This is a genomic window from Lederbergia sp. NSJ-179 (assembly GCF_022867885.1).
Taxonomy (GTDB): Bacteria; Bacillota; Bacilli; order Bacillales; family Bacillaceae_C; genus Lederbergia.
In genome coordinates this window covers 1-51,578 of sequence record NZ_JALIFP010000030.1, presented here as the reverse complement: position 1 = coordinate 51,578, position 51,578 = coordinate 1, and the positions used below count along the sequence as shown (strand labels likewise).

The window sequence follows — 51,578 nt, the reverse complement described above, 5'->3', positions numbered from 1 at the left end:
GCACCGATTGAAAGGAAAACATTCGATCTCTGCTATACTTGACAGCCTGAAAAAAGCGTCCTGTAGCCATATACAGGAAAATTATTATTTGTTTGACCATTATGATGAGGTGCTTTCCGATATAAAGAAGGAACTGGGCATCGATCTAGGCAAAAAATGCTTGTCACTGGGAGAAATAAAAAAAATTGTAGGGGCAGTTAAAAAAGGGTGAATTACACTACAACTTTCTGACAAACAAAAACAGCCTAAGAGTCAGCATTCATGCGGGTTCTAGGCTGTTTTTGTTTATTTTAACTGCAAAAGTCAGGATATTGTTCCGAACTCTTTGGCTCCAATGATTGTAAAAGCTACCCTTACGATAGGGGGGGCTGTGATTGCAACAAGTAGTTTAAGTTTCTTAGGGCTTGGAGTAGAACCACATATTCCTGAATGGGGAAATATTTTAAAATTAGGAAGTACCTATCTTGAAACAAATGCTTATTTGGCGATTTATCCTGGACTAGCGATTATTTTACTTGTGTTGTCTTTTAACTTTTTGGGCGATGCATTAAGGGATGCGCTTGATCCGAAATTAGATTGATTTGCAGAGGATGTTCAAAAAGTCCGGTAAAAATGACACTGCGAATTTCTTCGTTGGCTTGTTTCTCCGCTGCTCATGTATTAGGATAGGGATCTTCTGCTAAAACCGCCCACGTCCTGTGGGCAACGCAGAAGTCAGCACATCCTGTGCAAGTCCGCTGCTCGAAACTGCGCCGCCTTGAACTTCTTGGTCCTTTTTATCCTCCTTTTTGAACACACATTTAAAAAATAGATGCGGAGGAAAAGAAAATGAAAAAGCGATTTTTAGTAATTTTGCTTGCTTTTGTGCTTGTAGCAGCAGGTTGTGTCAATACAAAATCGAAAAACGAAAAAGAATCAGGGGCTAAATCGGGAGGAGACCAGTCAGCCGTTGAAATTGAAATTCTTGGAACGAGCGATGGAGAGGACGATATGAATATTGTCCGTGACCAGCTCGTCAAAAACGGCTTTAAGGTAAAGCTTAATATTCAACCAGATTATGGTAGCTTTAAAGCACAAGAAGATGCCGGGAATTTTGATGTAGCCTTGTCAAGCTGGACAACGGTGACAGGAAACCCAGATTATGCCGTTCGCTCTTTGTTTAAAACAGGTGGCGATTACAGTATTCTTGCGGATGAAGAAATTGATAAATTAATTGATAAGGCCGCTACAGAAACACCTGAGGAATATCAAAAAACATACAAGGATTTAGAGCAAAGACTTGTGTTTGATAAAGCCTATATTGCACCACTTTATAGCTCTTATAAAACGCAGGCATTGAATAAAGATGTATTAAATCCTGATTCAGTCAGACTTTCGAAATCACGTTCATTAGCATGGGAAGATATAGATTTTAACGACACATCGAAACGGGATACTGCTCCTTTCATCTTGTCGCAATCTAGCGCAACGCTGACTTCTCTTGATCCGATTAAAGGGAATGATGGCTCCATTAATATGTTGAATACGAATATGTATGTACGGATTGTAAACTTAACGGATGACGACCAAATTACATCAGAAGGTTCACTATCTTATAATAATAGTATTGCTGATGGAAATTCCGATTATTATTTCATTCTCCGTGATAATATTAACTTTGCCAAAATTACCGATAAAAAAGCGGAAGATACAGGAGAACGGGTTGGAGCAGAAGATGTTGTTTTCTCCTTAAATCGGGCAAAGGATAAAAATTCTGTTCCTGATCACAGAACGTATAGTTTACATGAACATATTAAAGATGTAGATATCGTTACAGACGTTTCGGAGCTAGAAAAGACAAAGCAGGCGAATAGTGATGCCACAGTAAGAGAAGCTTTAGAAGATGGATTAGATACAAAAATTTCAGAGCTTGTTGCGGATAAAACAAAGGTCAATAATAAAGAAGGAAAATACCAAGTTGTTAAAATCACAACAACAGAACCGTTTCCTCAAGTTCTGAACTATTTAGCTCACCAATCAGCCGGAATTGTGTCGAAGGATCAAGTCGAAAGGATTAATACGTATGATGTTGAATCCTACGATCCAAAGAAAGATATAGCTTATGGTGACCAAAGTACTGTCACAGAAGGCAGCAATTACGACAATCACTTGTATGCAAGTGGTCCCTATATTTTATCGTATAAAAATGACTATGAAGCCGTCTTTTATAAAAATCCGGGCTATATGAAAGGGACCGATCATGAACCACATATAAACACCGTGCAAGTTCGCTTTATTAGTGATCCAGATAGTACATTATCCGCTTTAAGAAACGGCGAGATTTATGTGTATTACGGTATTCCTGAAACGAAATATGATGTGGTTGAAAATGATGATAAATTACAATTACAAACGATAGAAAGTAATGCTGTCACATATTTGCTATTTAACACAAAAAACAGAGAAGTAGCGAAAAGTGATGATTTAAGAAAAGCTGTGCTTTATTCCATTAATCAAGATGAAATTCTTGACTTTTACCAAGGAAATAAAATTAAAGCTGTTTCCACTGTTAGCCCGCTTGTGAAAACAGGAAATGAATTAAAAGCAGACAGTGAAAAAGCAAAAGAATTTTTAAATAAATATCGAGAAAGTAAATAATTAGCTGTTGATTGACACACTGGATTGCCCAGTGTGTTTTTTCTTGGAAAGAAAAGCATAAAAAATGGATAAAATAACCATTTATTTTAATATATTTTTCATAAAGGGAGGTTTTTACTCCTTTTATGACGTAACTATATATATCAGCAAAAAAAGGATGGATGATATGAGTACTGATTTGAAGTTTGATTTCCATACACATCATGATCGATGTGGTCACGCAAGAGCAAAAATAAGGGACTATATTGAAGCCGCCATTGCGGGTGGGTTGAATATGATTGGCATTTCTGATCATTCTCCTTATTTCGCCAGCGAAGAAGACCAGTTACATCCCGGTATTGCCATGGCAAAAAGCGGTTTTGGAGATTATGTGAAGGAAGTTCTATCATTAAAAGAGGAATATAAAGGGAAAATTGACGTATTATTAGGTGTTGAATCTGATTTTTTTCCCGAACATATTGAATTATATCGCAGGCAGTATGAGCAATATCCGTTTGATTATATTATTGGGTCTGTTCACCATGTGGACAGGGTTAATATTTTTGACCGAAACCGCTGGGGTGGTTTGACAAACGCAGAGATTAAGCAAACAAAGGATCGATATTATGATCTAATTGCTCAATCGGCAAAAAGTGGACTATTTCAAATTTTAGGTCATATAGATGCCATGAAAGGATTTTACCCGGACTTTTCAAAGGTTGAGACAGATACAGTGGAACATGCACTAAAAATAATAGGAGAACATCCTATAGCGATTGAAATCAACACCTCTGGTAAGACAAAAGATTGTGGTGGATGGTACCCTTCAGATGAAATCTTAGAAAAAGCTCTTCACTTCGGAGTCAAAGTGACATTTGGATCGGATGCCCATGATCCTGAAAGAGTGGGAGATGAGATGGAAGAAGTTCGCCGTAGATTAAAAGAAATCGGCTTTAAAGACTGGGCTTATTTTAAGCAGAAGAAAATGGTCCTTACCCCGTTATAAAAAATGTTTGGAGGGGAAAATGGAAATCTCCCCAAAATGGGTAAGAATGGATGAAGGAGAGAAGTCTAGAATAAATCCTTTTTTAAATTATCCCTCTTTTTGGTTCCGTTCATAAGGAATACAGCAGAGGCTTCACAACACAAGTGAATAGAAAAAACCATAACTTTTTTAAAATGGGTTAAAAAAACATTACGTTTTCTTTGCTATTTTGATAAACTAGTAATGTTAAGGTGAAACGCTTTCAAAAAGAGGTATCAGAAGAGGGGTGATGAAAGTTTGGAGCATGTGACATTGGAAAAATTTGGATGTTTGACACAAACAGTAGACTTATCCGTTGCTAGTTCTAAATGTATGGATAGGCGTCCTGCTATTTCATGGCGTCACACTTTTTTTGATCATTATGAAGATGCTTTAGTTATCCTAGATTTCAATGGTCGTATACTTTCTATTAACCCGGCTTTTGAAAAAATGTTTGAATGTACGCAAACTGATATGCTAGGAAAACCTTTACCATTTCCTTTTAAAAATGTGCAACATGAATTCTATAAAATTGTACAAAAAATATTAAATGGAGAAAAGATTATCTATCAACAGCTTTTACGAAAAAGGAAAAATGGCGATAAAATGTTTCCCGCAAAATTAACCATTTCCCCTGTGTTTTCTGATTCAGAAGAAATTAAAGGAATATTGGTTATGATTAAAGATCAGAGTGAAATTGATGAATATAAGACATTGATTGAAATGCAAAATGAGACAATGGAAACAGATGAAAATATGCTGCTTGATATTACAAAGTATATCGATGAATTAATTATTCTATTTGATGTAGAAAATGACAAACTCCTTTTTGCAACTCTTGCCTTTGAAAGAAAATTAGGGATTAAACTGGAATCATTATATGAGGATCCCTCCTTTCTATATAAAAGGTTTGATATAAAAAATTGGGAGGAAATATATCGTTTTTTTAAAAGTACAGATAGTTCGCATAGAACATTGGAATTTAAAGCATTCGATCGTATGACCAATAAATCATGTTGGTATTTACTGGAAATTACCCCCATACTCGAAAAAGATGGCTCCGTAAAAAGGCATATTAGCATATTGCGAGATATTACAGAGCTAAAAGAAAAAACAGATCAAATTAAACAGCTTGATCAGTTAGGGGCCATTGGTCAAATGGCGGCTGGAATTGCTCATGAAATTAAAAATCCGTTAACAGCGATTAAAGGGTTTGTTCAATTATTATCAGAAGAGACTAAAAGTGAATATAGTGGTATTATTTTATCTGAACTTGAACGGATTGAATTTATCATGGGGGAAATCCTACTACTGGCTAAGCCGCAAACAGAGATTTGCCTAAAAAGGGAAAATTTAAATAAAATTATATTAGAGGTCATCTCTTTTATGAATTCAGAGGCCATTATTCATAATGTTATGTTAAAAAGGAAATTATCTCCTTTACCACCAGTATTTTGTGAATCGAAACAGGTTAAGCAGGTTTTGATTAATTTAATAAAAAATGCGATTGAAGCGATGCCGGCTGGTGGAAATATATGTATAAAAACTTATTATTCCAATGACTATATTGCCTTGGATATTATTGATAATGGGAAGGGGATTTCTGAAGAAGGCTTAAAGAGGTTAAGAGAACCTTTTTATACAGATAAGGAAAAAGGAACCGGCTTAGGATTAATGATTAGTTACAAAATTATTGAAGATCATAATGGGACCATTCATTTTACAAGCGAAGAGGGAAAGGGCACATGTGTCCAAATCAAACTTCCTGCAGGAAATGTATAGACTGGTCAACCAGGTTCTTATGGGACAAGCAATAGGATGTAGGTCAGAACGGTGTGGCGACAGTCCCACGCCGTTCTTCCCATCTTAATCCAATAATCGGTTATTGTCATCAACAGACATAATTTCGGCAGATTGATTCGTCTCATTTGGTGACAAAACACCTTTCCCTCGACAAACACTGCAATTGTATTGCCAGCCTTCATCATCAGCCAACATACCTGTTCCTTCACAAGCTTTACAGGTTAATTCTCTATCAACCATCAGGAACCCTCCAATCTAATCAATTTGAGTCCTGCGGGACGCAGGTCACAAAGGCGTGGCGATTGTTGTCGCGAATTTAGCCTTTGATCCTTACTTTTTGAACATCCTCTTTATGTCTTTCCTTTACCCAGTTAATAATACCTCCTTGCAACATCACTTCAAGTTGTCGCTTGGAAAGGGAGTGACTGACAAGGATCTTCTCTGTTCTTCCCTTCACCTCAATCGTGAATTCATTGCCTTGTTGCAGCTTTTCATGTAATCCATTCAGTTCAAGAATATCGCCCTGTTGCAGTAGTTCATAGTCATTTGGTTGGGAAAAGGTTAAGGGCAAAATGCCGAAATTCACGAGATTTTGCCAATGAATACGGGCGAAATCTTTGACCAAGGCCACTCGTAATCCTAGATAGCGAGGCGCAAGCGCTGCATGTTCACGACTGGAGCCTTGTCCATAATTGAACCCACCTATAATCGCATGTCCACTATGATCCACTAATTCCTTCGCACGCGTATAATAGCTTTGGTCAATAATTTCAAAAGTAAATTTACTGATTTCCGGAAGATTGCTGCGATAGGGCAGGACTCTTGCTCCACCTGCTAAGATTTCGTCTGTTGAAATATTATCTCCCATTTTTAAAAGAACAGGGAGTTCCATTTGGTCTGGCAGGGCATCCATTGCGGGAATGGAGGCAATATTTGGTCCTTTATATAATTCCACCTTCTTAGCTTCTTCAGGCGGGAGAGGGTGATCCAATAGAGAGATATCAACGGTAGGATTTTTGGGTTCACGAATCTTTGGATAGGGAATATCCAATGTTCTTGGGTCCGTAATCACACCTGTTATCGCAGATGCTGCAGCTGTTTCCGGGCTACACAGAAAAACACTATCCTCTCTTGTGCCTGAACGACCTGGAAAGTTTCGCGGAGTTGTTCGCAAACTGTTCCTTCCAGTGGCGGGGGCTTGTCCCATCCCAATACAACCATTACAGCCCGCTTGATGTAATCTTGCGCCAGCTTGTAATAAACTGGCAATATGGCTCTCTTTTACCAAATCTGTTAACATTTGCCGGGATGTTGGGTTAATATCAAAGGAAATTCCTTGCGCTACTTGCTTTTCCTTTACCATCTCAGCGGCAATCGCAAAATCCCGAAATCCAGGGTTCGCAGAAGAGCCGATGTAAGATTGATAAATAGGCGTACCTGTCACTTCTGAAACAGGAACAACATTCCCAGGGCTTGACGGTTTCGCAATTAAAGGTTCTAATGTTGAAAGATTAATTTCTTCCTGCAGGTTATACGTTGCCCCTTCATCCGCCATTAATTCGACCCAATCTTCCTCTCTTCCTTGTTCTTTTAAAAAACGTTTAATTTCTGAATCGGATGGAAAGACCGTGCCTGTCGCTCCTAATTCAGCCCCCATATTGGCTATGACGTGGCGGTCCATTGCCGACAATGTTTGCACACCAGGACCATAATATTCAATGACTTTTCCAACTCCACCTTTGACATCATAACGGCGCAGTAATTCGAAAATAACGTCCTTAGCACTGACCCAATCAGATAGTTTTCCCGTTAGCTTTACTCCCCAAACTTGTGGCATTTTGACATAAAAGGGTTCCCCAGCAATCGCTAAGGCGACATCCATACCACCTGCACCCATTGCCAGCATTCCCATACAGCCATTCGCGCAGGTATGACTATCAGAGCCTAAAAGCGTTTTTCCTGGCTTCGCTAGTCTTTGCATATGAACAGGATGACTAACACCATTACCAGGCCGGCTATAATAGATCCCAAAACGTTTCGTTGCACTTTGTAAAAATAAATGATCATCTGCGTTCTTATTATCTACTTGGATTAAATTATGATCGACATATTGGGCAGAAGCCTCGGTCTTTGCTCGTTCAATTCCCATTGCTTCTAACTCCAGCATCACCATAGTACCTGTTGCATCTTGGGTGAGCGTTTGGTCGATTTTTAGGCCAATCTCCGTTCCTGGGGTCATTTCTCCAGAAACAAGATGTGATTGAATCAATTTTTGTGTAAGCGTGAGTGCCATGATTTATCCTCCTTATCATTTCATCCATTTTTAACTGTTAACCGTTCTTAACAGCCAAAAATAGATCAATTGACATACTTTCCATAATCGGGAATGGCCAGTTGATCAAATTCATTGACCAATTTATTTAAACTTTGCATTAGTATTTCACCCTTCATGGGCATCCCATGACCGACAATTGCTGCAGTTGGGTTTAAAGCGGCTAGCTTTTTTACCGATTCCCGGGCAGCTTCCCAATCAGTCGTTAAATATCTTGGAGGGCCATTGATTTCTTGCTCCTCTTTGTCTACATAGGTATAGTGTTCTCTTGGGATAAAAAATCATACTATCCTCTTCCTTACTCTAAATCGATTGGTTAATACTGCTAGGTAAGACTTAAGGAAAAGGGACAATACTATAAGATGATGTTCAAAAAGTCCGGTAAAAAGACATAAGCGAATTTCTTCGTTGGCTTGTTTCTCCGCTGCTCATGTATTTAAAAGCATACATTCTGCTGCTCGAAACGACGTCGCCTCGAACTTCTTGGTCCTTTTTATCCTCCTTTTTGAACACGCACTATAAAGGCTTAAGCAAAAGAAAGGATGATATTAGAATGAAAAGGAATATACAAGTTCTGCCCATTATTGCTTCCGTAGGAATTGGAGCTGCTGCTTATAGCATGATGACCGGACGCGGAGGTCAACTGCAAAATATGATTCCCCAATTATCCGGTATGAATCAACAAGGTGGAAGTAACCAACAAAACCAAGCATCTTCACTCACAAACATGCAATAAGAAAGCCCCGTTTTATGGGGATAAACGGCGTTGCGATATTAATCGCAACGCCGTTCTGTCCCACATCCTATGGGCGTCAAAAACAAAAACCCGGGATGGTTTTCCATTCCGGGTTTTGCCTGCTTAAGTTTTTTAATAATATCCACCATAACCACCATATCCACCGGCAAAACCACCGGCTCCAACAATAATTAAGAGGATAAACAAAACAACGATTAGCGCGAAACCTCCGCCAAATCCGAATCCCTCAGACATTTAACCAACACCTCCTAAAAATCTTACAGTATTACCATATGTAAAAATAATAAAGGCGGAAGGACAAATGCCTAAAGAATGATTTCCCTTATAAAAATATATAAATGAACCAAAATATTGAACCCTTCTAATTTATTAAAAAACATCGAATTTTTTGACTTTTTACAAAGTTAAGCCCAAATTGGCTAGGTGGAATAACCAATTTCATTCGACTTGAATAAGGTGATGGCAGAGCCTAAAAAATGGAGGTATGGAGAATGTCTTTAGAAGAAAGAAAAACGCTTGCTTGGCATGAAACATTGGAAATTCATGAATTGACAGCAGCTCAATCAAGCGGATTAATGAAACTTAAAAAGTCAGTTGGGAAAATAGATGATTCCGAGTTGCAAAAAATCTACAAAAAAGCAATTGCAGACACGGAGCTGAACCTAAACGAATTGATTCGATTTTATCCGTCTGCCCCTGTTTCCTCAAGCAGGGAGGAGCTAGATCGTCAAGATATCGGATTTTATTCGGGAGAATTGCTTACATTCAGCAAAACATTAGTACGGAGTTACGCTGTTGCCATTACAGAAACAGCCACACCGATAGTAAGGAAAACATTGACCAATCAGCTTTTAAGAGCGATTCAATGTCATGAAAGGATTTTTAATTATATGTATAAAAAAGGTCTTTATCCAGCTTATGATCTGGAGGCATTATTGAATAATGACCTGAAAAACGCTAAAAAAGCTTTGGACATGAATTAATTTCGAAGCTCTATCCTGTGTTAAATTTCATTCAATGGGAATGTAGGTCAATAGGAAGTAGATGATGCAGACGAAGACAAGCGGACGTGGCGATCTTAGTCTGCATTCCTCTATTTCGCATGGCTAAGAACAATGTTTTTTTCCCTGTCACTCTTCATTTTCTTTACTATTTGATCCGTTTTATTCTCCATTCGTTCATTTTCATCCTTAAATTTCTATTTTAAAAATCCGCAAAGTTAACATCCTAAGTAATGTGAATGAACTGAAAGGAGTAAGAGCAAGTGTTAATACGTACGTTTTTTTTAACGATTTGGACTGTTTTAGACCCGATCTATTTTTCGTGTACCCGTCTTCAGTACATTTGTCCCGAGAGAAAAAGGAATGGCATTTTCCGGGTAAGGCTAACCAGATATAAGGGGAAAGATATCGTCCTGTCAGACGGTATCAAGATTTGCAAAAATGATCTTATGCTTAAAATTCATTTATATAATGTAAGGCTATTACAGGATTTTTCTGACAATAAAAATGATTTAGCAAAGGGGAGAGCGGTTTTTAAACAAATTCTGGAATCAATGCCTCTTTTGGCTGCCTATATTGTGAACCATCCGGAGGAGGCAAAGATAAAAGGGGTTATCGGGATCACCCTCATTAACAAAGGCTACCGTCCATTAGGCTTTGAATGTATGACCCCTGAAAATAAATTTTACACCTGGTTTAAAAAAGCAACACAGATCCCAATCTATCTACTATCTTCTTCAAAAGTATCTATTGCAAACATAAAAAAACATCATCCCGTTTACTTAATGATGTCTAAAGATAAGCTATTTTCTTTATACAAGCGACCCGTTTAGCTAGAGCACAATCAAATATAAGGTGAAACTTCAATCAGTAAGAGGGGGCTAGGCCTACAAGATGTAAATCATGCTGACGCAGACATGCGGTCTTGCGTTCCCCCATTTCCCCACCGATAAAATAAACCGTGTGTCATGGACTTACTTAGGTCGCGATCAGTACATTCTTATGAGCAACCGCCAATGATAATTGATGCAAAGTAATTTCAGGCCGGCTGCCTATACGGATATTAACACCTGTTTGACCTAGCCCTTCACTAATATAAAATGGCTTTCCATCAAGCTTATGGAACCCTTTTATGATATTCTTTCTTGCTAGTTCTCCCATTTTCCTAAGATGGTATGCTTTCGGGTAACAAATTTGCCCTCCATGGAAATGCCCGCTAAGCAAATAATCAAAATGGTATCGTTTCATATGCAGAACAATAGTTGGATCATGGGTCAATACTAGATTTGTTCCCGCTTGAATCCCTTTATAGGAAGCCTCCAAGCTACTTCGATCCGTGCTAAAGTCATCTATTCCAATGATATTAAGTGGATGTCCATCAATCATAATGACGTCATTTTCATTTTGCAAAACCATACAGTTATATTGTTTAAGTGTGGCGACTAATGTTTGTAAGTCTTGACCACGCAAAACATAATCATGGTTCCCTAAAACGGCATAAATCCCATATTTCGTATTTAATTCGTTCAATCTTTTTAAATAAGGGACAAGTTTAGGAATGGTACGTTTTCGGTCGAGGAAATCACCTGTTAGGGCAATCAGATCGATCGGCTCATCTTTTAATTTTTTATATAGTTCATCAGGGGAAATAGAAATATTTTCGAGGTGCAAATCCGAGAGTTGCAGAATATTTAATTTCGGACTATCTTCACTCATGGATTCTTGGTTAATGGTCACTTTATTCATCACGATCTTCTTTGTATTATTATAGGCTTTTTTGACGATATAAAAAAGAAAACCGGCTAACACAACAAAAAATAATAGTTTCAAACTCAGTCCTCCTTCCATAACACATTATACATGAAAAAGACTGTTTTTTTACATGTAATTGATGGAAAACAGAAGCAATTTTTAGTTGTATGCCGTCCCCTTCCCTTCCTTTTTTGCATATGAAGGAAGTAGGAGGGGAAATTATGGGGAAGAAAAGTGACTTTTCCATAGCTGTCATACTTCTGGTTGTGATGATCCCACTATTCTTTTTTATGGTCAAAAATATGGATTGGACAATTGGACAGGACCATGAATGGAATCAAGGTAGAGAGGAAGACCAACAAAAGGATCAGGATAAAAATGGTGGAAGTGAAGAAAATAAAGAGGATCAGACAGACGGAAAAGATAAAGATAAAGGCGAAGACAAGAATAAAGCCGATGAAAATCAAAATAAGGAAAAAATCATATGGGGCGTCGATTCCGCAAGTCGTACAACGGAGGAATTGTATGTTTGTGTGAATGAACAATTTGGGGAACCAAAAATATGGGGAAGATATCTTGGGAGCAAAGAAGATGTATCACAAGGGATGTCGAAAGAAGAAGTCAATTATTTGCATGAGCAAGGCACGAAGATTCTTCCCATCTATAATCACTTTTCCAAAGCAGAGGGATATGATCATGGCATAGAATTAGCCGAACATGCTATTTCACTTGCGCAGGAAATTGGACTCCCAAAAGAAAAAGTCATTTTTGCTGATATTGAACCAGATTATCCGGTAGACGCAAAATTTATTCAAGGTTGGTACGATGGAATAAAAAAATCTCCCTATCATCCGGGGATCTATGGCATTTTTGCGGAGGAACAACCATTATTCGAGGTTTATGAACAAGCTGTAAAGGATAAAAAGGAATTAGGGGAGCAAATGATCATCTGGTCGGCCCACCCCCAACTGGAAGTAACGGCCAAAGAGAAAGCTCCTGAATATCAGCCAAATGGCCCCAAAGGCAGCTTGATATTGGGGTGGCAATACGGAATCGATGCAAAAGAATGTAATATTGATACCAACTTATTCAAAGACGAAATCATGAAATATTTATGGTAAGGCTGGTATTAGACCAGTCTTTTTTGAAAGGTAAGAAATACTCTCTATATAAAAGTGTAATTAGGAGGTAACTTATGCATAAAGCTTTTTTGGAAACAAATCAGCGTCCCTTTCCTTTACCTGAAAGCCGCTGGTTAATGACACAGACTTGGAACCATCTTCTCTTTTGTCACTGGCCGATAGACGAAAAAGTCATTCAGCCACTGATTCCCCCTGAATTCGAATTGGACAAGTTTGCAGGAAAAGCTTGGCTCGGTGTTATCCCCTTTCAAGTGACAGATATGCGCATTCGAGGATTACCTAAACCTCCTTATCTACACACCTATCTGGAATTAAACATTCGCACTTATGTGACGTATAAAGGGACACCTGGCATTTATTTTCTTGCATTAGATGCCGATAAGTGGTCGGCTGTATGGGGTGGAAAAATAGGAGCGTTGCTTCCATATCGTAAAGCGAACATGGAAATGCAGGAAAGAAAGAATAGGATTCATTTCCAAAGCAAGCCGCTCGATCCTAGTCAAAAAGAAAGAACACTATCTATACAATATCAACCGATCTCTGAGTCTTATTCACCAACAACAGATAGCTTGGAATATTGGCTATTTGAACGCTATTGTTTTTTTATACTATTCAAGAATAGGGTTTTTCGCGGAGATATTCATCATAACCATTGGAAAGTGAGCCAAGCAGTAGCAAAGATTGATCAACCATTTTTCTTCACTTTATTTCAAAATCGCCATGATGCGCCTTTATTTCATTATACACGAAAAAAACAAGCTTTTATGTGGATGCTAAATAAAGTTGAATCATAAAAAACAGTTTCAAGGTTATTTTTTAAAATGGCTAAATATCGATATCATTCACTGAAAAAACTTTTAGTATGGATCTGCATAAAATAACTCTTTTCATCTGAACAAGGAAATTTGTCCTTGCCGAACGAGGTACCAGCGAAGTGTTTGGCTGTGCCCGAAAACGTGAAAAAAGCCGAACGAGGTAACAGCGAGGTGCTTGGCTGTGCCCGAAAACGTGAAAAAAGCCGAACGAGGTAACGGCGAAGCGCCTGGCTGTGCCCGAAAACGCGGAAAAAGTAGAAAGAGGTAACGGCGAAGCGTTTGGCTGTGCCCGAAAACGTGAAAAAAGCCGAACGAGGTAACAGCGAAGCGGTTGGCTGTGCCCGAAAACGTGAAAAAAGCCGAACGAGGTAACAACGAAGCGCTTGGCTGTGCCCGAAAACGTGAAAAAAGCCGAAAGAGGTACCAGCGAAGCGCTTGGCTGTGCCCGAAAACGTGAAAAAAGCCGAACGAGGTAACAACGAAGCGCCTGGCTGTGCCCGGAAACGCGGAAAAAGTAGAAAGAGGTAACGGCGAAGCGTTTGGCTGTGCCCGGAAACGCGGAAAAAGTAGAAAGAGGTAACGGCGAAGCGTTTGGCTGTGCCCGGAAACGCGGAAAAAGTAGAAAGAGGTAACGGCGAAGCGCCTGGCTGTGCTCGAAAACGCGAAAAAAGCCGAACGAGGTACCAGCGAAGCGCTTGGCTGTGCCCGAAAACGCGGAAAAAGTAGAAAGAGGTACCAGCGAAGCGTTTGGCTGTGCCCGAAACCGCGAAAAAAGCCGAACGAGGTACCAGCGAAGCGCCTGGCTGTGCCCGAAAACGCGGAAAAAGTAGAAAGAGGTACCAGCGAAGCGCTTGGCTGTGCCCGAAAACGTGAAAAAAGCCGAACGAGGTAACGGCGAAGCGCTTGGCTGTGCCCGAAAACGCGGAAAAAGTAGAAAGAGGTACCAGCGAAGTGTTTGGCTGTGCCCGAAACCGCGAAAAAAGCCGAACGAGGTAACGGCGAAGCGTTTGGCTGTGCCCGAAAACGCGGAAAAAGTAGAAAGAGGTAACGGCGAAGCTCCTAGCTGTGCCCGAAAACGTGAAAAAAGCCGAACGAGGTAACGGCGAAGCGGTTGGCTGTGCCCGAAATCGCGGAATAAACTAAAAGAGGTCTCAACGAATATAGACCGTGTTAATAATTCCATTCAGGGGTAATCGGTGGTGGTTTATAATCGTTTAATCTGAGAGGGTGAGTGTGTTAAGGCCATTTTCATTACCATCTTTATGATCCTAATTGCCATTACTTTTTTACCCTTACTCGATGATAAAAGCTTCAGAAGAGAAAATTCCTCTTGTTTTTTAGTAAATTTAAACATTAAAATACGTTTATGGGTGAAATATGGTAATCTAACATTATATAATATAAAATAGGTGGAATTTTAATTGAGAATATTATGGGATTTAGATGGAACGATTTTTAATACGTATCCAGCCATACTGAACAGCTTTTGCACGGTTTATGAGGAGGTGCATGGAAAACGGGTGGACGAAACGGAAGCATTACGATGGCTAAAAAGAACTTCTAAAGAAGCATTTGCTCATTTTGGTATTTCCGAGCGTTATCGGGGACGATTTAAAGAGCTGGATCATGCTGGAGCAGAAACAGGGAGCTCTCCGTTTGATGGAATTGAAGATATTTTATCGGCTGCGGAAGTGAATGTAATTGTGACACATCGTACCCAAGCATCGACAAAAGAATTGCTAGAAAAGTGGCAGCTTCTACAGTATTTTGCTGAGATCGTGAGTCCTGATGATGATGGATTTCCCCGAAAACCTGAAGTCGATGCGTATCAATATTTACATCACAAATATCATTTGGATTGGGCGATTGGGGACCGTGCCCTTGATTTGATCCCTGCGAAGGCCGTTGGCTTGAAAACATGTGCATTTCAAAACGCAGATATTGAAGCAGATCTTCATATTGAAGAATATACAGATTCGGTCCTGAGTATGTTAAGGAGGCATATGGAATGAAAAAGCGAGCTTTACTCAATGTCGATTATACCTATGACTTTGTTGCTTCAGACGGAAAACTGACATGCGGGAAACCAGGACAGGAAATTGAGGCGGCGATTGTCCAATTGACAGAGGACTTTCAAGAGGCGGGAGATTTTATTGTTTTGGCGATTGATAAACACGAAGAGCAAGATCCTTATCATCCGGAAGCGAAGCTTTTTCCAGAGCATAATGTGGCTGGAACAGCAGGTCGAGAGCTATATGGATCTCTGCAAAAATGGTATGAACGGAATAAGCAAGCAGAGAATGTTTACTATATGGATAAAACGAGATACAGTGCTTTTGCAGGGACAGATTTGGAAATAAAACTGCGGGAACGTGGGATTGAGGAAGTTCATATTGTAGGAGTGTGTACGGATATTTGTGTCTTGCATACAGCGATCGATGCGTATAATAAAGGCTTCAGCATTGTCATTTATTCTGATGCTGTTGCTAGTTTTAACGAAGCCGGCCATGAATGGGCCTTGACACATTTCACCAATACATTAGGAGCTAAAGTAACCGTTGTTACTAGTTAGAGGGGAATCGATATGAATCATTACTATCAAGATGACAGTTTTACATTACATACAGACTTATATCAAATTAATATGGCAGAATCCTACTGGCGTGATGGTATTCATAACCGTAAGGCTGTCTTCGATTTGTATTTTCGGAAGTTACCTTTTTCCAATGGGTATGCCATTTTTGCAGGTTTGGAAAGAATTGTTCAATATATAGAGGATTTTCGTTTTAGTGAATCAGATATTGCCTATTTGCGAGATGAATTACATTATGAAGCAGATTTTCTTGAATTTTTACAAGGGCTGCGGTTTACGGGAACGATCCGCTCGATGAAGGAAGGGGAAGTTGTTTTTCACAATGAACCGATTATGCAGGTAGAGGCACCGTTGGCAGAAGCTCAATTGGTGGAAACAGCTTTACTTAACATTGTGAACTACCAAACATTGATTGCCACAAAGGCATCAAGGATTCGTCAGGTTGTCAATGATGAATTGGCTCTTGAATTTGGTACAAGAAGGGCTCAGGAAATGGATGCGGCCATTTGGGGGACGAGAGCAGCGTTTATTGGCGGTTTTAATGGAACAAGTAATGTCAGAGCGGGGAAAATTTTCGGCTTGCCTGTTTCAGGGACACATGCTCACTCAATGGTCCAGGCCTATCATGATGATTATACCGCTTTTAAAAAATATGCAGAAACTCATCGAGATTGTATCTTCCTCGTCGATACGTATGATACTTTACGATCCGGAGTCCCAGCCGCCATTAAAGTGGCGAAAGAGTTTGGAGATAAAATTAATTTTAAGGGGATCCGCTTAGATAGTGGAGATATGGCCTTTTTATCAAAAGAAGCGCGGAAAATGTTAGATGGAGCTGGCTTGAAAGAAGCGAAAATATTCGCCTCCAGTGATCTTGATGAATATACGATTCTGCATCTTAAGGCACAGGGGGCCAAAATTGATTCATGGGGAGTAGGGACAAAGCTGATTACGGCTTATGACCAGCCCGCTTTAGGAGCGGTATATAAACTTGTAGCGATCGAAAATGAACAGGGAGAAATGATGGATACCATCAAAATCTCCAGTAATGCTGAAAAAGTTTCCACACCAGGTAGAAAAAAGGTTTATCGAATTGTGAATCGGTCTAATCATAAATCAGAAGGGGATTATATTACGCTGTGGGATGAAAAGCCGGAAGAGGAAGAGCGTTTGAAAATGTTTCATCCTATTCACACATACATCAGCAAATTTGTAACAGACTTTGAGGCGGTCAATTTACATCATGTTATTTTTGAGAATGGGAAACGTATGTATGAGTTACCAGCGCTAGTAGATATTCAAGCCTATGCCAAAGAAGCTTTACAACTATTATGGGATGAATACAAAAGATCATTGAATCCTGAAGGATATCCTGTCGATCTCAGCCAAAAATGCTGGGATAATAAAATGGAAAATATAAAGAAAGTGAAGGATGAAGTAAGTCAATTTAAGAAGTAATGGTGTAAAACCAATTCAGTTACCCGGGAGGTTTTATCATGGACACGCTGCAAAAGGAAATTATTAAAGAGTTAAAAGTAAAGCCACACATCGACCCGAAAGAGGAAATTCGCAAGAGCATTGATTTTATGAAAGCTTATATGAATCAATATGGCTTCTTTAATGGGTTTGTATTAGGGATTTCTGGTGGACAGGACTCCACCCTGGTTGGTAGATTAGCACAGATGGCGGTGGATGAATTAAACCAAGAACGGCAGGATGATAAGTATCAATTTATCGCTGTAAAATTGCCATATGGAATACAGGCGGATATGAAAGATGTGGAGGATGCGATTGCATTTATCCATCCGAGTCAGGTCTATGAGGTAAATATTAAGCAAGCCGTCGATGCTAGTGTCAAAGCGATTCAAGACGCTGGTATTACGATCAGTGATTTTACGAAAGGAAATGAAAAAGCGCGTGAACGCATGAAAGTGCAATATAGTATCGCGGCGCATTTTAACGCGATTGTGTTAGGGACCGATCATGCTGCAGAAGCTTTGCCAGGATTTTTCACAAAATATGGAGATGGTGGTGCAGATTTGGTCCCCATTTATCGCTTAAATAAACGGCAAGGACGTGAATTGCTGAAGGAACTTGGCTGCCCAGAGCATTTGTACTTAAAAATTCCAACCGCAGACCTTGAAGATGACCGTCCCTTACTCCCAGATGAAGTCGCGCTTGGCGTTTCCTATGAGGATATTGATGATTATCTGGAAGGCAAGGAAGTAACAGAAACAGCTAAAAATACCATTGAGGCTCTTTATCGAAAATCAGCTCACAAACGTCATCTTCCTATCAGTATATTTGATGATTTTTGGAAATAAAAATAGCGAGTCACGAAAACGTCGATCAGGGAGCTCTCTTGATACCCGAACAACAAATTTAATAGCACAAAAAAAATACAGGACAGGTAAAAAGTGGTGAAAAATTCGAACCTTTTTACCTGTCATTTTTGTTATAATGAAGATGATTGGATTGAAACTGTTTTTAAAAGGTAACTAAAGCAAAAAAATTGGCTAATGTTTGGATCTAGCTCCAGGCGCCATCGGCTCGAGGTCATAAACCCGCGACAATGAAAGGAAAAAAACGCCTTTCTTAATCTCAGAACATTTGCTTGTCGACGATTACGAGTGCCTTGCGCTTTTCTTAGAGCGAATAGATGGAATAGGATAAAAAGAGAGATGGTGTGATGTCGATGAATCGTGAGAGGATGCAAACGCAAGTTAGAAAAATTATCGAAAATATTGAAAAGGTCATGATTGGTAAAACAGATATTGCAGGCTTAAGTCTTGTAGCTTTGCTAGCAGAAGGTCATGTGCTATTAGAAGATGTTCCAGGTGTAGGAAAGACGATGATGGTTCGTGCTCTAGCTAAATCAGTGAATGCTTCGTTTAAGCGTATCCAGTTTACTCCTGATTTATTGCCTTCGGATGTTTTAGGTGTATCTGTCTATAATCAAAAAGAAATGGAATTTATCTTTAGGCCAGGTCCGATCGTCGGCAATATTATTTTGGCGGACGAAATTAACCGAACCTCTCCCAAAACTCAATCAGCCCTTTTAGAAGGGATGGAGGAAAAAAGTGTAACGATTGATGGAACGACTCTGCAATTGAAAAGCCCCTTTTTTGTTATGGCCACGCAAAATCCGATTGAATATGAAGGAACATACCCGCTTCCAGAAGCTCAGCTTGATCGATTTTTATTAAAAATGAAAATGGGATATCCAGATCATTCGGAAGAAGTGGAAGTATTGACAAGAGCGCAAAAAAATACGCCTATAGAAACATTAGAACCTGTCATTTCCCTTGAGGATTTGTTAGAAATGCAGCAAAGTGTGAAAGAAGTGTATGTAGAAGAGGGGTTAAAATATTATATTGTTGAGTTGGCAAGACAAACGCGAAAACATGCGGATGTATATTTAGGTGCAAGTCCACGTGCCTCTATTGCTCTCATGAAAGCAGCTCAAGCGTATGCTTTTATAGCTGGTAGAGATTTTGTCTTACCTGATGATATTCAGTATCTCACTCCTTATGTTTTTTCTCATCGTATCATTTTAAAGGCTGAGGCAAAATATCAAGGGACCCGTTCAGAAGATGTATTGTACCGTATTCTTAACAGTACGGATGTTCCGATTAAAAGGGCTGTAAGGCAATGACGAGCAGAAAATTTAAACGGTTCCGCCGGCTTCAGTCGTTCATCGGATTTATATTATTATTTTTCCTATTAGGGATGTCTTTCGCTTATGCGATGTTCCAAGGGGGATTTGTTAGTTGGTTTATTTTTTATAGTTTTTTGCCGTTTGCCCTGTATTCGCTGTTCCTATTAGCGTATCCTCTACAGGCATTTAAAGTGAAAAGAATCATTTCGAGCCGAACATTAAAAGCCGGTGAAACGATCACGATTGAAATGATACTGAACCGAAAATTCCCTTTTCCCTTGCTATTTTTAGTAGTGGAAGATATCGTGCCGGCCACCATCCATGCGGATCGACATAAGCAAATAATTTTTCCCGGATTTAAAAGAAATATTAAGCTAAAGTATCCAATGAAAGTGTCTAGAGGCGAGCATACTTGGCAAGGATTTCGCCTCATGACCGGTGATATTCTAGGTATCCTCAAAAAAGAAAGATGGCAGGATAATCAGCAAACAATACTTGTGTATCCGCCATTCGAGGAATTAATCTATAAACCATTAGAGAGGCGATTTGAACATGGGGGAGCTGTGAATCCCATGCAATTTCAAAAGGATACTTCACTTGTTTCAGGTGTCAGGCAATATCAACCTGGTGACAGGTTTTCCTGGATTGACTGGAAGGCCTCCGCACGTACAAATGCCATGATGTCAAAGGAATTTGAAGTAAGACGGACGAATGACCTGATGATTGTTTTAGACAGAATGAATTCTGTTCATTTTGAGACTGCTGTGCAATTTGCAGCATCACTTGTGAAAACCATCCTCCAACATGGGGGGCAGGTAGGTTTTTTCTCAGCAGGAAAAGAAGTGACCTATATTCCTATTCGGGGGGAGGATGCGCAAGAGAAAGAAATTTTTCTGCATCTTGCTAAAGTGATTCCAGATAGCACGACTCATTTAGTAAATCGGATGACGAAAGAATTTTCACTTTATAAGCAACCTGCTGTGGTCGTTGTTATCACTACATCGATCGATATGCCGTTACTAGACGGACTGAACGGAGAGCAAAGAAGAAAAGGTGGAATCGTCGTTTATAATATTAAAAAGCGGGGAACTCCTGTTAGTCAAGAAGAGGTTCAATATAGCTCCCTAGCCAACCAAAGGGGAATCGTGGTAAAAACCCTTTACGAAGGTCAGTTTCGGTCGGCTTTTCTGGAGGTGTTGCAAGCATGAAACAGAAAAAAATGATCTATCTTTCCCTTACCTATTGCCTAGGATTTTTCCTATTATGGGAATGGCTACGGCCTCTAGGACAAATTACAAATACGGGAAGTATCCATTATTTTGTCTATTTTCTTCTTCTTTCTCTTTTTCTTTATTTTATCCGCATTCGCTACTGGGTCGGCTTTCTATTGAAAATTCTCTTTATCTATCTCTTTCTTTTTCTTATTTTTGGAAAAGAGAGCAGTGGGTTATTCGGGGGGAGTTATCTCGTTCTGCAAGATTGCTTGGATAATATAAAACTGTTACGAACAGGACAATTTGATGCTTTATCGGATTTATTTCGTACCGCACTCTTTTTTATTTTTATATGGATTGTCATCTATCTTTTCCAGTATTGGCTAGAAGTAAAAAGAAGAATGTTTGTCTTCCTGATCACGACGATTTTCTATATTGGTGTTCTCGATACTTTTACGAAATATGATGCAAAATGGGCGATTATCCGGATCATTTCCATTGGCTTTGTTTTACTTGGGTTATTATTTTTCCAAAGATTGATAGAAAAGGAAAATATCGTGACTCACTCCTATGCGAAATTAAAATGGGCCGTTCCTCTTGTTGCTATGATTGGGGTTAGTGTATGTATTGGCTATATTACTCCAAAGGCGGGCCCGATTTGGCCAGACCCTGTTCCATTTATACAATCACAAGCAGATAATGTTTTACCGAGAAATAACGATCTATCACGCATTGGCTATGGGGAAGATGATTCAAACTTAGGGGGTCCTTTTCTTTCGGATGATCGAGTTGTATTTGAAGCAGAAACAAGGACAAGACAATACTGGCGAGTGGAAACCAAGGATATGTATACTGGAAAAGGATGGACAACAGCGAATGATCCTGATCCACAAGGACATATTGAAACAGGTGATCTTCTAACCGTTGATCCTTTCATACATACGGGTGGTGACACCTACAAAGCAAATATTTCGATGAAAATAGTGTATCCTCATATTCTGATTCCTTATGGTTTCAACTCTGTACATGGGAATCAGGATGGATTTTTCCGATATGATCCTGTTTTAAATAAGCTCACTTCTTATAAAAGTAGAAATTCGCCTGTTGAATTGGATCAATATACCGTCGAGTATAAGAAAACTGCCTTTAGTATGAAGGAAATGCGGGAGACCGATCAGCTTCCAAATGACTCTCAATTTGAAGGAATTATGGACCAGTATACACAATTACCAACAAGCTTACCTGAAAGAGTAAGGGATTTAGCCCATGAAATTATGGGCGAGCATGATAATTGGTTTGATAAAGCGAAGGCTGTAGAGCAGTATTTTAGAAATGGGGAATTTACGTACAATCAGCAAGATGTGGCTGTGCCTGAAAAGGATCAAGATTATGTCGATCAGTTTTTATTTGAAACGAAGCAAGGGTATTGTGATAATTTCTCCACTTCAATGGTGACGTTATTACGTGCAGAGGGCATTCCTGCGCGATGGGCGAAAGGCTACGCACCAGGACGTTATATAGGAGTGGTAGAAGGTGATCCGGAAAATAGAAGATACGAAGTGACCAATAATGACGCCCATTCTTGGGTAGAGGTTTTCTTTCCAACACAGGGTTGGGTTCCATTTGAACCAACAATTGGATTTGATCATACCACTGCATACTCTTATGACGAGGAAAGCAATGAGTCTACCTCTGCTGTGTCACAAAATAATCCGACACAACCGAAGCCTCAAGAAGAAGCGGATCCTAAGGAAGAAAAGAAAAATGAACCAAAGACGGAAGTGAAAGACAAAGCGGACACCACCAAAAAGAAAGCATCTCATTTGAAAGATGATCAAATGTATTTCTTATCGATCGGGATCGGTCTTGTTTGTATCGGAGTTTTCATATTTTGGACGCGAAATAGGTGGATTCCTTATTTTCTTCTCTGGAAATACCGAAGAAAGCCGAATCAAGATGTGCTGGTGGAGGCTTATGGAAAACTACTTAAACAGTTAGAAAGATTTGGTTTAAAACGAAAGAATGGTCAAACGCTTCGTGATTTTGCTGCTTATATAGATGATCATTTTGAAACAAAAGATATGGGGATCTTAACGGAATATTATGAACGTGAAATTTACCGCGACCGATCTATTAAGCAAAATAACTGGGAAGCGACTAGGGAATTATGGGAAAATTTAATTAAAAAAACAACTAGTTGACCATAGAGCGGATTCAAGTATAAAATGAGAGAAATGAAGCAAAACCTTTTAGATGGATGTTTGAACAGTTAAAGTGTGAGCAAGTTTGCTCCTTCGAAAACTTCGAGGGAGCTTTTAAATCGTAGGATAAAGAAAGTTCATTTCTCACAAGTAAGTAATTTGAAAAGCAAAAGAGGATACTATTCATAAGCGTTCTAATAGGTAAGCAAAAATTGGAGGGGTTTGACATGCCGGGAAAAACAGAATTACATCATCAGGAAATGATTGTTGTGCTTGATTTTGGAAGCCAATATAATCAATTAATTACGAGACGAATTCGCGAATTTGGAGTTTATAGTGAATTGCATCCCCATACGATAACCGCTGAAGAAATTTCCGCGATGAATCCAAAAGGAATTATTTTATCCGGTGGACCGAATAGTGTTTATGGGGAAAATGCCTTTCGTTGTGATGATCGTCTATTTGAATTAGGGATTCCGGTTTTGGGAATTTGCTATGGAATGCAGTTAATGACCGTCCATTTTGGGGGAGCCGTTGAAAGAGCAAAAGGTAGAGAATATGGAAAAGCGACTCTGCAAATAAAAGAAGCAAGCCCGTTGTTTAAAGATCTCCCAACAGAACAAAGTGTTTGGATGAGTCATGGAGATCTCGTAAAGGAAGTCCCCACAGGTTTTTCGATTGTAGGCACAAACCCATCCTGTCCAATCGCTGCTATAAGTTGGGAGGACAAGCAATTTTATGGCGTGCAATTCCATCCGGAAGTCCGTCATTCGGTCTACGGAAATGAGATATTAAAAAACTTTGTATTTGAAATATGTGACTGTCAAGGCGATTGGTCCATGGAAAACTTCATTGAAGTGGAAATGGAAAAGATCCGTCAAGAGGTTGGCGATAAAAAAGTATTATGTGCCCTAAGTGGTGGGGTTGATTCCTCTGTAGTTGCCGTGTTGATTCATAAAGCGATCGGTGACCAATTAACCTGTATTTTCGTTGATCATGGGCTCTTGCGTAAAGGGGAAGCGGAGAGTGTCATGAAAACATTCAGTGAAGGATTTCATATGAATGTGATCAAAGTGGATGCGAAAGACCGTTTCCTTGGGAAGTTAGAGGGGGTAACAGACCCGGAGAAAAAACGGAAAATCATCGGAAATGAATTTATTTATGTATTTGATGATGAGGCGACGAAATTGAAGGGGATTGAATACCTAGCCCAAGGCACGCTTTATACGGATATTATTGAGAGTGGCACAGCCACAGCACAGACAATTAAATCCCACCATAATGTTGGGGGATTACCTGAAGATATGCAATTTGAATTGATCGAGCCGCTTAACACGTTATTTAAAGATGAGGTCAGACAATTAGGAACTGAATTGGGGATTCCCGACGAGATTGTATGGAGACAACCTTTCCCAGGTCCTGGTTTAGGGATTCGTGTACTTGGCGAGGTCACGGATGAGAAATTAGAAATTGTTCGCGAATCCGATTATATTTTACGAGAGGAAATTCGCAAGGCAGGACTAGACCGAGATATTTGGCAATACTTCACGGTTCTACCTGATATCCGAAGTGTAGGCGTAATGGGGGATGCGCGTACTTATGATCACACCATCGGCATTCGGGCCGTTACATCGATTGATGGCATGACCTCCGATTGGGCGCGAATTCCTTGGGACGTACTCGAAGTGATTTCTACGAGAATTGTGAATGAAGTAGAGCATGTGAACCGGGTTGTGTATGATATTACGAGCAAGCCACCTGCGACGATTGAGTGGGAATAAAAGGCTAACTTGATTTGAAGAGAGAATGCCTATTTAACAGCATTTGTCCGAAGCTAAATTGGGCAAAATAAATTAAAAATAAGATAGTTCCCTGCCAAAAGCCCTGCCAAGAAAAAATTTTGGCAGGGAATTTTGTTTTTACACTGAATTTTGGCAGGGAACATTTTTAGGTATCTTACGGAGTAAAAAACAATATGTTTTTTTGTAATATAAACTAGCATATTTGAAAAGAATATCATCAATGCATATCTATAAAAAATCTAATCTCAGAAAAAAGTCTTTAAAATAATGTTGAAAACCCAAATTTAAATTTTACAATAAAAAAGAAGAATCTATTTTTAAAAATATCAAAACAGATTCCTTTCCAATAAATTTCAAATTTAATTTATAATAAAAATTGATGATTATTATAGTAAATTCTTCAACTATATCTCCTTACAACGGAAGTTTTGAGAACATATATCTAGCTTGTCTTGGGCTTGAATATTAAAGTAGTATAACCAATTATAGAAGCCCCAATAAAAAGTGTATGATATCCAGATATAGCAGCTATTACTCCTGATAAGATGGAACCTATGGTTTGTCCGAGTGTAAGTATTAAAAATGGTACAACTAACCCAAACGGGATGGTTTCACTACCATGAAAGTCTTAAAAATCAGGTACTAAAATACCTTGAGTAAGTTTTAATTTACACACTTTATTTTTCAAACTCGATTTTTTTAATCAATTCAGTTTACACTCCACTAAATATACATATCATAAATCATTTATAGGGGTTGATTTCAAAATCGGATTTGCATTGTGAGATTAAATACTATTTCTCCATTCGCATCAGTTAAAAGTTGTCCTGCATTTGTACGACCAGTACTGGGAGTATCAAATTTGGTATGAGTATATAAATATTCTTTCAACCTATTTCTTTCATAAACATGATAACAAAGAACCTCTGCAGTGTCTTTTACAACAATATATCCTCCATTAGCTTCATCAAGTCCGCTCCATTCAGTTAAAGGAACCATTCCAAGAGCTATAGCAACTAAAAATTCCCTGACTTTGTATTTTATAATTCTATCATTTTCATGCGGGTTTTTTTCCAAATAAGATTGTACAACCTCGGAAATTCTTTTTCCTCTAACGAAATAAGATTCTAAAAAGATTTCTGAAATAATTTCAGGAAGACGATAATCAATCATTTGTAAGTTCTCTTTGAAAATAGTAGCAGGAATATCCTTATAAATTAAATTAAGTCCCTTTGATCTTATTTCTTCTATTCGTTTTATAACTTTACCTTTGCCCTCAATATTATTTATATCGTTGATTTCAGAATCAGATAAATTTCCAGTGAGTTTATATCTCAATATAGTTCCCCTTGAAGCATTTAATAATGTTGGGTTACTTCCAACATAAGATTTAATGCTAAAAGACAGAGTGGGTTCAAATCCAGTAAAATTATCGTGTATCTTTAGTTTGATATCACCTTTTGAATCAGATCTTTCTTTTATTGTTGTAAGATGTAATTTTTCAATAAAAGGCTCTATTTCAGGGACGGAAAAAGTTGCATTACTTGATTTAATAACTTGAAATAATTGGTGACTCATATTTTTAAAGTCTTCAATAGAAATATTGGTAACTTTACCTTCATGCTCAAAAGTAATAATTCCCCCTGTATCAATTCTGTTATATTCAATGTCATTTTTTACAGCTGATAGTATTGTGTAATAGACAGTTGCTATTTTATTCATATTCTCATCAGCAGCATAAAGTTTACCCGTGCTTAGAATTTCTAGAAAGGCATAAAACTCCGACCATTCCCCTTTATTATATCGCTTAGTCATAACTATTTCCCCCAATGTATAATTACTGATAAGTATATCATTTTTTAACCTATAATAAAAAAACGGTTGATTATTTGATTAAACGAATTGCTAAATCAAAAAAGAGAATGTATACTATAGTGAATAAAGTTTCTTGAATGGAGTGACTTGTTGTGAGAGGCGGATATAGAGAAGGAGCAGGAAGAAAAAGCATAAATAAAAAGAAAATATCGAAAAATATATATTTACCTGAAGAACTGTTAAGTAAAATTAAAAATTTAAATATTAATAATTCCAACAGTTTTAGTAAAAAATGCGTATCTTTAATAGAATATGGAATACAACACTATTCAACTGGAGAGAAGATTATGGATGAAAAGTTGAGATTTATAGATTTATTTGCAGGCATTGGAGGAATTAGAAAAGCATTTGAAGATGAAAAAACAGTTGCAGTCTTTAGTTCTGAATGGGATAAATTTGCTCAGCAGACTTATAAAGCAAATTATGGTGAAACACCAGCTGGAGATATAACAAAAATAAAAGTTGAAGATATACCTGAACATGACGTTGTATTAGCAGGATTTCCTTGTCAACCGTTCTCTATGATTGGGAAAAGGGAAGGATTTGAACATGCAACACAAGGAAATCTATTTTTTGATGTGTTGAGAATTATAACTCACCATAAACCTAAAATGATTCTATTAGAAAACGTTCCAGGGTTATTAACTATTCAAAATGGTGAAGCATTTCGAATAATCATTCGGTCATTAGAAAATGCTGGATATAATGCTTTTACAGAAGTTCTTGATGCACAGAACTTTGGATTGCCACAGATTAGAAAACGTGTAGTTATTGTAGGATTTAGAACAGATTTAAAGGTTAAATCCTTTGATTTTCCAAAGGGGGATTCTAATAGAAAGCCAATCGGAGAAATTTTAGAGGATAATCCTGAGGGATATTCAATATCGAAGCATTTACAATCTAGTTATTTATTTAAAAAAGATGATGGAAAGCCACAAATTGTAGATATGGATTCTGATATTCAAGTTAAGACTTTGGTTTCTAGTTACCATAAAATTCAGAGGTTAACTGGAACATTTGTCAAGGGTGGCGAAACGGGTATCAGGCTTTTCTCAGAGCTGGAATGTAAAAGGCTAATGGGTTTTCCTGACGATTTTGAGGTACCCGTATCGAGAACTCAAATGTATCGGCAATTTGGTAATTCTGTAGCTGTTCCCATGATGAAAGCTGTAGCTGATAAGATGAAAGAGACATTATTTAAACATAGTTCGAAAGTTAAACAACTGGAATTATTATGAAGTGTAAAATCGAAATTACTTAAAAACGCAACATTTATGTATTCGTATATTGCGTTGGATAAATTTACTATTAAAGGTTTATTAATACTTCGGCAGTAACATAGATTTTAGTGTAGAATATTTCCCCCTTAGTTTAAATCTAGTTGATATATTGGTTTAGTGAATACTACAATTATCATCTAAAAAACATACGATTTAAGTATACTCATTTGAAAGGAATAAGACTACAACTTAATTTGGAGAGAAAACGCCTATTTAACAGCATTTATCCTAATCTAAAACGGACAAAAAGGATACACATATTAATTATGTGCTATCCTCTTTTTTTTAAAAAAGAGTTTAGGTTTTAGGGATTGAACTCTTAACTTCTTTCCACACTATGTAATTTTGATATTTGTAGCTGATTTCTAAAATGAATCAATCTTTTTTCTGCAATTTCATCTGTAACGTTATATTGGTTTTTTATAAAAGGTATAGCTTCGGGTATACTTGCAATTTTATGTATTAATAATGATTTTTGTAGCATGAAAGTAGGTACACAGAAGTGTAGTGCAAAGTTATTTGCTTTCCATTCTTGATATTTGAGAAAAAGGCTATCTAAATTTATAATTTGGTTTCCATATTGAAGTAGAACATGACAAAGTTCATGTGCAAAATCTTCCCATTGTTCTTCGGGTGATAAACGTGAATCAATAATAATTTCACCTTTATAGGTTCTACTTGAAATGTTTATAAAATGAACTTTAATGTCTAGTGAATTAGCTATTTCTAAGGTGTCTAATTGTCTTGGGTGATAAATATCTAAATGTGAATAAATTTTTTTGACGGTATCTTCTAATAAAGTTGTGTGATAATTTAAATGGTTCATTAGTTATCTCCCTTCCTTAGAAACGTATGTTCTTTTTATTTTTATAAAAAAAGCTCTAAAAGTAGAGCTTAATTTTTTTTGTCTCGTTCTTTAATAAATTCCCAAAAACGTATTAATTCATCTATTTTGTCTTCTGGGGCGTTTTGTAAGTCTTTGAAGAATATTTGTGTTTTAGGGTCTAAAAATTCTTTCCACATTTCATCGGGGGAATTAGTATGTTCATTTCCTGTGATTATATAATCAATTGATGTTTCGTATATTTCTGATAATTCTTTTAAAGTGTTGAAGTCGGGCTGTCTTTTTGATGACTCGTAACTAGATAAAGTATTGTTTTTTATGCCAATTTTTTCAGCAACATCTTTTTGTTTTAGTCCTTTTTTTTCTCTTATTTTTTTTAATCTATCACCATATTTCATGTTAATGATTCTCACTTCCTTATTATATATCACTATTTTACCATTGTTTCGCCAAATGAGAACAATAATTCACAAAGAGAGAACATAATTTAAAAAATCTCTTGACTTTCTCAAAACGTGAATGTATACTTAATATAAATTCACATATAGAGAACTATTGGAGGTGTTTAGATGAAAAATAATTTAGGATTTCGTATTAAAGAATTGAGAAAAGAAAAAGGTTTAACTCAGTCTTTTGTAGCGAAAGAGTTAGGATATAAATATTCATCAATAATTAGTGAAATAGAATCGGGAAAAAAAAGTATTAGTACTGAAAATTTATTTAAGCTTGCTAAGATTTTTGATGTTGATATAAATGTTTTTTTTGAAGAAAAAGTTCTCGAAACGAGAACAAGTGTGATTTAATTCAATTATATTATTTCTAGGGGGTGAAATTCAAATGAATTTTAATGAAATGCAAAATTTGATGAAAAAGGCAGTTCCTTTGGCAAAAGAAATGGAAGGTGACTGGCAGGCTAGGATGAAGTTAGCTGTCCGAACTGTAAAGGCAGATTATTATATGCAACAGCCGATTTCGAAGGAAATTATTCAAAAGCTTTTATTGCATAATGTTTCATATCGTAGAATTTGTAAAAATTATAATATGTCAAGAAAAGGAATTTCAGCATTTGAGAACATGTAACGAGTGTGAGTTTATACCACTTAATGAATTGTTCGAAAATGCATGAAAGGAAATAATGTTCCTTGAAAACTTCATATATAAAGAGAGCGCATATGATAAATCGTAACTTATCATACACGCCAATAAAACCTAGACACTTTTATTGTAACGTGTTTTGACTGATTTGTCATTAAACGTAATCTAAGTGATGATAGCTAACACTTTTAAAAAAGCTATAGCAGTCCAAAATGAGGGTGCTAATGGTTATAAACATAACCTACTATATGTTGCCATGACCTTAATTGTGAGCAACTGATAAGCGCCGTAATGGTTCTCATAGAGCCTAGCGAATCACTTTTAGTTTTTTATTAAAAATGAAAAAGGGTGATTATCATTCTATATAGATTTGGATGTGCTTCATGCAAAAGTGAATTTGTTATTTCATTTGTAGAAGAATCATTAAATGATGTTTTGCCAGTTTTAATTTGTCCGATTTGCGGTTCTAAAAAGTCGGAGGGTTTTGTAGGTGAAGGGAATGAAATTGATAAAGATTTAAGAAATAATCTAGGATGTTTATTACCTAATCCGATTTATGTTAAGAATAGACCTTCTGTATTTAAAGTGTAGGATTATTAATTGAATATGAAGGTAGGTGAATAAGTGAAATCATGAAATTAAATGACCTTTTGAAAGAAAATAAAATAGTGGCATTTGGTTTTCCAGCAGTGAGAGATTTAGTGCGATACGATAATAAAGAATCAGATAACACTATTATTATTTCTACACTTGCTCCCTCCCTTTTGGTAGGGTATGGGGTGAATGAATACTATGGATTGGATTTGCCTAGAGATAAAACATTTCATACTGGGTTAGATATTATCAAAGCTGATATAAACGTATTTAAATATCGTTTAACTGCTTTAGAAATTTATCCGTGGGAAATGAAAAATAATTTTATTATTGCAAGTCGTCACATGGGGACTGTTGAAATATTAAAAAGGGAATTTCCATTTTTGCAGAATGCACCAGTATTCGAACGTGTTGAAGTAGATGATATTAAAGGGAAACATGTTTATGGTACATTGCCCTATCATTTAATAACAGAATGTGATTTGTATACAGCGGTTACTATTAGAGGATTTGATAATGCAAAAGATGGTGATTTGATGGGAAAAGAATTAAAAGAACGTATTCAAATTGCTGAAAATCCTATTATGTTAGAGATGATTGAATGAATTGTGAGAGGTGATGAGTGATGGAAATGCGTGTTTATATATCTAATCTCGGCAAATATAATGAAGGTGAACTTGTAGGTGATTGGTTTACACCTCCAATTAATATGGAAGAAGTAAAAGAGCGCATTGGCTTAAATGGTGATTATGAAGAAATTGCTATTCACGATTACGAATTGCCATTTGAGATTGATGAATATACACCTATAAATGAGATTAATCGTTTGTGTGCAATGATTGAAGAAATTCAAGGCACACCTATTTATCATGAATTAAAAGCAATGATAGGCTATTGGTTTAGTGATTTAGAAGAATTGTTGGAAAATGTAGATGATATTATCTGTTATTCTGATTGTCATTCTATGGAGGATGTTGCACGTTACTTTGTGGAAGAAACAGGACTGCTTGGAGAAGTTCCAACTAATTTACAATCCTATATTGATTATTATGCGTTTGGTCGTGATATGGAATTGGAAGGAAACTTCCTTGTTACTTCTCATGGTGTATTTGAGTACAATAATTAAAAAAATCGGGAAATTTAAATATTGAAAACAATTAAGGGAGAGATTTTGAATGGAATTTAAAACTGGAATTATACCTAACGAATTAACTTTTGGAGACTTGTTTTTTATGGGATTGAAAAGAGAGAAGATGTTTTTTGATCGAGATAAGAATGAAAGAACGGATAAACTAGAATCAAGGGTTTATAATCTTGCTTCATCCACTCAAAAAGAACAAATTGAAGTGACTATACCGGAATATGTTGATTTAAAAGAGATTGATTTTAACAAACAGGTTAATTTAAAAAATCCTGTCATTAAAGCAAGAGCGCAAGCAAATGGAAACTTTGCTAATGTCATCTGGACAGTGGAAGCTGAAGATATTATTGAGGTAGGAAGTTCTGGTGGTGTGAAAAAGAATGAACCTAACAAAGAACCAGTAGGAGTAGGTGGGGAAAAGAAATAATAGATTAGTAGCGTGCTAGTTATAAATTAATTGGCACGCTTTTTCTTTAAAAGTGAAAGTGAGGAATGAAAATGACAATAAGTATTGATGGAAAGATGCATCGAACATTCCTTTACATTAAATTTGGTCAAGACTTTCCGAGAAAATATTCAAATAGAAAACTCTATATATCCGGTGTAGGTGACGTGTTGGTTTATATCACGGATGTTGGGGTCCCGCAGTGGACAGAAAAAATGACAGTGAAAATTAAAATATGGTATTACATCACACAGATTTATAGAGAAGAACCGAAGAAAAATAAATTAACCTTAGTGAAATAATGTTTACCTCGCAATAAAAAGAAGGTGAAAAAGATAGAATTTCTGAGAAAAAGACTATGGAAATATCGTGGGATACGAATAACGCCAAAAATGGAGCATGGAGTATTAATAGCAGGATTAAGCATATTTATTCCTGTTTTTTTATTGAGTATTTTTCTTTGTTATAAAACTGGAATTAGAAATGTTGCTGAATGGTTCACTTGGGATTATTTGAAAAATATTAAGGACTGGAATTGGGCGTACATTGGAAAAGGATTTTTTATATCATTTCTAGTTGGCGCAATGACTGTTTTATTAGCTTATTTTATTTTCTTTGAAAAATATAGGCGTATTTGGCATAGGCAAAAAATAGCAAGAATGTTTATATCCAATCGTTTTATCGAAAAAGAAAGCTATTCAACGGAATCAAAATGGAGCTTAAGTGATAAGACTGTTACGAAATCAAAGTTAACTTATTTTCCAAAAGCCTATTACAAAATAAATAAAGGATATATCGAATTTAGAGTGGCAATGGATATGAGCCGTTTTCAAGACAGGTTTTTAAAGTTAGGGGATGAACTAGAAAATGGTTTATATTGTACTCTAGTTGACAGAGAATTGGAAGAAAACTTCGTTTGTTATAAATTAATGTATGATGTGCAACGAAACCGTATTTCTATTGATGATGTAACTGTTCAGAATGGTTCTATGAAATTGATGGAACATATCAAGTGGAAATTTGATGAATTGCCGCATATGTTGATTGCTGGTGGTACTGGTGGAGGTAAGACGTATTTCATTTTGACCATGATTGAAGCTTTATTGAAGTCGGGTGCTGAATTGCGTATTTTAGACCCTAAAAATGCAGACCTTGCAGACTTAGAATCGGTCATGCCTGAAAAAACTGTTTTTAGTAGGAAAAATGGAATAAAAATGACTTTGAAGAAAGCAAGAGAAGAAATGCATGAACGTTCCGAAAGAATGAAAAACATGCCGAATTATAAAACAGGTGGAAATTATGCAAGTGTGGGCATGAAGCCACTTTTTGTTGTTTTTGACGAATATGTAGCATTTATGGAAATGTTAGATCATCGAGAAAAGCAAGAAGTATTGGAGGATATGAAGCAATTAACTATGTTAGGCCGGCAGGCAGGCGTTTTTCTTATTTTAGCGAATCAGCGCCCAGATGCAAAGTATTTGGCAGATGGAATAAGAGACCAGTTTAATTTTCGTGTAGCATTAGGTAGAAATAGTGAAACTGGGTACGGCATGATGTTTGGAGATGTTGATAATACGTTTGTAAATAAGCGTATAAAAGGGCGTGGTTATGCGGATTATGGTGCTTCTATCATTACGGAATTCTATACACCATTAGTTCCAAGAGGATATGATTTTTTACGTGAAATAGGAAAAGCAACGCCGAAAATGGAGGTTGCGCCAGCGACGACAGTCGCTAGCGACAGCGAAAAGCAACCGGAGTTGTAGGCGTGGAGGAAGGAGCGTAGCGGATGACGACAGCAAACCCCCCCTACTCTAACAGGGGGGTACAAAATACAAAAGAGGAAGAAAAACCTTTAATATCAATGATTGACTATTTAAGGGTATCGTTTAAAACTCATAATGTCGATATGATATTAGAAGAAGTGCTTCATCTAAAGAAAGATTATATGGAGCATAAAGAAAGTGGTTTTTATGGATATACAGGCACATATCAGTTGGATAATATTAAAGTATTTTATTCACATGATTTAGATGTGCGTGGAACACTTATTGAATTAAGTGGTCAAGGTTGCCGTCAATTTGAAACCTTTTTAAAAGCTAGGAAAGTTACTTGGTTTGACTTTTTTAGAGATTGTAAGAAAAATGGTGGGAAATTTCCTCGATTAGATATTTCGATTGACGATAAAAAAACATATTTTGAAATACCTATGCTTTTTGACAAGATAAGAAATAGCGAAGCGATTTCCCGATTTAAAAAAACTGATTATAATGGCTCGTTATCAATGGAAGATGGTGAACATGGCGGTACGACACTTTATTTTGGTTCAAAAAAACATTCTGAAGTCTATTTCTGTTTTTATCAGAAAAACTATGAGCAATCGGAAAAGTATGGAATCCCTTTAGAAGAACTTGGAGACTGGAATAGATATGAATTAAGATTTAAAGATGATAGGGCGAATGCTGTTGTATCAGAACTTATAAAAAGTGAAAGCATGTTACCGGTTGCTAAGGGAATTATTAAGAATTATTTACGGTTTGTGGATAAGGATAATGATTTAAATAGAGGGCGGTGGAAAACTTCTCATTTTTGGGAAGTTTTTTTAGGTGATGTAGAAAGGTTAAAAATTTTTACAAAACCTCAAGAAGATTTTTATCAAAAGTCCCGAAATTGGTATATGAATCAAGCAGCTAGAACAAGAAAAATGATAAAGCTGGTGGAAGATACAAAAGGAATTTCTGATTTAGAAGATTTTGAGGAAGAATTAGAACTAAACGAAAAGCAAGAGCATATGATGTTGGTTTATCTTGCACAGCCTGAAGAAATGATTGTTTAATGTTTTTCCACTTTTGAGGTAGTGATATTGGGACGCCGTGTGGGGGCGGAACCCCACGACCCTAACGTTATTTGTTATGGAAAGGGGCAGATATTAACGAACGATAGGGCAAACGGTTTTGTCGGTACAATAGTAAGAGACAAGTCAATTTTATTTAAATCCCTTTTGAGTATAGTTGACTTGGTGACCATCAAGCACCGACAAAAAATCGGAAAGCAAGGGGGAAAGGGTGGAGATTTTTTAGGCGGTTTTCCTAAAAAATACTACCCGAACCTTGCTTGGAGATTAGTTACTATGTTAGGTGGTGAAAAATGTGGACCACGCAATTCAGAATTTGAAATCCTATATGAGTGCAACGCTGGATTTGCATAGAGACCTTGACCAGCCAGAAGATATTTATAGAGATGAAATAAAGGCATATGTACGTGCTATCAATGTTCTGGAACTTTATTATTATGATGAAAAAAGAACAAAACTAGAAATCGTTTTGAGTTAATTGAAAGAAGGTGAAAAAATGATTCCACTTGTTTTGAATCAAGCTGTATTGATAGAAGCCTTGGAAAGGGAAAAATTGATTAATCATAAATACGTCATTTTAGAAAAATTGAGGGAAGAATTGCAGGAAATTGATAACTCTCTCTATATTGAAATGAACGTGTATTTTTATCATAAGAATGAACGAGAAGAAGATAAAACATATCATTTTATATTTGCTAATATTCCTCATAAGCAAAATAAGGTAACAGGAAATCCTGAAAATGCAATTATAACAGTAGAATTTATTGCATTGGAGGTTTATGAGTAATGAAGTCCTTGGCAAATTCTTTTAAAGACTTGGGTTTTGTTTCAGATGTTTCTAAACGTAGAGAAGATGAAAGACATTATTTTTATCTTGTTTTTGTGAAAGATTTATCCAGAAATACGTCTTTGATTGTGGAAGGATATAGAAAGAAAGGATATTCAACGTATCGTTTTGATTTTTATAAATCTACTTATATTGATGGTGGCAAAAAAGTACGTGAAAAAGTGTATTTGGAAAATGCTTCACCATTGCAGGTATTGCAGAGGGTGACATCTTTTGTGGATTATATTGAGAGGAGTTCATAATGAGTATAAAAGATAAATTAAAAAAGAATAAAGTTGTTGATAAAATTGAACAAATAGAACGACCAAAAAAAGAGAAAAACCCTGTGCGCAAAGATACATCAAAGCGAACAGCTTTTTTTATTTGGTCATTAATTTTAGGAATGTTATTTTTAGCGACAATTTCAGTGTTATTGTCTTTAAACACTCGTTCCACTTTGAATGAAACAAATAGATTGGTACAGGCGAATGAGGATAAGGAAGTGATAGAAGAAATTCCTGTTGAATCTGCGCATGAATTTTTGTCCAATTTTATTAGAGAGTATATTAATGTTTCAAATGAAAGCGAAGCTTTACAAAAAAGAGCCAATAATTTGAAAGAATATATGGTTTTTAATGACACGTTTAATAATGAAAAAAATCCTTTATACAATTTAGAACAAGTAAATGGTACAAGGCAGTTAGAATCCCTTAACCTTTTTCATGTGGAAGATGAAGGGGAAAGAAATCTTTTTCAATATAAGGTTACATTTAAAAATGAATTGCAAAGGGAAGTAGAAAAGGAGGTTGTCAAGGGAGAGGGTAAAAAGAAAAAGAAGGAAATTGAAATCGAAATTGAAACAGAGGAAGAAAAAAATACTTTGTTGTTAAACATTCCTATTGTTTATGAAAATGGTTTGTTTAGCGTTCAATCCGTTCCATATTTTACAGAAGTTCCTTCCTTAGCCGGAAATATAGAATATGAAACGAAAGAGGTTGACTTAGAAGAATATAACGGAAATGAAAAAGAAAATATCAATGAATTTCTAAATACTTTTTTTGAAAAGTATGCTACAGAACCAGTTGACGAAATGGCGTATCTGATGGATGACCCACAAACGTTAAATGGTTCTTTTTTATTTAAAGAAATAAGAAATTTAAAAATCTATGTAGATGGCAAACATTACAAGGCATTGATGGAGGTGGTTTTTAGAGACGAATTGACAAATATACAGCAAGTTAATCCAGTAGAAATGACAATTTCTAAAAATGGAAGAAATTATTATGTGAAAAATTTTATTTATAATTAGGAGGAATGAAAAATGGACTTTTTTAATCACTTGGTTTTGGCTGCTGATTTGCCTACTTTAGGAGGAATAGAGAATTGGGCGTTGGAAATTGTTCAGCAAGCGATAGTCATTATTATTATTTTCCTAGTCACAAAACATTTAGCCAAATTTAAATTTGGTGCGATTATTGTGTGCTGTATCGTTGGAGGAATTGTTTATTTTGTAGTTCGAAATTGGGACACAGTTGCCGGTTGGATTGAAGCCTTCATGAATAAGCTGTAAGAGAGTGATAATATGGCAGAGAAAAAAGAAAGTAGAGTGGTATTTAATTATAGAAGGGCTCTAAGGGAACCAAAGAAAATTAGGCAGATAACAGATAATTATTATCTGCCTTTTACAATTGAATTGATTCCTGCATTAAATTTTGTGGTCTTTCTAATTATCACATTTTTAGTAGGTTGGATAATAAGGAAATTTTATCCGTATGCATTTTCGAATACGTGGTTTATATTTTTAGTTTGTGTTCCGTTATTATTTACGTGGCTTGTAACGAAAATAAAGCCTGAAGGCAAAAATATTTATATGTTCATTTATGATTATGTCAAATATTTATTCGGGATAAAAATTCCTAAAAAGAAGTTTTGTAATGGGAAAGAAGTAGAGTGGATGAATGAGAAAAAAATAACATTTAAAGAATGTGTATGGGTGGTGGATAAAGAGAATGACCAAACTGAAACCAGCATTGAAAACAATAAAGAACAATATGCTATTAACGAGAACGGGAGACGTGTTCGCATATTATCGTATAAAAAGTGAATCGATTCCTATTCAAAATCAAAAAGTGGTAGCCAATTATAAAAGAAATTGGAAAATGTTTTTTGAGGATATCACAGCTTATGAAGATTTTCATTTGAGAATGTATCCTCAAGAGTTCCGTTTGAAAGAACGTTTTGAGGATTTAAGTTTGGGTTTGTCGAAGGATAGTGAAAATGTTGGACGTTATTACCTAGGGGAAACAGAAAATATTTTAAGGTCACGTTTAGGAAATATGACAAAAAATGATTTTATTGTTGGAATTAAGTTAAAAAATGCATTTGTAAATGTAGATGGTCGATTAAAAGACAATGTTTATTCTATTTTTTCGAATGTAACGGATATGTTTGTAAACTATTTAGGTTGGGAACAAAATGTTCCCACTTCTTTTTTTAATCAATTTGAGGAATTGGAAGATACAATTTATAAAATGGTTGCTGGTGTCAATGGGTCAAGATTAAAAGAAAATGAATTGATTTATGTTAATCGTTATGATTATATTGCTGGTTTGAAACATGATGTAAGTGAGGAGGAGGAACATGGAAATATTAAGGCGATAACAAATTCTATTATTGACCCTACGGAATCATCTACTTTGAAAATAAGTAGTGAGCAAGATGAAGGTTATTTAACTTTTGTCGTGATTGATGAATTTCCGGATAATATGGCAGAGAGCGATATTTTTTATGAAGCCCAATCTTTACCTTTTGAGGTATGTGTAGATTTTAAAATTCATTCAGAAGGTAAAGGAAAATCAAAAATGAAGGTGAATTTAAAGGGGAGAGAGTTAAAAGAATCAGCGAATGAACAAGCAAAAACAGGTGATTTCGTAGATGATTCTGTTGTAGATAGTCATTATTTAATGAGAAATTTACAGCAAGAATTAAAAAATCATGATGTATCTGTAATGAATTGGCTTGCCACGATTGCTGTAACTGGCAGGACGAAAAAAGAAAGTTTGTTACGTGCTAAACAGGTGGTGCGTTATTTCAAACAATTAAATATTATTTGCCGTATTCCAACGGCTGACCAATTAAGTTTATTCTATAGAACATTGCCTGGGGAAAAGTTAGAAGCAACGAATAGAAATTGGTTGCAATCGACTACTCAAGACGGTTTGGGAGAAAGTTTGTTTGGCGTAAATTCTGAAATTGGAAATAAGATTGGCTTTTTTATAGGCTGGGTTGATAGGTTTCATAAACATAAGGATTTAGAAAGTGCCAAATTATCAAGTCGTGACCCTGTATTCTTTCATCCAATGCTTGCAAACCAAAATATTCGAGGTAGTAAATATAGAAGTCCACATGTTCTGATTACAGGTGATACAGGCAGTGGGAAATCATATCTTGCAAAGTTGTTATTTATTTATGTAACACTCTTAAATATAAAATCCTTATACATTGACCCTAAAAAAGAAATAAGGAAATGGATAAATAAAGTTATAAATGATAGCATCATTAGACGTGATTTTCCTTTATTTGTTGAGCACTTGGAAAAGTTTAAATTTATAACTTTGGATTTTGAAGATAAAGATAACTGGGGAGCATTAGACCCAGTAGCTTTTTTACCATCTTCTCAAGCCAAAGAATTGATTCAAGATATTTTTTCGGAAGTTTATGATTTTAAAGGGAAAGATGAAATTCATACAGCTTTCTTAAAGGCTATATCAGAAGTACTCGAAAGAAAACAAAAAGGTGAACAAGTAGGCTCAATGCATATAATTGAGATTATGCAAAATAGCAATGAACGGTCTGTAAAAAAAGCAGGCGATTTTTTATATGAAGTAGTTGCTGATTCTATATTAAAGCTATGTGTACATGATGGTTCTAATTCTGCATTATCATTAACCGATAGAATTAGCATTATTGAAATTGAAAATATTGATTTACCAGAAGCAACTGCAAGTGTTGAAACTTATACAAATAGTCAGCGTAAATCAAATTCGATTATGCTGGCTTTGGGGAAATACTGTGAATTGTTTGGCCGGAATAAAGATGAGCAAACCGTAGAATTTATTGATGAGGCGTGGGTTATTATTTCGTCTCAACAGGGAAAAAAGGTCGAAAAACAGATGAAGCGTGTTGGGCGTAGCTATAATAATGCTTTATATTTTATCTCACAATCTACCAAAGACGCTTTACGAGAAAAGGAGAATGAAACAGGGAACTTTGGTGTAGCTTTTGCTTTTGATGAAGAAAACGAACGTCCCGATATTTTAAAATGGATGAACATGGAATCCAGTGAGGAAAATATAGAAATGTTAGATAACATGTTACAAGGTCAATGTTTGATGAAAGATATGTTCGGTAGAACCTCAAAAGTTACGATTGAATGTCTTTTTGAAGAATGGGAGGGAGCATTGGAAACAATCAATAAATCGGCGGTTGCCTATGCAGAGGAAAAATATTTATAGATGGAATGGCTATCCATAATTGGTAGCCATTTTTTAATATAAAAAAAGGAGATGATTTAATGAATGAGAATGTTTTAGGTATGATGTATATTTCTGAATTAGAAAATTATGTGGAGTTGGAAGAAAAACTATTGGAATTAGATATGTCTGAAAAGTTAGAGGAAATAATTAGAGAGGCTATTGATTATTCGAACGATAATTTGAGGGAAGATGGAAATGTAAATTTTACAATTACAAAACGTCATTCGCAAAAAGATATAAGTTACAATTTTGTTTTTGAATTATTTTTGGTGGAAGAACAGCGTGACAGATACCTTTATTATGAAACTTGTATTGAGCTCTAAGTAGTAATTTTTTCAAGGGTGGCTATCGAAAGGTAGTCACTTTTTTATTTGAAAGGCTGGTGAGGAAATGCAAAATGAAATTTTTTTAAAGTCGTTTGTAAAAGGGTTACAAATTAATTTTGAGAGATTGAAAGGCTTGGAGGAAGGAAGGAAACAAGGAAAAACAGATGCGGAATTTTTAGCTTATTGTCGTGGTGGCGTAAGTGCCTGTGAAAGGATACTAGATTTTATAAAGGATTTGAATGCCAATGAAGAATAAAAAATGGTTGTTAATTCTGCTTACTGCATTATTTTTATGTTTCGTGACATCATCAGTTGTTCTTGCGGAAGATGATGAAGAGGTTGATACAAGTGGGAATCTCTCTGATTTGATTGATGATGATTTTCCAGTTGGAGATTTTATTCTCAAACTTTTCGGGAAAATATTTGACAAAGAATATAAACCTTTTAAGTATATGGATAAGGCAAAGGAAAAGGAAGAGGGTGGTGTTCAATTAGAAATAAAAAAATATCCACTCGAACGCTATATGGTGAATAATGAAGATACAAGTGGAATATTTGGTTTTAATTTGTATTCAATCAATAACTTTTTTATGGGTATTATTCAAAATGTGGTTAAAGTTACAGATAGTTCTTTACAATTATTTACGTTAAATAAATTGGATGATTTTGCGGATGATATTGAAAGTGTTTCGGGTAGTATATATGAAGTTTTAAAGGAGCATTTTGCAGAAATATTGTTTGCATTTTTATGTGGCTATCTTGTTTTTATATTTTTTACCAAAGGAAATGCCAGAGAATCTTTTAGAAAATTTATGTTGTTTGTGGTTGTTTTAATTGTTGCCGGTTATTGGGTATCGAATGCCAGTTATTTATTAAAAAGTATGAATGCACTTTCGGGAGAGATACAATCTACTTTAGTAAGTGCAGGTGATGGTATTTTAGGGATTTTTGATGATAAGAGAGAGGGTGTTTATGCAGGGATTAATGATATTGATGAAAATGAGAAGATAGAAGGTACAATTGCGGTCGTTCGTAATATTTATTTTGATTTAGCATTAAAACGACCATACCTTTTAATTAACTATGGTAAAACAGATGAAAAAGAAATTAATGCTGATGATAAGATTAAAGATTTAGGTTTTGGATTTCAAGCTTTTCCACGTTCGGAAAGAATGCTGGCTTTTAAATTAAACTCAGAAGGTTCAGCGTATAGAATCGGTCATGCCCATCTTGAAGTAAATAAAAACGGAAATACGAATGTAGCTTCGGGTTCAGCTTTTAAACAATCGGGTATAGTATTTTTGACTTTCTTCATTGTAATTGGTTTGTCTATTCCCTTTTTATTATTAGGTTTAATCAATTTTGCATTACAATTGTTAGCGATATTCATAGCTTTAGCTTTACCTTTTGCGTTTGTTTTAAGTTTTATTCCTCATTTTGCAATGACAGGTTTTAAGGCATTAGGTAATATAGTGACCATTTTTTTAACGAAAGGTTTGTTAGGTTTACTTTTATTTGTTGTTTATCTGTTAACATATTCCATGTATCTATTTGTAAAACCGGTCGATACAGGAATGTATTTGTTACATGTGGTGCTTTTGATTGTGATATTTTTCTTAATCATAATTAAGAGAAATAAAATTATTAGTTTTGTTACGGCAGGACGTGTTCAAACAGTTGATGGAAACATTATGCCAAATATGAACCAGTATTATAGTAATCAATTTTCTAATGCGAAAAAGAGATTACAAGAAAGACGTTCTCAAAAGAGGGAATCTCCAATGAATTATGGAGATGAAAAAAGTGATTCTAAACAGAGTGCAAAAACGAATCGAACGAGTATGAGGGAGGAAAGAAAAGGTACTGAAAATGGCAAGGGTGTGGATACTAAACGTTCTCCACAGAGAAAGAAAAAGGATGATGGGGATAAAGCAGTACCTGTACCATTGGAAACAGATGACCCATCAAAAGAACGAACTTCACAGTCAGAAAATACAAATGAAAAAGATATTGGTGGTGTGAATGAAGAAAATCGTGGTCATGCTGAATCTTATCATGACAAAGAACATTCTGTAGAACGAACTTCACAGCCGGAAAATACAAATGAAAAAGATATTAGTGGTGTGAATGAAGAAAATCGTGGTTATGCTGAACCTCATCATGATAGAGAACATTCTGTAGAACGAACTACACAGCCAGAAAACACGAATGAAAGAGATGTAGACAGTGTGAAGAAAGAAAATCGTAGTCATACAGAGGTTCATCATGATACAGGTTTGAATGCGCAACGAAGTAGAAAAGTATCATCTGTAGAAGAAAGGAAAAAAGAAAGAGATGAGAATTGAGGATTGCTATAATAGGCAATTCTCTTTTTGTTTTTTGTGGAGGTGTTTTTTGAATTGAATACAGATAAAATACCTGGGGTAAAAGTGGCTAAAATGAAAATAAAAATCTTTTTAATTGTTTTATTGCTCTTCTTCTTTTTTATCGTTGGTATAGTGGTTCTTTTTGTTGTTAATTCAATAAATATGAGTGATGATGGAATGCCTCATCTGAGAGAAGAAGAAAATGAAGAATATACGGATATTTATACTGGTAATGGTATTGCGCCGGAAGTATTGAGGTATAAAGCTTATTTTGAGAAATACGCCAAAAAATATTTCATATCACAACATGTAGATGTATTGATGGCTATGACTATGCAAGAAAGTGGAGGTAGGGTTTTAGATGTAATGCAATCATCCGAAAGTCTCGGTCTCCCTCTCAATTCAATTACAGACCCAGAAGTATCTATTGATGTTGGAACAAGATATTTTTCACAAGTCATGAAGGAAGCAGATGGAGAAGTGAGGCTTTCTTTGCAAGCTTATAATTTTGGTTCGGGATTTATACCCTATGCGAACGAAAGAGGGGGTTATTCTAAGAAGGTTGCCATTAATTTTAGTAATATGATGGCAAAAAAAAATGGGTGGTCTCGCTATGGTGATGTAAACTATGTAGACAATGTTATGCGTTATCTTGAAGAAGATAATTCCCCTATAAATGTTCGTGGTGATTGGGCATTACCGTTAAAAGAAATTATAATTACAAGTGGTTTTGGACCGAGAACGCATCCGATTACAGGAGAGTTAGAGAGTTTTCATGGTGGGGTGGATTTTGGCTGTACGCCTAGTGATAACATTATGGCGGTTAAGGACGGAAAGGTTGTAGAAGCCATTCATGGAAATACTGGCTATGGAAATTATGTTACTTTGCAACATGCAAATAATGAATTTAGTCGGTATGGTCATATGTCCTCATTAAAAGTTTCTCTTGGTGATAAGGTTAGTCAAGGTCAAGCTGTTGGTAAGTGTGGAACGACAGGGGATAGTACAGGAAATCATTTGCATTTGGAACATTTAACTAAATTAGGTCAAGCACATCAAGATAAAATTGACCCTCGAAAAACATTAGGGTTAGATTAATTGAATGCTATTCGGATTTAGAGAGGTGATAGAATGAAAAAGTATTTACCATTAATTATTGTTGGTGTTTTAACCATTGTTTTTTTATTCGTGAAGAATGAAAATTATAGAAATGAGTTAAAGCAAGCAAAGAATGAAATAAGTCAATTAGAGAGTTTGGAAGAAGTCATTCATTTAGAAGCTGGTGAGATAGCAGAAAAATTTATTATGGGCTACTTTAATTATCAAGGCAAACCAGTAAGGGAAGATGTAGAAATGTACGTATCAGAGAAAAAATTAAAAGAATTAAACTTTGATGGGAATGAAGAATATGACGATAAATTAGCTGAAGTGAAATCTACTGTGAATAATCTAGATGTTTATTTAGGAAAATCAAAAGAGGGTAGGCAAAAAGTTTTAGGTGTGTTTATAAATGAAATTGAAATGGATGGTGCGGTAAGTTCGGTGGATTCATTCATTGAACTAGATATGGAAAATAAAGATGATGTTTGGCGTATTGTTGACTTTAATTTTTTTCAGTATTGATTATATGTTATCATAGGTTAAATGAAAATTATTCTAATTGGAGGTGATTTTCTTGCATAAACACGTGTTAAAAATAATGGTACTGATGATTTTTTCTATCAGTCTAGTAGCATGTGGAAATTCAGAAGCTAAAACAAATAATAATTTAACCTATGAAGATATAGTAAATTTAGCTATTGAGAAAGTGGAGTCAGAAATCGCTGAACGAAATAATATAGAATATGATAGTTCTAGTATAGATTACGGAAATGATTTGAGAAGTAGTTCAGATATTACAATGTGGGAAAATGGAAAATATATAAAAGTTGTTGTTTATGATAAAGAAGAAGATGATGAAAAAGAAATAACTCATTATAGATTAAAAGATGATGAATTAGTGAATATAAATGGTCATCCAGACATTGACTTTGATTCTATAGAGGAACAAGAGCCCGATTATATAGAAGAAAAAGGTGAAATTATTAAGGAGTGATAATATTGTCGAATTTTGAAGAAAATGTATTGAAATTATTAGATGAAATGAACCAACGGCAAAAAGATTTTCAAAAAGAAGTAAATAATCGTTTTGATAAGATTGAATCTGATTTGCAGGGATTAAAAGATACTACAAATGATTTATAATGAGGTAGGTTCTTCAAAAGAAAATATAACTAGGTTAGATGGAGATGTGGAAGAAGTTCAGAAAGAACAGGCATATCAGTTAACTAAATGGATAGATTTGGATAGGCGCATTAGTAAGCTGGAACGGAAAACGATGTCCTGAATTAAAGGGTATTCCGATTAAAGTGTGGAATTATGGTCGATTGGCGTATATTAAACTAACTTAAAAAGGTTAATTCACAGGCCTGTTTCCTTCAACAAACGGGCCATATTGTTGCACAAGGCTGGAACTTTTTTTAGAGAGGTGGGAGTTTTATCAAACTTATCAGGGTGGTCATTTTATTAATACCTATGCCGTTTTTATTTCACTACATTGAAACTTCCTTATTTACTAATGGAGCGTTTTTTGCGTTTGGAGGGACTTTATTATTTATTGTTTTGGCAGGGCTATTATCTGTAAGAATTAAGCTTTATCTTATATTGCTAATAAATATTTTAACTATTTTATTATCAGTATGGTTAGGTACAAAGTTTATAACTCCTCCAAATGATTCTTGGTTTAATCCCTTTGGTATGAATGGCGCTATTATATTTACTGGAATTATCATCTTAATTGGATTATTAATAGTTCGATTTGTTTCAAGTGCCATATTATTAAAAGCAGAGAAATAAAAAACTATAAATTGAAGTCAGGAGTTTTAGGAGTAAATTTCAAAAAAAATATAGCCATTACGCAATCGGGCGCGATTGTAGAAGTGCATAATAAATAAAAATTCAGAATGTATAATTCTACACTATTTTCCGATTACCCGAATTAAATACTGGATTTTATGAAAGAACAGATAAATTATCTGTTCTTTTTTTTTATTGAAAAAAATAAGGAGGAATTGTTTTGCTAATGAATAAAACCATTTCAAAAAAAGAATTGCAAGAAATGGGTTTCTTGCCATATCAAGCAGTAGATATTATTAGACAAGCAAAATATTACATGGTGGAACAAGGATATCCCTATTATAATAACAAAAGATTAGGACGGGTGCCTTGTCATGCTGTTGAAAATATCATAGGTGTGGACGTATCTCTTGAGGAAGGTGATACGAATGGCAAAGACTAAATATAAAGGAGTTTATACGGATAATAAAGGAAATTTCTTTTATAATATTGAACTTGGTGTAGATAAGATTACGGGAGAAAGGATTCAGAAGAAATCTAGGAAAAACGCTAATGGTGAAAAGTTTAAATCTGCAAGAGAAGCTAATAAGGAAGCGACTAGAATAAGAAATGAATACCTTAGCCAAAATGGCTATGCCAATTATCGCCTTACTTTTGGTGATTTTATGGATTTATTTTTTTTACCATACTATCAATCAAGCGTAGAAGAGGATACTTGGGCATCAAGAAAACATGCTTTTGAATTAATTAAAGAAAGGTTTTCTGATAAAAGGCTTAGAGAGATTGATGTCAGAGATTGTGAATCTTTTAGAACTTGGCTCTTGAATGAAACTGGATATTCTCAAAACTACTCTGCGTTGCTCTATGGAGGATTTCGACAAGCACTTGAGTATGCTGTGAATTTGGAATTTTTAGAGAAAAATATTTCAAAGAAAACAAAAGCAATTCCAAAAGCGAAAAGTGTTGTTGGGTTTTGGACGAAAGAGGAATTTGAAAAGGTCATCTCGATGATTTATACTCATAACTTTTATGAGCACATGTGCTTTGTTGCAATTTGGTTATATTATATGACAGGAGTAAGAGTCAGTGAAGGATTGGCACTCTATTGGAATGATGTTGATTTCGATAAAAAGAAGTTAAGGGTTCATCACACTTTGCAAATGAAATCAAAAAAAGATTTTAAACGAAAGCCATATACTAAAACGGAAGATGGTATTCGCACAATATCGTTAGATGACGATACGTTAGCAATCTTGCAAAACTGGAAACAAGTACAATCAGAGCATGGAATAGATAATTTCATATTAAGCTATACAGGACTACCTGTTCATAGGTCTACAATCCATAGAATTGTACAACGATATGCCAAAATAGCAAAAGTTACTGTAATACAAGCAAAAGGATTGAGGCATTCTCATGTTAGTTATTTAATTAATGAGTTTAATGCTGATGTATTAGTTGTATCACGAAGATTAGGACATAGTTCACCGGAAATAACTTTGAAACATTATGCGCACTTATGGAGTAGAAATGATGAACCACTTGCTGAAAAAATGGCAGGGAATATTAAGTTCAATTTTTCTAAGGAAACTTATATGGATTTCAATGGAAATCAAGACATTAAGATGGAATTGGTTCCCTACCAAAACCCTGCCATAAGGGAAAGTAAACTGTCTGAAAGTAGTGATAGCAAGGGTTCTAGGTAGCCCATCTACAGTTGAGTGGGAATAAGAGGCTAACTTGATTTGAAGAGAGAACGCTGATTTAACAGCATTTGTCCGAAGCTAAAATGGACAAAATAAGTTAAAAATAAGATAGTTCCCTACCAAAAACCCTACCAAGAAAAAATTTTGGTAGGGAATTTTGTTTTTACACTGAATTTTAGCAGGGAAATTTTTTGGTATCTTACGGAGTAAAAAACAATATGTTTTTTTGTAATATAAACTAGCATATTTGAAAAGAATATCATCAATGCATATCTATAAAAAATCTAATCTTAGAAAAAAGTCTTTAAACTAATGCTGAAAACCCAAATTTAAATTTTACAATAAAAAAGAAGAATCTATTTTGAAAACAGAGTCCTTTCCAATAAATTTCAAATTTAATTTATAATAAAAATTGATGATTATTGTAGTAAATTCTTCAACTATATCTCCTTACAACGGAAGTTTTGAGAACATATATCTAGCTTGTCTTGGGCTTGAATATTAAAGTAGTATAACCAATTATAGAAGCCCCAATAAAAAGTGTATGATATCCAGATATAACAGCTATTACTCCTGATAAGATGGAACCTATGGCTTGTCCGAGTGCAAGTATTAAAAATGGTACACCTAACCCAAACGACGGGTTAGTCTTAAATACTGAAATTCCCCATACTATTAAGACTCCTGTCATGAAAATATAAGAGCTTCCAAAAAGAACTGGTGACAGGAAACCTGTTATATTGTTAACTGTATAAATTCCTAGGATAAGGGAGGAGGTTGAAAGTGCCAATATAGAAATTCTGTACGCACTCATTAAACCAAACTTATCTATAAACGCACCAGCAGTTCCTCCTAGTAAACCTGCTAGTCCAATAATTACCCAAAGCCACTCTCCCAGGTATGAGGAAATATGTTCTAATTTTAATATAAAATCTCTTGAGAATGTCCAGTAAGCAGAGCAGGATATTCCTATAAGTAAAGAGGCAATAATTAATTGAATGGAATGCCTCCATTCTTTATTAAAGAAACCAACTTTGGTTATCTTTTCTGAAGTTTGCTGCTTTGGAAGAAATTTAAAATTAACAATAAGTACAAAAATAGCAATGACAATAAATATCAAATACGTTTCTCTCCAGCTATTGACCATAAGGATAGCAATTGCTCCAGTAAAAGCTGTTCCAATACTTGTACCGGAATTTATCCATGAATTAACTTGGTTTTGTAAGCTTGTTTCTAAGTTCGTGCTAACAATATTAGCATATGGCGGGGAAGAAAGCCCTGTACTTATTCCTGCCAGAAATATACCTAAACCTAACACGATTGCATTAGGAGAAATGGAGATTGTACCTAAACCAATAATGGATGCCAATCCAGCTATCATAAGAATAGTTCTAGGAGGGAGCTTATTAGAACATACCATTGAAAATAGGATTGCTATACAGTAAGCAATGTATGACAAAGACGAGATTATACCACTAGTGGATTGATTCATATTAATTGTTTCATTAATATATGGAAGCATTAGACCATAACTGAATCGTGACAAACCATATGTCACGGCAATCATTGGCAAGCCTGCTACTATTAATTTTTTTGCGTTCATAATTGTCACCTCTTTATATATAACGTTCATTATAATAATAAAATAAAAAATATAGAGAACAATGTAATATTTTTCACGACACTATCCTCTCCTTCTATTCATTATTCCGTAACCTGAATACTTTTTGCTAAATCAATTGCGTTATCTTTTACCTTATCTAATTCAAGTATCTGAACCATTGAGGTTAACCCCTCGAGTATAATAGATATTTGCACACTTAAGGATTCAGGGCATTGAAGAAGATTCAGATCCATTTCAATTTTGTCTATGAGTTTTTTTTTATGTTTTTTACTTAGTGAAGCAATTTCTTCATTTACACCATCATATTCTTGCTTCGCTCTTAAGAATAAACAGCCATTGAAACCATCCGTTTCTATCCAATCGAGATGCGCTTTAATTAACGACTCTATATACTGATTAATTCCATTATCTCTGTTAATTTTAACTTCCAGCAATTGGAAATATTGCTTTTCTCTTTGAACTAATATTTCCTTAATGACATCTTCCTTCGATTTGAAATGATAGTACATTGTCATTGTTGCTACTCCGGCTTGCTCCAATATATTTTTTACACCAATTGCATGAAAACCATGTTGATAAAATAATTTTTCAGCTGTATTAATTATATCTTCTTTTTTCTGTGATTTTTTCATATCATAACCTCCATATATAACGTTCATTATAAATATTAGCATGTTGCCTATCTTATAGCAAGAATAAATCAATTAATACTGTGTTGTGATTGTTATGTAGCTGGCAGATCTTGTGGCTGCATTATTGGGGTGGAATAAGAGGCTAACTTGATTTGAAGAGAGAACGCTGATTTAACAGCATTTGACCTAAGCTAAAATGGACGAAATAAGTTAAAAATAATATAGTTCCCTGCCAAAAACCCTGCCAAGAAAAATTTTGGCAGGGAATAATTTTTAGAGATTATTCTTTTCAATAAATATTTATGTATTGACAAATTGTTAAAAATACTTTACTATAAGTTAAAAATATACGACATTTCGTCAAAAAAATATGGCGATAAAATTGAAAGGATGGTGAATAAATGAAATGAACCAGAACGGAGAACTATTTAATAACATTCCTGTTCTTAGGGCTGAAAAGAAGTGGTCACAACAGAAGTTGGCTAGCCATGTTGGAGTCAGTAGGCAAACTATTGCATCGATAGAGTCAAATCGTTATAACCCGTCTTTAATATTGGCATATGAAATTGCCTTTGCCTTTGGAAAAGAGATTCATGAAGTTTTTCAATATAAATTGTAAATTAGGAGGTATTTGTAATGCTAAACATAATTGGTTCTATTGTTTCGTTTTTGGGAGTTGTAACTTTTATTTTTGTAATTTGGTTTATGAAACGAGAAGGAGAAGATGAAAGAGGGGATAAAATAATAGGTCAAGCAGGGATGGTTGGATTTGTATCTTTTCTGATTGGATATAATATAATTTTCATCACAAATATTATTTATGGTTTAAATGGGGAGCAATATACCTTTGCATTAGCTTGCCTTCTTGCACTTGTTCTTATCGCTTATGGTGGTACAATTTTCTTTTTGAAAAAGAAATACTAATTTGTAAATAAAAAGTAAGAGTGTAACTCGATAATTCGACCTCTAAATTGAGGTCTTTTATTATACATTTTATAACATATTATTGTTATTATTGTTGTCATTTAACGCATTAGCCTTATTTGGGGCTGGAATGAGTGAAGGTGGAGAATATTCCTATATGTGGCTCGCAACGAGGCTTTCGTTTACCATTTGGATTATCTTATATATTGTCAATTTGTACGCCCAAACAAGACTTGGCGAATTTTTTGGTTCCGCATAATGCTAATATTTTTATTTTTTCGGGAAACAAGTCTTGGTACAAAGGTTAGTCTAATGATTGTTGGTTAGAAACAAGAAATATTATGTTTAGAGTCTAAACAACTTGTAGATACCTTAAAAGTACAAACAAAGGAAGAGTCACTAACCTTGTAGCTCTAAATTCTTTTTAAAAAACAAATAAAAAAGGATAGCACGTACTAGTTATGTCTATCCTTTTTATCCGTTTTTAAAAGAGTTGAGGGATTTCTGATACATTTTTAAAAAATATCCAAAATTGATTATGCATTAAGTTGTTGTTGTAATTTTGATATTTGTAGTTGATTTCTAAAATGAATAAGTCTTTTTTGTGCAAATTTCAGTGTTACGTTGAATGTCTTTGTTATAAAAGGTATACCTTCGGGTATGTTGGCGATTTCATATTTAATTAATATAAATGTTGGTACACAGAAATTATAATGGACCCAAGAAACTAGACACGAAATGAGGAGATGTTAAAGTAGGTTTATGAAACAAAGAAAACGATATACATCAGAATTCAAATCTCAAATTGTGCTAGAAATCTTGAAGGAGGAAAAAACACTAAGCGAAATTGCTTCTGATCACGGAATTCATGTTAATCAATTGAGGCAATGGAAGAAAGCTGTTATT

General features: G+C 35.5%; 55 protein-coding genes and 3 pseudogenes. 47 read left to right on the top strand and 11 right to left on the bottom strand.

What is annotated here, in order from left to right; genetic code table 11:
* From MUB24_RS17515 to MUB24_RS17495, 5 genes and pseudogenes are all read left to right on the top strand, one after another.
* Window positions 1-211 (top strand): annotated as a pseudogene (locus MUB24_RS17515) (IS1634 family transposase); the annotation flags it as partial.
* 99 nt (window positions 212-310) lie between these two features.
* A pseudogene (locus tag MUB24_RS17510) lies at window positions 311-580 on the top strand (ABC transporter permease); the annotation flags it as partial.
* A 248-nt stretch (window positions 581-828) separates the two neighbouring features.
* Window positions 829-2,637, top strand: coding sequence for an ABC transporter substrate-binding protein (locus tag MUB24_RS17505; RefSeq protein ID WP_244706363.1), 1,809 nt, complete (start codon window positions 829-831; stop codon window positions 2,635-2,637).
* Between the two features lie 166 nt (window positions 2,638-2,803).
* Complete coding sequence (locus tag MUB24_RS17500; RefSeq protein WP_244706361.1) at window positions 2,804-3,622, top strand: histidinol-phosphatase; 819 nt, start codon at window positions 2,804-2,806, stop codon at window positions 3,620-3,622.
* Between the two features lie 285 nt (window positions 3,623-3,907).
* Window positions 3,908-5,422: an ATP-binding protein gene (locus tag MUB24_RS17495; RefSeq protein ID WP_244706369.1), complete on the top strand. Its 1,515-nt coding sequence runs from the start codon at window positions 3,908-3,910 to the stop codon at window positions 5,420-5,422.
* 84 nt (window positions 5,423-5,506) lie between these two features.
* On the opposite strand, the gene MUB24_RS17490 is transcribed toward MUB24_RS17495, so the two are convergent.
* The 3 genes and pseudogenes from MUB24_RS17490 to MUB24_RS17480 all read right to left on the bottom strand — a co-directional run.
* Window positions 5,507-5,683: a hypothetical protein gene (locus MUB24_RS17490; RefSeq protein WP_244706359.1), complete on the bottom strand. Its 177-nt coding sequence runs from the start codon at window positions 5,681-5,683 to the stop codon at window positions 5,507-5,509.
* A gap of 76 nt (window positions 5,684-5,759) precedes the next feature.
* Window positions 5,760-7,736: an aconitate hydratase gene (locus MUB24_RS17485; RefSeq protein ID WP_244706357.1), complete on the bottom strand. Its 1,977-nt coding sequence runs from the start codon at window positions 7,734-7,736 to the stop codon at window positions 5,760-5,762.
* A gap of 65 nt (window positions 7,737-7,801) precedes the next feature.
* Window positions 7,802-8,056 (bottom strand): annotated as a pseudogene (locus MUB24_RS17480) (MBL fold metallo-hydrolase); the annotation flags it as partial.
* A gap of 272 nt (window positions 8,057-8,328) precedes the next feature.
* On the opposite strand from MUB24_RS17480, the gene MUB24_RS17475 reads away from it, so the two are divergent.
* Window positions 8,329-8,511 carry a hypothetical protein gene (locus MUB24_RS17475; protein WP_244706355.1) on the top strand — a complete coding sequence of 61 codons (183 nt, stop codon included), beginning with the start codon at window positions 8,329-8,331 and terminating at the stop codon, window positions 8,509-8,511.
* 132 nt (window positions 8,512-8,643) lie between these two features.
* Here the strand turns inward: MUB24_RS17475 and MUB24_RS17470 are convergent, their stop codons facing one another.
* Window positions 8,644-8,766, bottom strand: coding sequence for a YjcZ family sporulation protein (locus MUB24_RS17470; RefSeq protein WP_244706354.1), 123 nt, complete (start codon window positions 8,764-8,766; stop codon window positions 8,644-8,646).
* A 257-nt stretch (window positions 8,767-9,023) separates the two neighbouring features.
* On the opposite strand from MUB24_RS17470, the gene MUB24_RS17465 reads away from it, so the two are divergent.
* Entirely contained in the window at window positions 9,024-9,515 is a 492-nt protein-coding gene (locus tag MUB24_RS17465) for a spore coat protein (RefSeq protein ID WP_244706352.1), read from the top strand.
* Window positions 9,516-9,796: 281 nt separating this feature from the next.
* Window positions 9,797-10,366: a YkoP family protein gene (locus tag MUB24_RS17460; protein ID WP_244706350.1), complete on the top strand. Its 570-nt coding sequence runs from the start codon at window positions 9,797-9,799 to the stop codon at window positions 10,364-10,366.
* 145 nt (window positions 10,367-10,511) lie between these two features.
* Here the strand turns inward: MUB24_RS17460 and MUB24_RS17455 are convergent, their stop codons facing one another.
* The gene (locus MUB24_RS17455) at window positions 10,512-11,363 is read right to left on the bottom strand and encodes a metallophosphoesterase (RefSeq protein WP_244706348.1); all 852 of its coding nucleotides are present in this window, start codon (window positions 11,361-11,363) and stop codon (window positions 10,512-10,514) included.
* Between the two features lie 143 nt (window positions 11,364-11,506).
* Here MUB24_RS17455 and MUB24_RS17450 point away from each other — a divergent pair, with 143 nt between their 5' ends.
* Both MUB24_RS17450 and MUB24_RS17445 read left to right on the top strand, forming a co-directional pair.
* Complete coding sequence (locus MUB24_RS17450; RefSeq protein ID WP_244706346.1) at window positions 11,507-12,406, top strand: glycoside hydrolase domain-containing protein; 900 nt, start codon at window positions 11,507-11,509, stop codon at window positions 12,404-12,406.
* Window positions 12,407-12,480: 74 nt separating this feature from the next.
* Window positions 12,481-13,221 (top strand): YqjF family protein, encoded by a 741-nt coding sequence (locus tag MUB24_RS17445; RefSeq protein WP_244706344.1) that lies wholly within the window; start codon window positions 12,481-12,483, stop codon window positions 13,219-13,221.
* 31 nt (window positions 13,222-13,252) lie between these two features.
* Here MUB24_RS17445 and MUB24_RS17440 read toward each other — a convergent pair whose 3' ends face one another.
* Window positions 13,253-14,425 (bottom strand): hypothetical protein, encoded by a 1,173-nt coding sequence (locus MUB24_RS17440; protein ID WP_244706342.1) that lies wholly within the window; start codon window positions 14,423-14,425, stop codon window positions 13,253-13,255.
* A gap of 238 nt (window positions 14,426-14,663) precedes the next feature.
* On the opposite strand from MUB24_RS17440, the gene MUB24_RS17435 reads away from it, so the two are divergent.
* From MUB24_RS17435 to guaA, 8 genes are all read left to right on the top strand, one after another.
* Window positions 14,664-15,254, top strand: coding sequence for an HAD hydrolase-like protein (locus MUB24_RS17435; RefSeq protein WP_244706340.1), 591 nt, complete (start codon window positions 14,664-14,666; stop codon window positions 15,252-15,254).
* Window positions 15,251-15,814, top strand: coding sequence for a cysteine hydrolase family protein (locus MUB24_RS17430; RefSeq protein WP_244706338.1), 564 nt, complete (start codon window positions 15,251-15,253; stop codon window positions 15,812-15,814). Before MUB24_RS17435 ends, MUB24_RS17430 begins: the two co-directional genes overlap by 4 nt.
* A 12-nt stretch (window positions 15,815-15,826) precedes the next feature.
* Window positions 15,827-17,293 (top strand): nicotinate phosphoribosyltransferase, encoded by a 1,467-nt coding sequence (locus MUB24_RS17425; RefSeq protein WP_244706336.1) that lies wholly within the window; start codon window positions 15,827-15,829, stop codon window positions 17,291-17,293.
* Window positions 17,294-17,331: 38 nt separating this feature from the next.
* Window positions 17,332-18,159, top strand: a complete 828-nt coding sequence (gene nadE, locus MUB24_RS17420) for an ammonia-dependent NAD(+) synthetase (protein WP_244706334.1) — start codon at window positions 17,332-17,334, stop codon at window positions 18,157-18,159.
* Window positions 18,160-18,530: 371 nt separating this feature from the next.
* Entirely contained in the window at window positions 18,531-19,490 is a 960-nt protein-coding gene (locus MUB24_RS17415; protein WP_244706367.1) for an AAA family ATPase, read from the top strand.
* Entirely contained in the window at window positions 19,487-20,701 is a 1,215-nt protein-coding gene (locus MUB24_RS17410) for a DUF58 domain-containing protein (RefSeq protein ID WP_244706333.1), read from the top strand. Before MUB24_RS17415 ends, MUB24_RS17410 begins: the two co-directional genes overlap by 4 nt.
* Window positions 20,698-22,908 carry a transglutaminase TgpA family protein gene (locus MUB24_RS17405; protein ID WP_244706331.1) on the top strand — a complete coding sequence of 737 codons (2,211 nt, stop codon included), beginning with the start codon at window positions 20,698-20,700 and terminating at the stop codon, window positions 22,906-22,908. The genes MUB24_RS17410 and MUB24_RS17405 overlap by 4 nt, the downstream gene beginning before the upstream one ends.
* Window positions 22,909-23,135: 227 nt before the next feature.
* Window positions 23,136-24,689, top strand: coding sequence for a glutamine-hydrolyzing GMP synthase (gene guaA / locus MUB24_RS17400; protein WP_244706329.1), 1,554 nt, complete (start codon window positions 23,136-23,138; stop codon window positions 24,687-24,689).
* 783 nt (window positions 24,690-25,472) lie between these two features.
* Here guaA and MUB24_RS17395 read toward each other — a convergent pair.
* Entirely contained in the window at window positions 25,473-26,525 is a 1,053-nt protein-coding gene (locus MUB24_RS17395) for an HpaII family restriction endonuclease (RefSeq protein ID WP_244706327.1), read from the bottom strand.
* A 152-nt stretch (window positions 26,526-26,677) separates the two neighbouring features.
* On the opposite strand from MUB24_RS17395, the gene MUB24_RS17390 reads away from it, so the two are divergent.
* Window positions 26,678-27,823 (top strand): DNA cytosine methyltransferase, encoded by a 1,146-nt coding sequence (locus MUB24_RS17390; protein WP_244706325.1) that lies wholly within the window; start codon window positions 26,678-26,680, stop codon window positions 27,821-27,823.
* Window positions 27,824-28,184: 361 nt separating this feature from the next.
* Here MUB24_RS17390 and MUB24_RS17385 read toward each other — a convergent pair whose 3' ends face one another.
* Complete coding sequence (locus tag MUB24_RS17385) at window positions 28,185-28,691, bottom strand: ImmA/IrrE family metallo-endopeptidase (protein ID WP_244706323.1); 507 nt, start codon at window positions 28,689-28,691, stop codon at window positions 28,185-28,187.
* Window positions 28,692-28,759: 68 nt separating this feature from the next.
* Window positions 28,760-29,107, bottom strand: coding sequence for a helix-turn-helix domain-containing protein (locus MUB24_RS17380; protein ID WP_244706321.1), 348 nt, complete (start codon window positions 29,105-29,107; stop codon window positions 28,760-28,762).
* 171 nt (window positions 29,108-29,278) lie between these two features.
* On the opposite strand from MUB24_RS17380, the gene MUB24_RS17375 reads away from it, so the two are divergent.
* From MUB24_RS17375 to MUB24_RS17255, 25 genes are all read left to right on the top strand, one after another.
* Complete coding sequence (locus MUB24_RS17375; protein WP_244706320.1) at window positions 29,279-29,512, top strand: helix-turn-helix domain-containing protein; 234 nt, start codon at window positions 29,279-29,281, stop codon at window positions 29,510-29,512.
* A gap of 34 nt (window positions 29,513-29,546) precedes the next feature.
* A complete protein-coding gene (locus MUB24_RS17370) occupies window positions 29,547-29,789 on the top strand; it encodes a hypothetical protein (RefSeq protein ID WP_244706318.1) in 243 nt (80 codons plus the stop codon).
* A gap of 647 nt (window positions 29,790-30,436) precedes the next feature.
* Window positions 30,437-31,003 (top strand): hypothetical protein, encoded by a 567-nt coding sequence (locus tag MUB24_RS17365; RefSeq protein ID WP_244706316.1) that lies wholly within the window; start codon window positions 30,437-30,439, stop codon window positions 31,001-31,003.
* A 20-nt stretch (window positions 31,004-31,023) separates the two neighbouring features.
* Window positions 31,024-31,524, top strand: coding sequence for an antirestriction protein ArdA (locus tag MUB24_RS17360; RefSeq protein WP_244706314.1), 501 nt, complete (start codon window positions 31,024-31,026; stop codon window positions 31,522-31,524).
* 49 nt (window positions 31,525-31,573) lie between these two features.
* Window positions 31,574-31,966: a DUF961 family protein gene (locus MUB24_RS17355; protein WP_244706312.1), complete on the top strand. Its 393-nt coding sequence runs from the start codon at window positions 31,574-31,576 to the stop codon at window positions 31,964-31,966.
* A gap of 71 nt (window positions 31,967-32,037) precedes the next feature.
* Window positions 32,038-32,286 carry a hypothetical protein gene (locus MUB24_RS17350; protein WP_244706310.1) on the top strand — a complete coding sequence of 83 codons (249 nt, stop codon included), beginning with the start codon at window positions 32,038-32,040 and terminating at the stop codon, window positions 32,284-32,286.
* Window positions 32,287-32,376: 90 nt separating this feature from the next.
* Window positions 32,377-33,750 carry an FtsK/SpoIIIE domain-containing protein gene (locus MUB24_RS17345; RefSeq protein WP_244706365.1) on the top strand — a complete coding sequence of 458 codons (1,374 nt, stop codon included), beginning with the start codon at window positions 32,377-32,379 and terminating at the stop codon, window positions 33,748-33,750.
* Between the two features lie 23 nt (window positions 33,751-33,773).
* A complete protein-coding gene (locus MUB24_RS17340; protein WP_244706308.1) occupies window positions 33,774-34,820 on the top strand; it encodes a replication initiation factor domain-containing protein in 1,047 nt (348 codons plus the stop codon).
* A gap of 313 nt (window positions 34,821-35,133) precedes the next feature.
* Window positions 35,134-35,316 (top strand): hypothetical protein, encoded by a 183-nt coding sequence (locus MUB24_RS17335; RefSeq protein WP_244706306.1) that lies wholly within the window; start codon window positions 35,134-35,136, stop codon window positions 35,314-35,316.
* 18 nt (window positions 35,317-35,334) lie between these two features.
* A complete protein-coding gene (locus tag MUB24_RS17330) occupies window positions 35,335-35,625 on the top strand; it encodes a hypothetical protein (RefSeq protein ID WP_244706304.1) in 291 nt (96 codons plus the stop codon).
* Window positions 35,625-35,927, top strand: a complete 303-nt coding sequence (locus MUB24_RS17325; RefSeq protein WP_244706302.1) for a hypothetical protein — start codon at window positions 35,625-35,627, stop codon at window positions 35,925-35,927. Before MUB24_RS17330 ends, MUB24_RS17325 begins: the two co-directional genes overlap by 1 nt.
* A complete protein-coding gene (locus MUB24_RS17320; RefSeq protein ID WP_244706300.1) occupies window positions 35,927-36,973 on the top strand; it encodes a conjugal transfer protein in 1,047 nt (348 codons plus the stop codon). Before MUB24_RS17325 ends, MUB24_RS17320 begins: the two co-directional genes overlap by 1 nt.
* 12 nt (window positions 36,974-36,985) lie before the next feature.
* Window positions 36,986-37,234 carry a TcpD family membrane protein gene (locus tag MUB24_RS17315; RefSeq protein ID WP_050351786.1) on the top strand — a complete coding sequence of 83 codons (249 nt, stop codon included), beginning with the start codon at window positions 36,986-36,988 and terminating at the stop codon, window positions 37,232-37,234.
* 12 nt (window positions 37,235-37,246) lie between these two features.
* Window positions 37,247-37,768 (top strand): conjugal transfer protein, encoded by a 522-nt coding sequence (locus MUB24_RS17310; RefSeq protein ID WP_244706298.1) that lies wholly within the window; start codon window positions 37,247-37,249, stop codon window positions 37,766-37,768.
* Complete coding sequence (locus MUB24_RS17305) at window positions 37,674-40,178, top strand: ATP-binding protein (RefSeq protein WP_244706296.1); 2,505 nt, start codon at window positions 37,674-37,676, stop codon at window positions 40,176-40,178. The genes MUB24_RS17310 and MUB24_RS17305 overlap by 95 nt, the downstream gene beginning before the upstream one ends.
* 59 nt (window positions 40,179-40,237) lie before the next feature.
* On the top strand, window positions 40,238-40,522 hold the full coding sequence (locus MUB24_RS17300) for a hypothetical protein (protein WP_050351784.1): 285 nt from the start codon (window positions 40,238-40,240) through the stop codon (window positions 40,520-40,522).
* Between the two features lie 67 nt (window positions 40,523-40,589).
* Window positions 40,590-40,781, top strand: coding sequence for a hypothetical protein (locus MUB24_RS17295; protein WP_050351783.1), 192 nt, complete (start codon window positions 40,590-40,592; stop codon window positions 40,779-40,781).
* On the top strand, window positions 40,771-42,870 hold the full coding sequence (locus MUB24_RS17290; RefSeq protein WP_244706294.1) for a CD3337/EF1877 family mobilome membrane protein: 2,100 nt from the start codon (window positions 40,771-40,773) through the stop codon (window positions 42,868-42,870). Before MUB24_RS17295 ends, MUB24_RS17290 begins: the two co-directional genes overlap by 11 nt.
* A 54-nt stretch (window positions 42,871-42,924) precedes the next feature.
* Window positions 42,925-43,989 (top strand): lysozyme family protein, encoded by a 1,065-nt coding sequence (locus MUB24_RS17285; protein WP_244706292.1) that lies wholly within the window; start codon window positions 42,925-42,927, stop codon window positions 43,987-43,989.
* A gap of 33 nt (window positions 43,990-44,022) precedes the next feature.
* Complete coding sequence (locus MUB24_RS17280) at window positions 44,023-44,514, top strand: hypothetical protein (RefSeq protein WP_244706290.1); 492 nt, start codon at window positions 44,023-44,025, stop codon at window positions 44,512-44,514.
* A 52-nt stretch (window positions 44,515-44,566) separates the two neighbouring features.
* Window positions 44,567-44,986, top strand: a complete 420-nt coding sequence (locus tag MUB24_RS17275; protein WP_244706288.1) for a hypothetical protein — start codon at window positions 44,567-44,569, stop codon at window positions 44,984-44,986.
* A 5-nt stretch (window positions 44,987-44,991) separates the two neighbouring features.
* Entirely contained in the window at window positions 44,992-45,135 is a 144-nt protein-coding gene (locus MUB24_RS17270) for a hypothetical protein (RefSeq protein ID WP_244706286.1), read from the top strand.
* 309 nt (window positions 45,136-45,444) lie between these two features.
* A complete protein-coding gene (locus tag MUB24_RS17265) occupies window positions 45,445-45,786 on the top strand; it encodes a hypothetical protein (RefSeq protein WP_244706284.1) in 342 nt (113 codons plus the stop codon).
* Between the two features lie 226 nt (window positions 45,787-46,012).
* Window positions 46,013-46,228, top strand: coding sequence for a DUF3173 domain-containing protein (locus tag MUB24_RS17260; protein WP_244706283.1), 216 nt, complete (start codon window positions 46,013-46,015; stop codon window positions 46,226-46,228).
* The gene (locus MUB24_RS17255; RefSeq protein ID WP_244706281.1) at window positions 46,215-47,492 is read left to right on the top strand and encodes a tyrosine-type recombinase/integrase; all 1,278 of its coding nucleotides are present in this window, start codon (window positions 46,215-46,217) and stop codon (window positions 47,490-47,492) included. Before MUB24_RS17260 ends, MUB24_RS17255 begins: the two co-directional genes overlap by 14 nt.
* Before the next feature lie 478 nt (window positions 47,493-47,970).
* Here MUB24_RS17255 and MUB24_RS17250 read toward each other — a convergent pair whose 3' ends face one another.
* Both MUB24_RS17250 and MUB24_RS17245 read right to left on the bottom strand, forming a co-directional pair.
* Complete coding sequence (locus tag MUB24_RS17250; protein WP_244706279.1) at window positions 47,971-49,095, bottom strand: MFS transporter; 1,125 nt, start codon at window positions 49,093-49,095, stop codon at window positions 47,971-47,973.
* Window positions 49,096-49,196: 101 nt separating this feature from the next.
* Window positions 49,197-49,748: a TetR/AcrR family transcriptional regulator gene (locus tag MUB24_RS17245; protein ID WP_244706277.1), complete on the bottom strand. Its 552-nt coding sequence runs from the start codon at window positions 49,746-49,748 to the stop codon at window positions 49,197-49,199.
* Window positions 49,749-50,154: 406 nt separating this feature from the next.
* On the opposite strand from MUB24_RS17245, the gene MUB24_RS17240 reads away from it, so the two are divergent.
* From MUB24_RS17240 to MUB24_RS17230, 3 genes are all read left to right on the top strand, one after another.
* On the top strand, window positions 50,155-50,367 hold the full coding sequence (locus tag MUB24_RS17240) for a helix-turn-helix transcriptional regulator (RefSeq protein ID WP_244706275.1): 213 nt from the start codon (window positions 50,155-50,157) through the stop codon (window positions 50,365-50,367).
* Between the two features lie 17 nt (window positions 50,368-50,384).
* Window positions 50,385-50,672 carry a DUF2178 domain-containing protein gene (locus MUB24_RS17235; RefSeq protein WP_244706273.1) on the top strand — a complete coding sequence of 96 codons (288 nt, stop codon included), beginning with the start codon at window positions 50,385-50,387 and terminating at the stop codon, window positions 50,670-50,672.
* A 762-nt stretch (window positions 50,673-51,434) separates the two neighbouring features.
* Window positions 51,435-51,578 (top strand): transposase (locus MUB24_RS17230; protein WP_244705165.1); only part of this gene is annotated, 144 nt, incomplete at its 3' end.

Excerpts from the sequence above, each read along its gene's own strand:
- MUB24_RS17505 (WP_244706363.1), top strand. The coding sequence starts at position 829 with ATGAAAAAGCGATTTTTAGTAATTTTGCTTGCTTTTGTGCTTGTAGCA.
- MUB24_RS17500 (WP_244706361.1), top strand. The coding sequence starts at position 2,804 with ATGAGTACTGATTTGAAGTTTGATTTCCATACACATCATGATCGATGT.
- MUB24_RS17490 (WP_244706359.1), bottom strand. The coding sequence starts at position 5,683 with ATGGTTGATAGAGAATTAACCTGTAAAGCTTGTGAAGGAACAGGTATG.
- MUB24_RS17485 (WP_244706357.1), bottom strand. The coding sequence starts at position 7,736 with ATGGCACTCACGCTTACACAAAAATTGATTCAATCACATCTTGTTTCT.
- MUB24_RS17475 (WP_244706355.1), top strand. The coding sequence starts at position 8,329 with ATGAAAAGGAATATACAAGTTCTGCCCATTATTGCTTCCGTAGGAATT.
- MUB24_RS17470 (WP_244706354.1), bottom strand. The coding sequence starts at position 8,766 with ATGTCTGAGGGATTCGGATTTGGCGGAGGTTTCGCGCTAATCGTTGTT.
- MUB24_RS17465 (WP_244706352.1), top strand. The coding sequence starts at position 9,024 with ATGTCTTTAGAAGAAAGAAAAACGCTTGCTTGGCATGAAACATTGGAA.
- MUB24_RS17450 (WP_244706346.1), top strand. The coding sequence starts at position 11,507 with ATGGGGAAGAAAAGTGACTTTTCCATAGCTGTCATACTTCTGGTTGTG.
- MUB24_RS17445 (WP_244706344.1), top strand. The coding sequence starts at position 12,481 with ATGCATAAAGCTTTTTTGGAAACAAATCAGCGTCCCTTTCCTTTACCT.
- MUB24_RS17440 (WP_244706342.1), bottom strand. The coding sequence starts at position 14,425 with ATGGAATTATTAACACGGTCTATATTCGTTGAGACCTCTTTTAGTTTA.
- MUB24_RS17430 (WP_244706338.1), top strand. The coding sequence starts at position 15,251 with ATGAAAAAGCGAGCTTTACTCAATGTCGATTATACCTATGACTTTGTT.
- MUB24_RS17425 (WP_244706336.1), top strand. The coding sequence starts at position 15,827 with ATGAATCATTACTATCAAGATGACAGTTTTACATTACATACAGACTTA.
- nadE (WP_244706334.1), top strand. The coding sequence starts at position 17,332 with ATGGACACGCTGCAAAAGGAAATTATTAAAGAGTTAAAAGTAAAGCCA.
- MUB24_RS17415 (WP_244706367.1), top strand. The coding sequence starts at position 18,531 with ATGAATCGTGAGAGGATGCAAACGCAAGTTAGAAAAATTATCGAAAAT.
- MUB24_RS17410 (WP_244706333.1), top strand. The coding sequence starts at position 19,487 with ATGACGAGCAGAAAATTTAAACGGTTCCGCCGGCTTCAGTCGTTCATC.
- MUB24_RS17405 (WP_244706331.1), top strand. The coding sequence starts at position 20,698 with ATGAAACAGAAAAAAATGATCTATCTTTCCCTTACCTATTGCCTAGGA.
- guaA (WP_244706329.1), top strand. The coding sequence starts at position 23,136 with ATGCCGGGAAAAACAGAATTACATCATCAGGAAATGATTGTTGTGCTT.
- MUB24_RS17395 (WP_244706327.1), bottom strand. The coding sequence starts at position 26,525 with ATGACTAAGCGATATAATAAAGGGGAATGGTCGGAGTTTTATGCCTTT.
- MUB24_RS17385 (WP_244706323.1), bottom strand. The coding sequence starts at position 28,691 with ATGAACCATTTAAATTATCACACAACTTTATTAGAAGATACCGTCAAA.
- MUB24_RS17380 (WP_244706321.1), bottom strand. The coding sequence starts at position 29,107 with ATGAAATATGGTGATAGATTAAAAAAAATAAGAGAAAAAAAAGGACTA.
- MUB24_RS17375 (WP_244706320.1), top strand. The coding sequence starts at position 29,279 with ATGAAAAATAATTTAGGATTTCGTATTAAAGAATTGAGAAAAGAAAAA.
- MUB24_RS17370 (WP_244706318.1), top strand. The coding sequence starts at position 29,547 with ATGAATTTTAATGAAATGCAAAATTTGATGAAAAAGGCAGTTCCTTTG.
- MUB24_RS17365 (WP_244706316.1), top strand. The coding sequence starts at position 30,437 with ATGAAATTAAATGACCTTTTGAAAGAAAATAAAATAGTGGCATTTGGT.
- MUB24_RS17360 (WP_244706314.1), top strand. The coding sequence starts at position 31,024 with ATGGAAATGCGTGTTTATATATCTAATCTCGGCAAATATAATGAAGGT.
- MUB24_RS17355 (WP_244706312.1), top strand. The coding sequence starts at position 31,574 with ATGGAATTTAAAACTGGAATTATACCTAACGAATTAACTTTTGGAGAC.
- MUB24_RS17350 (WP_244706310.1), top strand. The coding sequence starts at position 32,038 with ATGACAATAAGTATTGATGGAAAGATGCATCGAACATTCCTTTACATT.
- MUB24_RS17345 (WP_244706365.1), top strand. The coding sequence starts at position 32,377 with ATGGAGCATGGAGTATTAATAGCAGGATTAAGCATATTTATTCCTGTT.
- MUB24_RS17340 (WP_244706308.1), top strand. The coding sequence starts at position 33,774 with ATGACGACAGCAAACCCCCCCTACTCTAACAGGGGGGTACAAAATACA.
- MUB24_RS17330 (WP_244706304.1), top strand. The coding sequence starts at position 35,335 with ATGATTCCACTTGTTTTGAATCAAGCTGTATTGATAGAAGCCTTGGAA.
- MUB24_RS17325 (WP_244706302.1), top strand. The coding sequence starts at position 35,625 with ATGAAGTCCTTGGCAAATTCTTTTAAAGACTTGGGTTTTGTTTCAGAT.
- MUB24_RS17320 (WP_244706300.1), top strand. The coding sequence starts at position 35,927 with ATGAGTATAAAAGATAAATTAAAAAAGAATAAAGTTGTTGATAAAATT.
- MUB24_RS17315 (WP_050351786.1), top strand. The coding sequence starts at position 36,986 with ATGGACTTTTTTAATCACTTGGTTTTGGCTGCTGATTTGCCTACTTTA.
- MUB24_RS17310 (WP_244706298.1), top strand. The coding sequence starts at position 37,247 with ATGGCAGAGAAAAAAGAAAGTAGAGTGGTATTTAATTATAGAAGGGCT.
- MUB24_RS17305 (WP_244706296.1), top strand. The coding sequence starts at position 37,674 with ATGACCAAACTGAAACCAGCATTGAAAACAATAAAGAACAATATGCTA.
- MUB24_RS17300 (WP_050351784.1), top strand. The coding sequence starts at position 40,238 with ATGAATGAGAATGTTTTAGGTATGATGTATATTTCTGAATTAGAAAAT.
- MUB24_RS17295 (WP_050351783.1), top strand. The coding sequence starts at position 40,590 with ATGCAAAATGAAATTTTTTTAAAGTCGTTTGTAAAAGGGTTACAAATT.
- MUB24_RS17290 (WP_244706294.1), top strand. The coding sequence starts at position 40,771 with ATGAAGAATAAAAAATGGTTGTTAATTCTGCTTACTGCATTATTTTTA.
- MUB24_RS17280 (WP_244706290.1), top strand. The coding sequence starts at position 44,023 with ATGAAAAAGTATTTACCATTAATTATTGTTGGTGTTTTAACCATTGTT.
- MUB24_RS17260 (WP_244706283.1), top strand. The coding sequence starts at position 46,013 with ATGAATAAAACCATTTCAAAAAAAGAATTGCAAGAAATGGGTTTCTTG.
- MUB24_RS17255 (WP_244706281.1), top strand. The coding sequence starts at position 46,215 with ATGGCAAAGACTAAATATAAAGGAGTTTATACGGATAATAAAGGAAAT.
- MUB24_RS17250 (WP_244706279.1), bottom strand. The coding sequence starts at position 49,095 with ATGAACGCAAAAAAATTAATAGTAGCAGGCTTGCCAATGATTGCCGTG.
- MUB24_RS17245 (WP_244706277.1), bottom strand. The coding sequence starts at position 49,748 with ATGAAAAAATCACAGAAAAAAGAAGATATAATTAATACAGCTGAAAAA.
- MUB24_RS17240 (WP_244706275.1), top strand. The coding sequence starts at position 50,155 with ATGAACCAGAACGGAGAACTATTTAATAACATTCCTGTTCTTAGGGCT.
- MUB24_RS17235 (WP_244706273.1), top strand. The coding sequence starts at position 50,385 with ATGCTAAACATAATTGGTTCTATTGTTTCGTTTTTGGGAGTTGTAACT.